Origin of the sequence: Filomicrobium insigne (assembly GCF_900104305.1) — a bacterium.
Lineage (GTDB): Bacteria > Pseudomonadota > Alphaproteobacteria > Rhizobiales > Hyphomicrobiaceae > Filomicrobium > Filomicrobium insigne.
In genome coordinates this window covers 169,347-219,225 of record NZ_FNJC01000005.1, presented here as the reverse complement: position 1 = coordinate 219,225, position 49,879 = coordinate 169,347, and the positions used below count along the sequence as shown (strand labels likewise).

At 57.6% G+C, this 49,879-nt stretch carries 43 protein-coding genes, 1 tRNA gene and 2 pseudogenes (1 of these 46 running past the window's edge); 26 read left to right on the top strand and 20 right to left on the bottom strand.

Annotated elements, in window-relative coordinates; genetic code table 11:
- The 9 genes and pseudogenes from BLS30_RS18360 to BLS30_RS16910 all read right to left on the bottom strand — a co-directional run.
- A partial coding sequence (locus BLS30_RS18360) for a mechanosensitive ion channel domain-containing protein (RefSeq protein ID WP_244512510.1) occupies positions 1 to 1,083 on the bottom strand: 1,083 nt, incomplete at its 3' end.
- A 125-nt stretch (positions 1,084 to 1,208) separates the two neighbouring features.
- A pseudogene (locus BLS30_RS16940) lies at positions 1,209 to 1,670 on the bottom strand (type IIL restriction-modification enzyme MmeI); the annotation flags it as partial.
- A 125-nt stretch (positions 1,671 to 1,795) separates the two neighbouring features.
- Positions 1,796 to 2,407 carry a competence protein CoiA family protein gene (locus BLS30_RS16935; RefSeq protein ID WP_483099033.1) on the bottom strand — a complete coding sequence of 204 codons (612 nt, stop codon included), beginning with the start codon at positions 2,405 to 2,407 and terminating at the stop codon, positions 1,796 to 1,798.
- Positions 2,408 to 2,446: 39 nt separating this feature from the next.
- Positions 2,447 to 2,584 (bottom strand): annotated as a pseudogene (locus tag BLS30_RS18555) (competence protein CoiA family protein); the annotation flags it as partial.
- A gap of 374 nt (positions 2,585 to 2,958) precedes the next feature.
- A tRNA-Arg gene (locus BLS30_RS16930) sits at positions 2,959 to 3,035 on the bottom strand.
- Between the two features lie 206 nt (positions 3,036 to 3,241).
- Positions 3,242 to 4,807, bottom strand: coding sequence for a sensor histidine kinase (locus BLS30_RS16925; RefSeq protein WP_244512508.1), 1,566 nt, complete (start codon positions 4,805 to 4,807; stop codon positions 3,242 to 3,244).
- Positions 4,808 to 4,815: 8 nt separating this feature from the next.
- Positions 4,816 to 6,354, bottom strand: a complete 1,539-nt coding sequence (locus tag BLS30_RS16920) for a dihydrolipoyl dehydrogenase family protein (protein WP_090230564.1) — start codon at positions 6,352 to 6,354, stop codon at positions 4,816 to 4,818.
- Positions 6,341 to 7,147: a TVP38/TMEM64 family protein gene (locus BLS30_RS16915; protein WP_046476979.1), complete on the bottom strand. Its 807-nt coding sequence runs from the start codon at positions 7,145 to 7,147 to the stop codon at positions 6,341 to 6,343. The genes BLS30_RS16920 and BLS30_RS16915 overlap by 14 nt, the downstream gene beginning before the upstream one ends.
- Complete coding sequence (locus tag BLS30_RS16910) at positions 7,144 to 8,127, bottom strand: DUF547 domain-containing protein (protein ID WP_090230561.1); 984 nt, start codon at positions 8,125 to 8,127, stop codon at positions 7,144 to 7,146. The genes BLS30_RS16915 and BLS30_RS16910 overlap by 4 nt, the downstream gene beginning before the upstream one ends.
- Before the next feature lie 401 nt (positions 8,128 to 8,528).
- Here BLS30_RS16910 and rpmH point away from each other — a divergent pair, with 401 nt between their 5' ends.
- The 4 genes from rpmH (at position 8,529) to yihA (ending at position 11,790) form a co-directional block, all read left to right on the top strand.
- On the top strand, positions 8,529 to 8,663 hold the full coding sequence (rpmH, locus tag BLS30_RS16905; protein WP_076605281.1) for a 50S ribosomal protein L34: 135 nt from the start codon (positions 8,529 to 8,531) through the stop codon (positions 8,661 to 8,663).
- Positions 8,664 to 8,720: 57 nt separating this feature from the next.
- Positions 8,721 to 9,131, top strand: coding sequence for a ribonuclease P protein component (gene rnpA, locus BLS30_RS16900; protein ID WP_090230613.1), 411 nt, complete (start codon positions 8,721 to 8,723; stop codon positions 9,129 to 9,131).
- 149 nt (positions 9,132 to 9,280) lie between these two features.
- Complete coding sequence (gene yidC / locus BLS30_RS16895) at positions 9,281 to 11,113, top strand: membrane protein insertase YidC (protein ID WP_046476975.1); 1,833 nt, start codon at positions 9,281 to 9,283, stop codon at positions 11,111 to 11,113.
- A 53-nt stretch (positions 11,114 to 11,166) separates the two neighbouring features.
- Positions 11,167 to 11,790, top strand: a complete 624-nt coding sequence (gene yihA, locus BLS30_RS16890; RefSeq protein ID WP_046479955.1) for a ribosome biogenesis GTP-binding protein YihA/YsxC — start codon at positions 11,167 to 11,169, stop codon at positions 11,788 to 11,790.
- Between the two features lie 11 nt (positions 11,791 to 11,801).
- Here the strand turns inward: yihA and BLS30_RS16885 are convergent, their stop codons facing one another.
- Positions 11,802 to 13,658, bottom strand: coding sequence for a Clp protease N-terminal domain-containing protein (locus BLS30_RS16885; RefSeq protein ID WP_090230559.1), 1,857 nt, complete (start codon positions 13,656 to 13,658; stop codon positions 11,802 to 11,804).
- A gap of 243 nt (positions 13,659 to 13,901) precedes the next feature.
- Between BLS30_RS16885 and argB the strand changes: the two genes are divergently transcribed.
- Positions 13,902 to 14,819, top strand: a complete 918-nt coding sequence (gene argB, locus BLS30_RS16880; protein WP_090230608.1) for an acetylglutamate kinase — start codon at positions 13,902 to 13,904, stop codon at positions 14,817 to 14,819.
- Positions 14,820 to 14,890: 71 nt separating this feature from the next.
- On the top strand, positions 14,891 to 15,652 hold the full coding sequence (locus BLS30_RS16875) for a pyrimidine 5'-nucleotidase (protein WP_082101012.1): 762 nt from the start codon (positions 14,891 to 14,893) through the stop codon (positions 15,650 to 15,652).
- Positions 15,653 to 15,722: 70 nt separating this feature from the next.
- Here BLS30_RS16875 and BLS30_RS16870 read toward each other — a convergent pair whose 3' ends face one another.
- Positions 15,723 to 16,778: a Fe(3+) ABC transporter substrate-binding protein gene (locus tag BLS30_RS16870; RefSeq protein WP_046476971.1), complete on the bottom strand. Its 1,056-nt coding sequence runs from the start codon at positions 16,776 to 16,778 to the stop codon at positions 15,723 to 15,725.
- Between the two features lie 503 nt (positions 16,779 to 17,281).
- On the opposite strand from BLS30_RS16870, the gene cysG reads away from it, so the two are divergent.
- From cysG to BLS30_RS16820, 10 genes are all read left to right on the top strand, one after another.
- On the top strand, positions 17,282 to 18,748 hold the full coding sequence (cysG, locus tag BLS30_RS16865) for a siroheme synthase CysG (protein WP_160298683.1): 1,467 nt from the start codon (positions 17,282 to 17,284) through the stop codon (positions 18,746 to 18,748).
- Positions 18,741 to 19,007, top strand: a complete 267-nt coding sequence (locus tag BLS30_RS16860) for a DUF2849 domain-containing protein (RefSeq protein WP_046476969.1) — start codon at positions 18,741 to 18,743, stop codon at positions 19,005 to 19,007. Before cysG ends, BLS30_RS16860 begins: the two co-directional genes overlap by 8 nt.
- A 19-nt stretch (positions 19,008 to 19,026) precedes the next feature.
- Positions 19,027 to 20,721 (top strand): nitrite/sulfite reductase, encoded by a 1,695-nt coding sequence (locus BLS30_RS16855; RefSeq protein WP_046476967.1) that lies wholly within the window; start codon positions 19,027 to 19,029, stop codon positions 20,719 to 20,721.
- 2 nt (positions 20,722 to 20,723) lie between these two features.
- The gene (locus BLS30_RS16850) at positions 20,724 to 21,260 is read left to right on the top strand and encodes a DUF934 domain-containing protein (protein WP_090230553.1); all 537 of its coding nucleotides are present in this window, start codon (positions 20,724 to 20,726) and stop codon (positions 21,258 to 21,260) included.
- Complete coding sequence (locus BLS30_RS16845) at positions 21,241 to 22,023, top strand: phosphoadenylyl-sulfate reductase (protein WP_090230551.1); 783 nt, start codon at positions 21,241 to 21,243, stop codon at positions 22,021 to 22,023. Before BLS30_RS16850 ends, BLS30_RS16845 begins: the two co-directional genes overlap by 20 nt.
- Positions 22,024 to 22,083: 60 nt before the next feature.
- Positions 22,084 to 22,989 carry a sulfate adenylyltransferase subunit CysD gene (cysD, locus tag BLS30_RS16840; protein WP_046476965.1) on the top strand — a complete coding sequence of 302 codons (906 nt, stop codon included), beginning with the start codon at positions 22,084 to 22,086 and terminating at the stop codon, positions 22,987 to 22,989.
- 1 nt (position 22,990) lies between these two features.
- Positions 22,991 to 24,493 (top strand): GTP-binding protein, encoded by a 1,503-nt coding sequence (locus tag BLS30_RS16835; protein ID WP_090230548.1) that lies wholly within the window; start codon positions 22,991 to 22,993, stop codon positions 24,491 to 24,493.
- Positions 24,494 to 24,532: 39 nt separating this feature from the next.
- Positions 24,533 to 25,282 (top strand): sulfite exporter TauE/SafE family protein, encoded by a 750-nt coding sequence (locus BLS30_RS16830; protein ID WP_197540881.1) that lies wholly within the window; start codon positions 24,533 to 24,535, stop codon positions 25,280 to 25,282.
- Between the two features lie 23 nt (positions 25,283 to 25,305).
- Positions 25,306 to 26,109, top strand: a complete 804-nt coding sequence (locus BLS30_RS16825; protein WP_090230545.1) for a sulfite exporter TauE/SafE family protein — start codon at positions 25,306 to 25,308, stop codon at positions 26,107 to 26,109.
- A gap of 241 nt (positions 26,110 to 26,350) precedes the next feature.
- Entirely contained in the window at positions 26,351 to 26,836 is a 486-nt protein-coding gene (locus tag BLS30_RS16820; RefSeq protein WP_046476955.1) for a cyclic nucleotide-binding domain-containing protein, read from the top strand.
- Between the two features lie 346 nt (positions 26,837 to 27,182).
- Here BLS30_RS16820 and BLS30_RS16815 read toward each other — a convergent pair whose 3' ends face one another.
- From BLS30_RS16815 to BLS30_RS16790, 6 genes are all read right to left on the bottom strand, one after another.
- Positions 27,183 to 27,887, bottom strand: coding sequence for a LolA family protein (locus BLS30_RS16815; RefSeq protein ID WP_090230542.1), 705 nt, complete (start codon positions 27,885 to 27,887; stop codon positions 27,183 to 27,185).
- 190 nt (positions 27,888 to 28,077) lie between these two features.
- The gene (locus BLS30_RS16810; RefSeq protein ID WP_170832504.1) at positions 28,078 to 30,843 is read right to left on the bottom strand and encodes a DNA translocase FtsK; all 2,766 of its coding nucleotides are present in this window, start codon (positions 30,841 to 30,843) and stop codon (positions 28,078 to 28,080) included.
- An 89-nt stretch (positions 30,844 to 30,932) separates the two neighbouring features.
- Positions 30,933 to 32,156, bottom strand: a complete 1,224-nt coding sequence (locus tag BLS30_RS16805; RefSeq protein ID WP_046476952.1) for an aminotransferase class I/II-fold pyridoxal phosphate-dependent enzyme — start codon at positions 32,154 to 32,156, stop codon at positions 30,933 to 30,935.
- 87 nt (positions 32,157 to 32,243) lie between these two features.
- Positions 32,244 to 33,473 (bottom strand): ammonium transporter, encoded by a 1,230-nt coding sequence (locus tag BLS30_RS16800; RefSeq protein WP_046476950.1) that lies wholly within the window; start codon positions 33,471 to 33,473, stop codon positions 32,244 to 32,246.
- A 224-nt stretch (positions 33,474 to 33,697) separates the two neighbouring features.
- A complete protein-coding gene (locus BLS30_RS16795) occupies positions 33,698 to 34,609 on the bottom strand; it encodes a hypothetical protein (RefSeq protein ID WP_046476947.1) in 912 nt (303 codons plus the stop codon).
- 143 nt (positions 34,610 to 34,752) lie between these two features.
- Positions 34,753 to 35,436 (bottom strand): YggS family pyridoxal phosphate-dependent enzyme, encoded by a 684-nt coding sequence (locus tag BLS30_RS16790; protein WP_090230537.1) that lies wholly within the window; start codon positions 35,434 to 35,436, stop codon positions 34,753 to 34,755.
- Between the two features lie 109 nt (positions 35,437 to 35,545).
- Here BLS30_RS16790 and BLS30_RS16785 point away from each other — a divergent pair, with 109 nt between their 5' ends.
- Positions 35,546 to 35,950: a GlcG/HbpS family heme-binding protein gene (locus BLS30_RS16785; RefSeq protein WP_046476942.1), complete on the top strand. Its 405-nt coding sequence runs from the start codon at positions 35,546 to 35,548 to the stop codon at positions 35,948 to 35,950.
- Between the two features lie 39 nt (positions 35,951 to 35,989).
- On the opposite strand, the gene BLS30_RS16780 is transcribed toward BLS30_RS16785, so the two are convergent.
- On the bottom strand, positions 35,990 to 37,051 hold the full coding sequence (locus tag BLS30_RS16780) for a Fic family protein (protein WP_090230534.1): 1,062 nt from the start codon (positions 37,049 to 37,051) through the stop codon (positions 35,990 to 35,992).
- A 296-nt stretch (positions 37,052 to 37,347) separates the two neighbouring features.
- Here BLS30_RS16780 and leuS point away from each other — a divergent pair, with 296 nt between their 5' ends.
- The 8 genes from leuS to rplS all read left to right on the top strand — a co-directional run bounded on the left by leuS (position 37,348) and on the right by rplS (position 45,434).
- On the top strand, positions 37,348 to 39,963 hold the full coding sequence (gene leuS / locus BLS30_RS16775) for a leucine--tRNA ligase (protein WP_046476938.1): 2,616 nt from the start codon (positions 37,348 to 37,350) through the stop codon (positions 39,961 to 39,963).
- A complete protein-coding gene (locus tag BLS30_RS16770) occupies positions 39,950 to 40,543 on the top strand; it encodes an LPS assembly lipoprotein LptE (RefSeq protein ID WP_082101009.1) in 594 nt (197 codons plus the stop codon). The genes leuS and BLS30_RS16770 overlap by 14 nt, the downstream gene beginning before the upstream one ends.
- A gap of 60 nt (positions 40,544 to 40,603) precedes the next feature.
- The gene (gene holA, locus BLS30_RS16765) at positions 40,604 to 41,644 is read left to right on the top strand and encodes a DNA polymerase III subunit delta (protein ID WP_046476936.1); all 1,041 of its coding nucleotides are present in this window, start codon (positions 40,604 to 40,606) and stop codon (positions 41,642 to 41,644) included.
- A gap of 63 nt (positions 41,645 to 41,707) precedes the next feature.
- Complete coding sequence (locus tag BLS30_RS16760) at positions 41,708 to 42,706, top strand: adenosine kinase (protein ID WP_046476934.1); 999 nt, start codon at positions 41,708 to 41,710, stop codon at positions 42,704 to 42,706.
- A gap of 51 nt (positions 42,707 to 42,757) precedes the next feature.
- Positions 42,758 to 43,483 (top strand): orotidine-5'-phosphate decarboxylase, encoded by a 726-nt coding sequence (gene pyrF, locus BLS30_RS16755; protein WP_046476932.1) that lies wholly within the window; start codon positions 42,758 to 42,760, stop codon positions 43,481 to 43,483.
- A gap of 41 nt (positions 43,484 to 43,524) precedes the next feature.
- Positions 43,525 to 43,812, top strand: coding sequence for a DUF1330 domain-containing protein (locus BLS30_RS16750; RefSeq protein ID WP_046476930.1), 288 nt, complete (start codon positions 43,525 to 43,527; stop codon positions 43,810 to 43,812).
- Between the two features lie 43 nt (positions 43,813 to 43,855).
- Positions 43,856 to 44,605: a tRNA (guanosine(37)-N1)-methyltransferase TrmD gene (gene trmD, locus BLS30_RS16745; RefSeq protein ID WP_046476928.1), complete on the top strand. Its 750-nt coding sequence runs from the start codon at positions 43,856 to 43,858 to the stop codon at positions 44,603 to 44,605.
- Between the two features lie 169 nt (positions 44,606 to 44,774).
- Positions 44,775 to 45,434 (top strand): 50S ribosomal protein L19, encoded by a 660-nt coding sequence (gene rplS / locus BLS30_RS18445; protein ID WP_046479944.1) that lies wholly within the window; start codon positions 44,775 to 44,777, stop codon positions 45,432 to 45,434.
- 113 nt (positions 45,435 to 45,547) lie between these two features.
- Here the strand turns inward: rplS and BLS30_RS16735 are convergent, their stop codons facing one another.
- Positions 45,548 to 47,512 (bottom strand): OmpA family protein, encoded by a 1,965-nt coding sequence (locus BLS30_RS16735; protein WP_090230531.1) that lies wholly within the window; start codon positions 47,510 to 47,512, stop codon positions 45,548 to 45,550.
- Between the two features lie 176 nt (positions 47,513 to 47,688).
- The gene (locus tag BLS30_RS16730) at positions 47,689 to 49,299 is read right to left on the bottom strand and encodes an OmpA family protein (protein WP_090230529.1); all 1,611 of its coding nucleotides are present in this window, start codon (positions 49,297 to 49,299) and stop codon (positions 47,689 to 47,691) included.
- Positions 49,300 to 49,412: 113 nt separating this feature from the next.
- On the opposite strand from BLS30_RS16730, the gene map reads away from it, so the two are divergent.
- On the top strand, positions 49,413 to 49,879 hold the 5' portion of the coding sequence (gene map / locus BLS30_RS16725) for a type I methionyl aminopeptidase (RefSeq protein WP_090230526.1). 361 nt of this gene lie beyond the right edge of the window; only the first 467 of its 828 coding nucleotides appear in the window; it begins with the start codon at positions 49,413 to 49,415; its stop codon lies beyond the right edge, outside the window.

Genomic DNA, 49,879 nt, shown 5'->3' with positions numbered 1-49,879 from the left:
GATACTGACCTGGGTACGATATTCTGGTTTGGGCGCGGAATAGTTGGTAATGCGCTGGCGCGCAATCTGACTGTTGGGGAGGATCACATAGGTACGGTCACGGGTTAGAAGACGTGTGGTGCGCCAGCCGATCTCGATCACAGCGCCGCGTGCCAGACCGTCGATATCGACCCAGTCGCCGATGCGGAATGGCCCTTCGATGCCGAGAGCGACCCCGGACAATGTGTCGGCGACGACGTTGCGAATGGCGAAACCCAGCATAGCGAGCACCAAGCCTGATCCCGCAAGCGCCCCTAACGCGCCCTTCCCCATAAAGAGCGAAACCACTGCGGCGAAAGCGACCAGGAACAACATTGCCGCGACCAAATCCTTGAGCAGGCGCGGAGATGCGAGCGCCTCGTTGCGGGAACGCGGGGGTGAATCCAGGAACCGTTCGGGCCTTACAAGTGGTTGGCCAGGGTTGGTAATTTCCAGTCGATCTTTAAACATCTCGATCAAAGGACTGGTTCCGGTGATCGTCATATCCTGGTGGATGAGGGCATTTGCGATCAACTCGCGAATGGCAATCGACGGATAGAGCGGCCTCTCCTCGCGGAAGGCTTTGCCGATATGCTCATTATGCGGCAACAGGCCGTCGATATAGTCTATCAGGCCCTTGAAGCCGCTGGCATAGCCCCTCTTGCCATCTTGCCGGTGTGTAACGGTACCAGCCCGGTTCAGTCCATCATAGGAAACAAAGCGGACGCCCTTTCGTGCGATCGAAGGAGAAAAGTCGTTCAGACGCTTCGCGAAAAGGATCGCACCAAGATTGGTAATGTTCCATTTCCCGCCGACATCTGGCAGCACAAGCCGGTCGGCTGCAAGCTTGTCGAAGATACCGTTACGGTTGTCCGGAAGGGGTTGGTTTGTGAGATCGAAATAGCTTGCATAGTCCAGCCGCGCCAGAACTTCGTCACTTGAGAGGAACTGAGCCGCAATCCCGGTTTCCCAAGCATAAGGCTGCAATTTTGCCCACAGTGCCTTGAGGCGCTCTTGATGGTCGGAAAGCCGGGGCGTAGCGCTGCCGATACGAATATAAGCCATTCGATCGAATTCGACGGGACCGGTTGCCGCCGCCGGTATCTCGAGCAGAACGAGCTTGGTGTCGTGATAGGCTACCGACTTGAAGGAAATGGCTACGCTTGGCTGTAGGCGCTGGGCCAGCCAGAGTTCCAGTGGCTGGTCGCCCGGATATCGAAAGAGCTGTCGCGGACCTGCTTGACGGTCGTGATGCCGGCAAGCGGCAGAAAGAAGCCGAAGTGATCAGGGAAGTCAGCATAAGCGCAGGCGACCGTCTCGCCGCTCGCCAGATCCTCGGCCTCGAAGGTATCCCCATCAGTCGCCAGAACGAACTTCGCCTTGGCTCTAGCAGTGGCCGGACTGGCTTTCAGGTCGGAAAGGGTCTTCGTCACCTCGCCGGCAGCGGCGACGGCGATATGGATGTTGTTGGTCTGAAGGACACCGCGCCAAGGACCGGCAAAGTCCGACTTGTTCGTCTCGCCCTTGCGCAGTCGCTTGATCGTCGTTTCCTTGTTGCCGAAAGCTTCCAAGAACTGGAACGGGAAGTTCTCCGGATCGAACTCCTCCTCCGCCAGTTTGGAGATGGCCTCCTCGATTTCGACAGCGTTCATAGATCGGTCGCGCCCCAGCCCCGCAACATAATTCTCGACGTTCGCCTATAGCACGCGAAGGAGCGGGACGGTAACAGTAGTGGCGGGGCGGAGCGGGCAAAAGGCCCGCCATCTGCTGCTGTTGGTCAGAAACGAGGATAACGCCGAGGTCGCTTCTTGAGTCTTTGCTGTAGCGCAAAAGCTGCATACTCAGCGCTCTGTCGACGCCGAATGTCTGCTTCGATGGCGGATATTAGTTTGTTGCCATCAAAGACTGGGTCACCCCTCTGAGAAGCGGAGACGAAGTGCGTTTTGTTGATGGCGACGATGACAGCGCGCGCCATGGCCCGTCGCGGCAGAAGGCACCACACTACCGGCGACACAATTGGAAATGGGTCACCCGGCTCATTGTCATCGCCAAAGTCGAAGTAAACCGGAACAGCGCAACTCAGCCACTCCCTTGGCAAGCCTTCCTCGACAAAGGAAACGAGAAAAACCGCGTTGCCTATTTGCCGCGACGACTTCAGGGCGTCGAAGAAGCGCTTCCTGTCGCGCTTGCGCCTCTTGCCATCCACCACCCAAACAATGTTGCGGTAGAACGCTTCACGCAAGTTACGCTCTTGGATATCCAAAAAGGAATGTTGAAATTCTATGACAAGCCCAAGTGGTGTCTTCACGTCGGCGATGTGCTTTTCGCCATCGTTTGAATGGTGAACTATCTCTTGCCAATCTTGCGGGAAGCGATTTTTCCAACCCAAATGCCATTCGGTTTCCGGTTCCCACCAAACATCACATGTGCGTTTGCCACGATGCGACCAGTGCCAAACTCGCAACGGTCCGCACTTGGCGATCACTGGTTCTTCGCATCGGGGACAGATACCCACTAGGCCGGGTCGCGCTTCTTCACGTTGGCCGTCAACCAAAGCATATCGCATGCTTGTCTCCACGTTCTGGCGCGCGCGCACAACGACGCGTCACGCGCAATAGCGTTGTCGTAGATGGGAGTTTTGATTGGGCCAGCTCGACCAGATCGTGTCCGGCGGCGGTTCTTAATTTTCTTCAGCGTTGCCCAGTTAGCTCTGGCGCTGGTTATTGAGGGCGGTGTTCTGGAGTCCGCCTTTTTACTCTCAAACGACTCGAATGCTACAGCGAGAGCTCGAGACCTTCAAGTTCGCTTCGCTATATATTGAGCGCGTAGATGTGCCGTTTAGTGCCGCCCAATTCCGCCGCATTCCAAGTCGCGATGTGGGAGTAACTGTGGGATCAAATTTGCCCAGCCGTTGATTTTATTGAATAAAATTATGATTAATGGCGCACCGGGGAAGATTCGAACTCCCGACCCCCAGATTCGTAGTCTGGTGCTCTATCCAGCTGAGCTACCGGTGCTAAAGCCTATCGCGTTGCGACGGATGGCTGGCGGACGGATTGAACCGCCGCAGAAGCGCATCTTCTAATGGTTTGCGATCGGGAGTGCAAGCGCTTCGGCCAATAATCCTACAGGAATGGGATTTGGCGAAAACGCCGGTCCGCAAAGGGCGTGGCGGGTCGCCGGAAAATATGCCGCAGGCGCTTTATTTAACGTCGTTCCAGGCTCAAAGTTCGTGTGGGCTTCGATCGGGGATCTCGATGCGAAATGTCGTGCCAGATTCGGTTTCCAACAGCCGTATTGTTCCGCCGTGGCTGGCGAGCAGTTCCGTTGCGATGGACAGGCCCAATCCGCTGCCGCCGACGCGCTGCGAGGACCGGAAGGCCTGGAACAGTGTCTCCCGGACGCGGGGGGGGATGCCGGGGCCATTGTCTTCCACGTCCAGGACAACTTTGCGCCCGTCGCGCCAAGCCTTCACGGAGATGCGTCCGCCGGAGCGATCTCCTTCAGTGGATTCCAGAGCTTGTACGGCGTTCCGGCAGACGTTGCTCAGCACCCGGTAGAGATGTTCGCGGTCGGCGTCGATCCGCAAGGTCGCCGGCGTAATGCTCATCTCCCAGGCGATGCAGTTCTCGCGCGGCAGGAGGAGGCTGTCGCCGACCTCGGAGAGAATTGACTTCACCAGCAGCAATTCGCGGCGTGGAACGGCTTCCTGTGCACGGCCAAACCTCAGCGTGTCGTTACAGAAATTGATGGCCCGATCGAGCGAGGCAATCAGCTTCGGGGCGAACCGTTGCACCGTCGGGTCGGGTAGGGCGCTGAGGCGGTCGGAGATCAGTTGTGCATTGGCCAGCATGTTGCGCAGGTCGTGATTGATCTTGCTCACGGCCAGTCCCAATTGCGCTAGGCGATTTTTCTGACGGAGCAATTGCGTAAGCTGTTGCTGCATGTCCGCGAGTTCGCGCTCGACGGTGCCGATTTCGTCGTTGCGTTCGGACGCGACGATAATGCGGCTCTGGTCTTCTGGATTCTCGCTGAATCGCACGAGGTTGCGCGAGATGCGCATCATTGGCTGAACGAGCAGGCGTGAGAGCGCAATGTAGACCATGGCTGCGGTCACGAAGGAGATTATGATTGACAGCCCCAGGATGTTGAGGCCGAAGCGATACATTGCGGCCCGTAAAGGCTTTTCGGGCATGACGACTTCGATGAAGTCGTCGGCGTTATTGCCCAGAGGGCCGATGACGCGGAGTGTGCGCTGGCCGGAGCCCACAAAAACTCTCAGCGCGTCGCCAATCAAACCGAGCCGGACCAAGATCTCATGTGATGTGCCTAACTCGGGTCGGCTGCGCAGGTCGAAGTGGGCGTCAACAGCTAGGGGTGCTCTCGGCGGCAAAACGAGACGGCGGCGGCCATCGCGCCGCCATGCGACCGCTTGCACCTCGGCTGTCGTCAACAATTCCTCGCGCAACGGTGGGGGAATATTGCCACCCGGGACTGCATCGGCAGCCAGGGCTGCTAAATGCGCGGCCATCAATCGGTCGTTGATCCAGTTCACGCGGAAATTGGCGACTGACGGGACGAAGATGAGGACTTCAGCCAGCATGACGAAGATCACGGTTAAAACCAGAAGCTTCATCGGCAGGCCTAGCTTCAGCCAAGCCTGTTTCGGGGCTGTCAGTCCGTTTTGAATCGCAATACGCGCGGGAGAGAGCTCCTCTCCCACGTTCTCATCATCGCTATGGCTGGCGTGACGCTGCAATACGGTTCGGTCCTCAGAGGCTTTCTTCACGCCCCCTTTTAGCCGAATTTAGCGAGGAATCCGATTGCCTTCCGAATGAGCGGACTTGATGGCGCCTTGGAGTAGAACTTGTAGGCAGCGCGCTTGTTAATCTCGCTTAAGGTCGGATAGGGGGAGATCCAACCTGTCATTGCCTTGATATTCATCTTCTGGGAAATCGCCAAGGCCCACATTTGGATTAGTTCGCCAGCCTGCTCGCCCACGATGCTGGCGCCGAGTATGCGACCGGATTTGTCTGTGACAACCTTAACGTGACCGACTGTTGCGCGTTCCGCCTGGGCGCGGTCGTTCTCATGATAGGGCCAACGCAGCACGTTTACTTTGCCGTGTTTTTTGGCGGCGTCTTCTTCCTGAAGGCCGACCTGGGCCAATTCAGGATCTGTAAAGGTTACCCAGGGAATGAGGCTGGCATCAGTTTTTGCAGGCAGACGGAAGAGGGCCTTCCGGATGACAATGCCTGCATGATAATTCGCCATGTGCGTAAACTGAGCACCTCCTATGACGTCGCCGATGGCGTAAACGCGACGGTTTGAAGTGACCAGCCCGCGGTTCACCTTGATCCCTTTGTCTGAGTACTTGATACCCGCGGTCTCGAGGCCGACGTCTGTGACGTTGGGCCTGCGGCCGGTTGCGATCAACAGGTGGCTGCCCTCGATAACCTCGGTGCTGTCTCCCTTTTTCAAGGTAAGGGTGACGTTGCGGAACCTGGTGTCGACTTCCTCGACGCTCGTTTTCTCTCGGATATCGATGCCTTCTTCGCGGAGATGATCGAGAACGATCTTGCTCATCTCCGGATCATCTTTGGCCATCGCTCTTGCGGCTTCGAGCACCGTGACTTTGCTGCCAAGCCTTCGATAGGCTTGTGCGAGTTCCAGCCCGATCGGGCCACCTCCGATAATCAAGAGGTGGTCGATGTGTGTGCCGTTGTCGAAGATCGTTTCGTTCGTGAAATAGGGGACTTCGCTAAGGCCCGGTATGTTCGGGACGAGCGGGGACGATCCGGTGGCGACGACGAAACGGCGCGCTTTAATACGGTAGCCGCCGGCTGAAACTGTCGACTTATCGGTGAAATGACCAGCGGCGGTGATCACGCGAACGCCCAGACCGGTGAAGCGCTCGATCGAGTCGTTGGGCTCGATTGCGGCAATAACACCTTTGATGTGCTCGCTGACCGCTTCGGGATCGATTTGCAGGTCTCTTGCCATGACCCCGAACTGTGCCGAGGTGCGGATCATGTGCGCACGACGGCTAGCCGCGATTAATGCTTTAGACGGCACACACCCGTAGTTGAGGCAGTCGCCTCCCATCTTGTGCTTTTCTATCAGAACGACGTTCTGGCCGAAGGCCGCAGCGGCGGCTGCAACCGATAGGCCACCGGAGCCCGCGCCAATGATGCAAATGTCACATTGAAGAAGATCAGTCGGGGCACCTTTCGTCGTGACATCTGCGCTACCACCGTTGCCCGCGCCCGCATGATTGTCCGAGCCAACGCCGAGCTGGTTGGAATAAGCGGCGGTGGAAGGATCAGACGGCGGCATTGCGCTTGCTCCATTTTTTGATGATCACCGGAATTAACGCCACGATACCAAGGAGTGCAAACGCTAACAGGAGTTCCTTGGTCACTAGAGCGGACGTATCAACCGTATACGGGCAGGCTGAGGCATTTTCCGGGTTATTTGCGAGACAATCTCTGTAAATCCTATTTTGCGCGTCGATGACGCTCCCCAGTCCGGCACCGGCGACGCAGAATGCGTAGGTGCCGGGGATAATGCCGAGAAGTGTCCCGAGGATATATGTGCCGAGAGGCACGCCTAGCAGCGCGGGCACCACATTGACAACGACGAAGGGGAACACCGGCAGGAGCCGCAAGAACAAGAGATAGCACAGGGCATTTTCCTGGAAGCCGTTCTTCAATTTGCAGACCCACGGTCCCGCCTTGGCGGCGAGTGCCTCACCCAGAGAGGATCTCGCGGCGAGGAAAATGATAGTCGCTCCAACGGTTGCGCCGAATATCGTTGCTGGTGCCGCGATTACCCAGCCGAATAAAAGCCCACCGGCAAGGGTCATGATCAGTCCGCCCGGCAACGAGAGCGCGACGACAACGATGTAAGCGAGAACATAGATCGAGAGCGCGGTGGCGAAGTTGGCCTCGATAAAGTCCATAAGACGCTCGTAATTCAGCCCAATCGTCTTAAAGGAAAGATGCTCGTGCCAGCCCATGGCAAAGACGAACGCCATGAGAGCGACGATCGCGATGAGCGGTAGCCATTTGCGCCATTTGCCTTTGGGTGGTGTAGGAAAGTCAGCACATTGGCCATCTGAGCATTTCATCGCGCGGTCACCCCTTGAGAGCTAGCCCCGTTACCGCTGGCCGGTGCCGCGTCATTGAGTGACCAATCGTATCGATAACTGTCGATTGTCGTAATGCCTCGGAGCCTGTTTTTAAGGCTTGGCTCCGCATATTTGGAAGCATGCAGCAGAACCGCCTCAGCGCTTCCGCCGAAATCAGCTTGGAACCATTGATAGATGGATGACGCCGTCACTTGGCCGGACGTGATTTGGAAACCGCGTGGATGATTGATGTAGGCCTTGGCGCCTGCGTCCAATTGAGCTTCGAGGTTGGCAGAGGTGAGTGCCTCGCTTGGCAGGTTGGGGCATCCGTATGACGCGCAATTGACTACGTAGTGGATGCGTGGGTCCTTAAAGATCGGGCGCAGGATATCGTGCTCTATGTTGTCGAGTGACAATGCAACTCCGGCGATTGTTAGGATTTCTGCTTTCCAAGGTCCACCAGCGCCAACACTCTGCTTCAGCAAATCCAGAAGATCCGGCGATATAGAGATGTCGCGAATTGACGCCACGGGATACTTGTCCAGGACGACATCGACAGTCTTGGCATTGTACAGGTTGACCCAATAGGCAAACTGTTCTGGTCGGCTCAACGTCCGGGGATCAATCCGTTCCAGGCTTTTAACGTAGCTTTTGAGGCTGGAGTGTTTGGTTTCCTTGAATGGCCCGTAGGCAATGCGATTGATCCCGTCGGAGCCTTCGACGAGAAATTCTTTAAGCAGTATCGACCAGGCTGTGTGGTCGACCCGGGCTTTTGCATTCCGGTCATGAACCGCGAAGCTTTGCGTAATCGATTGCGCTGCGGCGGTGTCAGTTGTTTTCAGGGCCAGGCCAACTATTGCCGGGATGATGAAAAGCGACGCACGCAAAATCGCGCGTCGCTGGCCACGTTTCGTGCCGGATTGTTCGGTGAAGGAGTGCACCGCCAGATGTGAGCTTTGGTAAATAACTCTTCGATACATGGTGCTTTTCGAGCTTCTCGCGGAGTCTTCTTAGTTTGATCCGTTTTGAATTCTAGATGACTAAGTTCAGTTGAAAAGAAAATGGTATCTCAATCAGTCGTGATATTTGATATTACTTCGTGATTGTACGTGATGGCCGAATGCGACGTCGCTGGATGGTCGCTGTTGGGCCGCATGCTATCGAGTGTTTGGCGCGGCGCGTACCTGCATTTGCCGTCGTCGTGACGATTGACTTTAGCCGGGGCCACCCCTATAAGCGGCCAATTCCCGCCTTCAGCCCTTCGTGGGCGTTTGTGGAGACGCTCAGCTTTGGCTGCGGCTGAAGCGCTATCAATCAGATTTTTCGGCTGGCTTGCGCCCTTTTGCGCGCGCAACCGGCTTGACGTGGTGGAGACGAGAACGTGAAACGCACATATCAACCGAGCCGGCTGGTTCGCAAGCGCCGCCACGGTTTCCGCAAGCGGATGCTTACTAAGGGTGGCCTGCGGGTTCTCGCCCGTCGGCGCGCGAAGGGCCGCAAGCGTCTTTCCGCATAATCTGTCCGTATGCGACACCGAGCGTGTGCGGCTCCGTCGATCTAAAGTTTGGAAGCTGTGGAGACGCTCAAGAAGCGCTCGGAATTCTTACGTATACGCGGCGGAGCGCGCTGGGCGACTCCGGCGTTTGTGCTAGAGGCTAAGCCGCGTACACCCGGGCGAGCCCGGACCGTTTTCGGTGCAGAATCCGACGTTGCCCGTTTCGGGTTCACAGCGACAAAGAAATTGGGCTCGGCTGTTGTTCGCAATCGGATACGCCGACGCTTAAAGGCCGCGGTAGACGCACTGGCACCACGTTGCGCGCGTTCCAATTGTGATTATGTGCTTGTAGCGCGGTCGAGTGCGGAGACGAGGTCTTTCGCAAGTCTTTGTGGTGATCTGGAGCAGGCTTTCATCCGGGTTAACCGCGTGATGAGTTCGGTGGATGGGCGTGGGAGTTCAAAGCGTCCAAGAGGCCCTGTGAGTTAAATTCCACGCGATGACCGATATGTCACGGTTGCGCTGAAGTCGGTGATGGCGGATACCGTCAGCCAATATGCACGGTCGGCCTAGACTTCGTTCGTAATTTGCCGAACGATCGCGGCCCGGCCAGAGTGACCCCGCGAGTCGAGGCCCTGATGCTCAGCCAAAAACCGGATAATTCCAACAACCTCATCATAGCTATTGTCTTGTCGATGGCTGTACTGCTGGTGTGGCAGTTTTTCTTCCCGCCACCCAAGCCGCCACAGCAACCTGCTGTCGAGCACAGTGAGACACAGAAGCCGACGAAGACGGGTGAGGTGCCGGCGGCGCCCGTAGCACCCGCCGCTGGTAGTTCTGGTGTTGCGCAAGTTCCTGGTGGCGGTGCGGGGACGGCTCCGGCGGCCGGTCGCGTTCCGCTCGCGACGCCATCGCTCAAGGGCTCAATCGGACTTCTTGGCGGTCGCATTGATGATGTGACGTTCGTCAAATATCACGAGACTGTCGACCCCAGCAGCCCCAACGTGGTTTTGTTCGCGCCTGCGGATACATCACGGGCCTATTTTGCCGAGTATGGGTGGATTCCAGCGGCGGCCGGTTCAACGTTCAAACTTCCGCAACGGGATACCGTATGGACCGCTCCAGAGGGTGCGAAGCTTACGCACGAAACTCCGGTCACCCTGACCTGGGACAATGGCGAGGGACTCGTTTTCAAGCGCACGATCTCGGTCGACGACGAGTACATGTTCAAGATCGTCGACGAGGTTCAAAACAACACGTCGGGTGACATTACCCTGCATCCGTACGCGCGCATCTACCGGTACGGTACGCCCAAGATTGAAGGCTTCTTCATTCAGCATGAAGGTCTCATCGGCTGGGTCGGTGAGGCCGGTCTGAACGAGATCACCTATTCGGGTGCGCTGGAAGAGGGCGGCGCCAAGAAGTTCACGGATAAGACCGGTGGCTGGCTTGGCTTCACGGACAAGTACTGGGCCGCGACACTCGTGCCCGATCAATCGGTGCCGTACACCGCAAATATGCGGGCCGTTAATCAGAGGACCGATACGCAGCGTGAAGCTTTTCAGGCTGACTATATGCGGTCTGCCATTACGGTCGCGGCCGGAGGCTCAGCGAACGTGAGCGGGCACTTGTTTGCCGGTGCGAAGCGAGTCCAGACGATCGATCGATACGAGGCCGATCTCGGTATTCTGGAGTTCAACTATCTTGTCGATTGGGGCTGGTTCTACTTCATTACCAAGCCGCTCTATTACCTGCTCGACTGGCTCTACAAACACCTTGGCAATTTTGGCCTGGCTATTCTTGCGGTGACGGTCATCGTGAAGGCGGCGTTTTATCCGCTGGCCAGCAAGGCCTACGAGTCCATGGGCAAGATGAAGAAGCTGCAGCCCGAGATGGAAAAAATGCGGCAGCGCTTCCCGGATGACAAAGCACGGCAGCAAAAGGAGCTGATGGCGCTTTACCAGAAGGAGAAGATCAATCCTCTGGCTGGCTGTCTGCCCATCCTCTTGCAGATCCCGGTGTTCTTCGCGCTCTACAAGGTGCTGTTCGTTTCCATCGATATGCGCCATGCGCCGTTCTTTGGCTGGATTCAGGACCTTTCCGCGCCTGATCCGACGTCGGTATTCAATCTGTTCGGATTGCTGCCGTTCATGGTGCCCGAGTTCCTGCATGTCGGAGCTTGGCCGCTCATCATGGGCGTGACGATGTGGCTGCAGATGCAGCTCAACCCTGCGCAGCCTGATCCGACCCAGCAGATGATCTTCAACTGGATGCCGGTGATGTTCACGTTCCTGCTTGCCACGTTCCCGGCAGGGCTCGTGATCTATTGGGCCTGGAACAACGTTCTGTCGTTGGCACAGCAGTATCTGATTATGAAGCGGCAAGGCGTCGAGGTGCCGTTGATGGGAAATATCAAGAAGACATTGCTGTCAGTGCGATCGTTGGTTCCCGGCGGGCGAAAGAGCGAATAAGGGGAGAGCCGCCCAGGCGGTCGTGAGCTGTGGAACCTGAATTTTCCAAGGAGATGCTCGCTGCCGGTGAGCGGCTCTTCGAGCTGCCGTGGGGGTTCGTCAAAGGTGTCGTCGGATTAGAGCACCTGCCCCCGGCGGACATCCCGGAAATCGCCTTTGCCGGGCGTTCCAATGTGGGTAAATCGAGCCTTATCAACGCGCTTGTGCGTCAGAAGGGTTTGGCGCGCACGTCAAACACGCCTGGGCGAACGCAGGAGCTGAATATTTTTGCTCCTGATGCGGGCGAGCGCGTGCCGCTGTGCATCGTCGATATGCCCGGATACGGTTTTGCGAAGGCTCCGAAGGAGAAGGTTGAAGCCTGGACGGACCTGATCAAAGACTATCTACGAGGCCGTCCAACGCTGAAGCGTGTGTTTGTGCTTATTGATAGCCGTCACGGGATCAAGGCGATCGACAAAGAGCTAATGCGGATGCTGGACACGTCAGCTGTCAGCTATCAGGTCGTGCTCACCAAGGCCGATAAGATCAATCCGTTCAAGCTAGAGGCGCTGACTGAGACAACGCTGGGTGAACTCAGAACCCATCCGGCGGCGTTTCCTTACGTGCTTGCGACGTCGGCGGAGAAGGGTCAGGGAATGGCTGAGCTCAAGGCTACGATCGCAGGGCTGATTGCTTGACGGTCAAGCGCTTACGGACCGCCAAGCGTTTTCAAGAAGCCGCTGATTGACGTCCACAGCTCCTCGCCAAAGCGTGCGAGAATGCCGCCTGCCACGGCTGCCGCGAGCCACCCGAATAAGATCGTAAGAGTCCGTGCATAATTGGTGCGCACTCTGATTTCGACAATCTGGTCGGGTAGTGCTGTCTCGGCTGCAAGCCCGTCTGCACCAACGGTGCGCGCGGAAACGATCAGCTGAAGGCGGCGCCGGCCCCTCGCCTTTGGAGTCACTGTCCAACGCCAGCTTGCGTAGTCATCCGCCATCAAGCCGAGCGCGTTCTCGATCCACTGCGTTTCGGGGGATGAGGTTTCTATAAAGAAGCCGCCATCGGGTGCTCGCAATCTCACAGACATGGCGCGCGTAATGAGAACATCGTGCCGATAGGCGGCTCCTTCGCCGATCATGCCATCGGCGAGGTTCTTAACTTCGGATTTGGCGATCCGCGCTTCCACCAGCGAGGGGAGGGCGACGCGCATAATACGCGGAATGTTTTCGATAAGCTGGCCTGCCTGCACGCTATCAGTGCGGGCGCGGCGGCGCTTCTTAGCCGGTGCGCTGCCTGCCCGGTTCTGCGCTGCGGCTTTTTGTGAGGTCTGTGCGGGGGCTGGAGCCCGGTCAGCTCCGCCTTGCCGGCGCGCTGTCGTCTGCGCGCGTTCGAGCTCTGCGGTCGGAGGACCACCAAAAACTTCCTCCACAGAAGGAAGTGGCGTTTGCGGTCTGGCCTGTGCTCCTGCTGGTGCAGGACGTTGCTGATGTGACGGCCCGGGCGCAGGAGAACCTGCGGGCACGGGAGGCCTAGCCCCTCCTGGACGATGTTGAGGGTTGGGAGCAGGATCGGTTTCTGTACGAAACGGACCCGTCGGTGGCGGTGGCCGCATACCAACGTCAGGGCTCAGGGGAGGGGGCGCGCGATAAGGCCGCGGTTGCGACTGAGGCTGCGCGTGCGAGGGCGGTGGCGTCCAAGCCTGGCCGGGTTGAGATTGTTGAGGTAGTGGGGGCTGTTGCTGCGGGTGTGGATCTCGCGTCGCAGGGGCTGGTTGCGGTGAGGGCCGCGCCGTAGGGGGAGCAGCGGGCGTTTGTTCGCCGGGTGCCGGGGCGCCGAAGTTGGGTTGCGGTTCGGGGGCGGGGGATTTAACGGGCGCCGGCGCCGGCGCCGGCGCTGGTTGTGGTTGAGGCGCAGGGCTGGGTGGCGCGTTAAATTGAGCTTCGCCTTCCGGAGAGGGTGGTCCCCCGCGGCGGTGCTCTACGCGCGAGCGCGCGTCGGCCAGGAACGAATCAGCGTCCGATTGCTGACGGTTGCTTTGCTCGGGCTGTGGAGGGGCCGGACGTGGTGTAGGGTGCGGTTGCTGTCGCTGGGTTTCGGCTTCGGGGCCAAACCGCTGTTTGACCACTTCAATTGCCGCACCGAAGGTCAGCCCGTGGGCTTGTAACAGCCCGGCAGCGCTGCTGTTGGCGTCACCAATGATCGCAGCGAGCACGATTCCGCCGTTTATGTCATTGCGACGGCCGCTGGCTGCGGCTGCAGCGGCATTGAGGATACGCCGGAGCTCGTCTGATATAGCGGCGGTACCAGGATGGTCCGTCGGAAGCCGGTTTTCTATGCGTCCTACGTGATTTGAGACATCCGTTTTGAGCTGGTCGAGGTTGACGCCGGCAGACGTCATGACGATACAAGCATCGTCATCCTCGGTTAGAGCCAGCAACAAATGTTCAAGTGTAACTTCGATATGTTGTTGAGATTGGGCATAATTTGCCGCCCGAGCCAGCGTAGACGCCAACGTCGGTGACATCGGAATAGGTCCCAAACTCTCAACGAACGGCGCTGTCATGCCCTTCTCCCAACCAGCCGCTCATCGCAGCAGCCGATGCCCCTCGCACCGTGTCTTAGCGCTATTAGCAACCGATTGTGAGGGAAATCCGTTGTCGCAGGCTTCGGCACGGATATAAGTCCCGCGTAGGATAACTCACACACGCGGCGGCGGATTACGATTTCAGCGGCTGCATTTTAGTCAATATCGAACTGCAACGGACCGTTCAAGACCATGTCAGATAAGATGTCGCAGCCGCAAAAAATGGTGGGGAAAGACTACGAAAACGGTGGAATTAGCGCCCATGTCCAGGCGCGTATTCTTGCCGAGGCTCTTCCGCATTTGATTCGCTACGATGAGCAGTACGTCGTCATCAAGTTCGGCGGGCATGCGATGGGGGATGCGGCGCTGTCGCAGGCGTTTGCCCAGGATATCGTCTATCTGAAGCAGTCAGGCGTAAATCCCATCGTCGTACACGGCGGCGGACCGCAAATCGCACGGATGCTGGATAAGCTTGCTATCCAATCGAGCTTCGTGAATGGCCTGCGTGTAACGGACAAGCCGACAGTTGAAGTCGTGGAGATGGTTTTGGCGGGCGCGATCAACAAAGAGATTGTGTCAGCGATCAATCAGCAAGGCGGCAAGGCGGTTGGAATCTGCGGCAAGGATGCCAATCTGATGATTGCCGAACGCATAACGGAAATACCCGATCCGACATCCAATCTGATGCAGGCTGTCGATATCGGCTATGTGGGCGATCCGGTTGAGGTTAATCCGCATATCGTGGATGTCATTTCGAATTCGGACCTCATTCCCGTCATTGCCCCTGTGGGCCTCTCGCGGAGCGGTGAGACCCTTAATATCAACGCTGACAGCTTTGCGTCTGCGCTGGCGGCCAAGATGAAGGTCAAACGCCTATTGTTGCTGACTGACGTGGCGGGTGTTCTCGACAAGAATAAAAACCTCGTCGCGTCTCTCTCGGTCGACGAGGCGCGGCAACTCATTCGGAATGGTACGATTTCGGGTGGCATGATCCCGAAGGTCGAGGGCTGCATTGAGGTCGTTGAGGCGGGTGTCGAGGCGGTCGTCATTATCGATGGGCGGGTGCCGCACTGCGTGTTGCTTGAGTTGTTTACCGAGCACGGAATTGGAACGCTCGTTGGACAAGAAAATAGGATCTGAATGCAAACCAAAGTGGCGGCTGTTTTGATTTGAGCCGTGAGGTGGTTTGTGTCTTGGAGTCGTGATCTGCGATGGCGGAGAAGGACAATATGCCGGCGACCTCTAACGAAGAGGACGTTCGTGTGAAGCCTCAAGTTGTTTCAGATGCGCGCCGCGGGTTTGATCGTACCGCTATCTGGGTTTTCGATCTCGACAACACACTTTATCCGGCGGAATGTAATCTGTTCGACCAAGTCGATCAGCGCATGGGCTTGTTCATTGCCAAGAAGCTTGGTGTGCCCTTTGAGTACGCGCGTCATTTGCAGAAGAGCTACTATCGGCAATTCGGCACAACGCTATCCGGGCTGATGCAAGTGCACGGAATGGAGCCGGGGCCTTTCCTTGATTACGTCCACGATATCGATCTCACCTGCGTGCCGGAATGCCCCGATCTTGCTGAGGCTATCGAACGGTTGCCTGGCCGCAAACTCATTTTCACGAACGGGTCGCGCCGTCACGCCGAACGCGTTGCGGGGAAACTCGGGGTTCTCGACAAGTTCGAAGATATCTGTTCGATCGAAACGTGTGAGTACGTGCCCAAACCGGAAGCCGAAGCTTTCGATCGCATGGTGCGGCGACACGGCGTTAGCTCCGAACAATCAGCGATGTTTGAAGACATGCCCCACAATCTTGAAGCGCCACACGCGCTGGGGATGACGACCGTTCTGGTGCATTCGGACTATGTGGATCATCCCGCGCAGCTCAAGGTGAAGACTTGGCAGGAGCTACCTGAACATGTGCATCACTTGACCCGGGACCTGTGCGGGTTTCTTCAAGGCATCAAATTCAAATAGGCGCGAAAAAACCCGCCACAAATGAGCGGCGGGTTTCGACTTTCAGGAAGGAAGAGAAGGGCGTTGCCTGTTACGCGCCTGGGCCGGCGTCAAAGCCAACGCGGTCCATGATGGCCGAGGCTTCAGCGCGATGCTTGGCGATTTCCTCGAGTGGGAGTTTGTCAGGTTTGAGGGTTCCCCAGCTCGCGACGCGCTCAGAAATCGGCACGCCTTCCTTGAGCGGATATTCGTTCACGATCTCGGCGTAGATTTTCTGTCCCTCTTCCGACGTCAGGAACTCAATGAGCTTTACGCCTGCGTCTTTGTGGGGTGCGTGCTTAGCCAGAACTGCGCCGGAAATGTTGACGTGGGTGCCGCGATCATCGGCGTTCGGGAACAGGATCTTGGCCGACTTCGCCCACTCCTGCTGTTCAGGCTTCTTCGTGTTGGTTTGCATCGCAGCCATATAGTAGCTGTTGCCGATGGCCAGATCGCATTCGCCAGAATATATGCCCTTCACCTGATCGCGGTCACCGCCGGCAGGCTTGCGCGCCAGATTTTCCTTCACGCCCTTTGCCCAGGCTTCTGCCTTTTCAATGCCGGAATGCGCGATGATCGAGGCGAGCAGCGCGATGTTATAGGGGTGCTGACCTGAGCGTGCGCAAATCTTTCCTTTCCACTTCGGATCGGCCAGTTCTTCATATGTGATGCTGTCCTGCTTTACGCGATCCTTGGAGGCGTAAACGAAGCGTGCGCGCTTAGAGAGGCCTACCCAGTGGCCCTGCGGGTCGAGGTAGGTCGAGGGGATATTGGCTTTAACGGTGTCGGAGCTGATCGCCTGGGTGATGCCCTTGTCTTCGGCTTCTGTGAGACGACCGATGTCGACGGTGAGAAGAACGTCGAATGGGGAATTCGCGCCTTCGGCAGCCGCGCGTTCGATCAAACCGTCCTTGGCGTAGACAACGTTCGGCTTGATGCCTGTCTTGTCTGTAAAGGCTTTAAGGAGCGGGGCAATAAGGCCGGGTTCTCTATAAGAGTAAATGTTGACTTCATCTGCGGCGATGGCGGGAGAGAAGCTGGCGGCGGCGACGGAAATGATCGTCGCCAGCGCACCGACGCCGCAAGATGCGGCACGGCTGATGGTCATGACGTGCTCCAATCAACGGGGGTCAAGGCCCCGTTTTCGTTTGAAAATTTTGAACGACGCGGCTCCGGAAAGGGGCCACATGTGGGACACAGAAGACAGGAAGTATTGTTGATCTGTCAAGTCAATATTACGGCTGCATCCCACGTTGTCGGTTGCCTTTGCGAGGCGCGATACGGCTTTCCAAGGACACGTTGCAACTGACGCGTTAAGCGATGAAATCGCGGCTCTTTTTGCTCCTGCATCATCATAATCATGCGTGAGCTCCGGCAACGGCGTTGCACGGCACCATACGCATGAGCAACCCGTTTCTCTCATTGTGGGGTATCGAAGTATTTTCCTTCACAACGCGCATATAGAAATGAATTTCTATGTTTATTTGATTTGAGTGGTATCACGAGGAAAATAATTTCCTTATGTTCCCCGTAACGAAGGAGGCGCACCGAATCGGGCCAGTCAGTCCGGTTGGTAGAGGTCTCTGCAACCTGTTTCGGGGTGATCTGAGCATGGCTGGATTTCCGATATTTGTGGAATTGGGGCGTACCCCACCTTTGATCGTCGGAGGTGGCGAGCTGGCCCTTGTGAAAGCCCGGCTGCTTTTGAAGCGGGCTAACCGCGTCCTCTTCGCGGCGGATCGTGTTGTTCCGGGCATTGCCAAGCTCGTTGCCGAAGGACGAGCGGAGCGCATTAGCGGTGTACCCGATGTGGAGACGTTGCGCGGGCGTCCGGTCGTCATCTCCGCAACGGAAGACGATGCAGAAGATGCGCGTATTTCGCATCTCGCTCGCGAAATCGGCGTTCCGGTCAACGTTCCGGATCGGCCCGAGCTTTGCTCATTCTCGCTGGCTGCAATCGTTGATCGGTATCCGGTGACATTTGCGATCGGTACGGAAGGCGATGCCCCAGTGCTGGCGACACGACTGCGCGCGTGGCTCGAGCAAGAGCTTTCTCCGCAGCTGGGTTCGCTTGCGAGAATTGCGGGTGATTTCCGTGATCGTGTCGCGCAGAAACTGCGGCCTGGCGTGCAACGCCGCGTGTTCTGGGACCGGGTTTTCAGCGGGCCTGCTTCTGCTGCGATCCTGGCGGGCGACGAAGCTGAGGGTGTTCGTCGCATCGAAGCCGAACTCGACAAAGAAGACACAACGGCACCTCGCGTAGGCCGGGTCATCCTTGTTGGTGCCGGGCCTGGTGATCCGGAACTGCTGACACTCAAAGCGGTCCGTGCGCTTAAGGCCGCAGACGTGATCCTAGTCGATAACCTGGCGGGAACGGGCGTTCTCGAACATGCGCGTCGTGAGGCTGAGATCATTCCTGTCGGCAAGGCGAAGGGCCGCCATTCGAAAACGCAGGCTGAGATCAATGCCCTCATTCTCACACACGCCAAGGCCGGAAAGACGGTTGTGCGCCTGAAGGGTGGTGACCCCTTTATCTTCGGACGTGGGGGTGAGGAAGTGGATACGCTGCGGGCTTCCGGCATTGCCTGCGAGGTCGTGCCTGGGATCACGGCAGCCACAGCGGCCGCGGCCTCCCTGCAAATTCCTTTGACCCACCGCGATATCTCGCACTCGGTGACTTTTATCTCCGGCCACTCTGCCGGGGATGGGGCGGCGAATTTCGACCACGTCGACTTCAGGGCTCTCGGTGAAGGGAGCAACACGCTCGCTGTTTACATGGGCGTGGCAACTGCCGGTGCTTTGGCGCAAACGCTTATCGATGCGGGTTGGTCGCCGGCTACTCCGGTGATGGCGGTGGAGCGCGCAAGCCATGCCAATGAGCGGCGCGTTGCTACGTCACTTGATGTTGTCGCTGATGATGCCAAGCGGCTTGCTCTGAGCGGACCTGCGATTCTGATCGTCGGGGAAATTGCCGGTCTAACCCCGGCGGGCGCCGTCGAACGGATCGCAGCAGAGATCGATCCTCAGTTTCAGCCGGTGCTTTCAATACGTTCTCAGGGGGATTTCGCTCATGCCTAACATCATAACCGCCAACCTGCTGCGGACAGGCGATGTCGTCTACTTCGCAGGCCTCAACAACTGGGTTCGCGAAATCGGTGATGCGACGGTCGCGAAGGACAAGGACGAACTTTCCGAGCTTGAGAAGACGGCACAGCGCGACGTGGAGTCTCAACGTGTGATTTCCGTCTACGCCATGGACGTCGAGCTTGTCGATGGACGTCCCGAGCCACGTTCCGTGCGTGAGCGCATTCGCGCCGCGCTCGGCCCATCCGTTTGACGCCAAGAGGAGATTGGCGATGTATCGCTACGATGAATTCGACGCGGCTTTTGTCCGGAGCCGCACGGCGCAGTTCCGGGACCAGGTGGCACGCCGGCTGGCGGGTGAAATTTCGGAGGAGCAGTTCCGGCCACTGAGACTGCACAACGGTCTTTATCTTCAACTTCACGCGTACATGCTCCGTGTCGCTATTCCATATGGCGTGCTGTCAGCGCGACAGCTCGAGCAGCTCGCGCGTATCGCGCGCAAGCACGACCGTGGATACGGGCACTTCACGACGCGCACCAACATTCAGTTCCACTGGGCGAGGCTTGAAGAGACGCCTGACGTTCTGGATCTGCTGGCTGACGTCGATATGCACGCGATCCAGACGAGCGGAAACTGCATCCGCAATACGACGACGGACCCTTACGCCGGTGTCGCTATCGACGAGATCGAAGACCCTCGCGTTTGGGCCGAGATCATTCGCCAGTGGTCGACCGTACATCCCGAGTTCCTGTTCCTGCCGCGCAAGTTCAAGATCGCGATTACAGGTGCCGCGGAAGATCGGGCGGCGATCCTGTATCACGACATCGGCATGCGCATCGTGAAAGGGAAAGGTGGCGAAACCGGTTTTGCGATTTATGTCGGCGGCGGCCAGGGACGGACGCCCTACGTTGCGGAGGAGCTGAGGAGCTTCCTGCCGAAGGAGCAACTTCTGTCTTATCTCGAAGCGATTATGCGCGTGTACAATCTGCACGGTCGCCGCGATAATCTTTACAAGTCCCGCATCAAGGTTCTCGTCAAAGCGCTAGGCATTGAGGAATTCCGCCGCCAGGTCGAGGAGGAATGGTCGAAGATCGATCATGTCAGTATCGATCTGCCGCAAGAGGAATACGACCGTATCGCGGCCTACTTTGCCCCGTTGCCTTTGGTTCCCGGACCGATCACCGACGCAGGCGTCGAGAAGCGACGGCGTGAAGATGCGTCGTTCGATTCCTGGGTGCGGAACAATGTGCTGCCGCATCGTGTTGCCGGGCATGTCATCGTCAACATTCTCTTGAAGGAACCGGGTAAGGTTCCCGGTGACGCAACGGCCGATCAGATGGAGGCTGTGGCAGCGCTGGCGCGTGCATATGGCCACGATGAAATCCGCGTGACGTATCAGCAGAATTTGGTTCTGCCCAATGTCGCGCTCGTCGATCTCGTCAAAGTGTATGACGGGCTCGTTGCTGCGGGAGTCGCCGTGGGCAATTACGAGCTCATTACGGATATCATTTCGTGCCCGGGTCTCGACTATTGCAACCTTGCCAATGCGCGATCGATTCCGGTGGCGCTGGAGATTGCGAAGCGGTTCGCCGATCAGAGTGTGGCGGAAGATATCGGCCGGCTTCGGCTGAATGTCTCTGGCTGCATTAATGCCTGTGGTCATCACCACTCCGGCAATATCGGCATTCTGGGCGTCGATAAGAAGGGTACCGAACACTATCAGATCACGCTCGGCGGTAGCCCGGGCGATGACGCTGAGGTTGGCACCATCCTCGGTCCAAGCTTCCCGGCTGAAGCTGTGCCGGATGCAATTGAAACCATTGTTGCGACGTATCGCGCGCATCGCCGTGAGGGCGAGGTGTTCCTCGCGACCTACCGTCGTATTGGCCAGGCTCCGTTCAAGGAGGCGCTTTATGGAGCGCCCAACTCCGGAGCTTCGTCTCGCAAACAATTACAGGAGGCTTGAGAATGCCGATCTATCGAGGTGGAGCCTTTGTCGATGATACCTGGCGGGTGCTCGGCGACGATGAAGTCGCGGATCGCGGAGCGCATGTCATAGTTTCACTTGAACGGTGGCGTTCCGAGCCGCAGCTCAGGACTGGCAATGTTGGCGTCATCCTGCGCGCAGGCGAAGAGCCCGACGTCATTGCTGACGGTCTGGTGGACGCGCCGCTCATCGTCATCACGTTTGCCAAGTTTACGGATGGACGCGGCTATTCAGTGGCCCGTGCGTTGCGGGAACGTCATGCTTTCAAAGGTGAGATCCGCGCGACGGGTGACGTTCTTCTCGACCAAATCCCGTTGATGTTGCGGTGTGGGTTCGATGCCTTCGAGATTACGCATGGGCCGACGATCGCGGCGTTGGGGCGTGGGTATTTGCCGGGACTAGCGCTGAGTTATCAGCGTCCAGTCGGCGGCAGTCGCAGGTATTCAACCGTAGTTCGTCCTTCTCAAGCGTCACGCCAGGTTGCGCAGGAGCAAAACGATGGTGCAGGTCAAGCTTGAACGGAGGGCACCGGAATCGGTTTCGGTTGCCAAACTCGATGCCGATATTGGAAAGCTCGAGACCCTAGAGGCGCGGATCGCATTTATCGGCCGGGCGATTGAAGGACGTATCAGCTTCTCCACCAGTCTCGGATTGGAGGATCAGGCGGTCCTTCATGCAATCGCACACGAACAACGAGTGTTCGATGTCTTCATGTTGGACACCGGTCGCCACTTTCCGGAAACGCTCGAGACGCTGGACGCCAGTCAGTTGCGCTATGGGCAGATGATCCGGATGGTCTCGCCGGATGCCGGCGAGACCCAAGAGCTTATTGCGCGTGACGGTGTGTTCGGTTTCAGAACGTCGATCGATGCTCGAAAAGCCTGCTGTGTCGTTCGCAAGGTGCGTCCGCTTGCGGCAACTCTCGCCGGGGCTGCGGCCTGGGTTACGGGACTACGCCGCTCGCAATCCCAAGGCCGCAATGAGGTGTCATTCGCCTCTTGGGATGGTGCGATGAATCTCATCAAGATCAATCCAATCGCGGATTGGTCTCTGGATCGCTTGGAAGCTTACATCTCTGACAATTCGATCCCAGTGAACACGCTTCACGCGCGTGGGTTTCCCTCTATCGGGTGTCAGCCGTGCACGCGCGCCATCAAGCCGGGTGAGGATATCCGTGCCGGACGCTGGTGGTGGGAGAACGAAGACGGCAAGGAGTGTGGTCTGCATTCGCGACCTGCCCGCCTCCCTTCCCAGGAGAAGCCGGCGCCCACGACCTGCTAGCCGGTCGTTGCCGGTTGTTCGAAATTTTTTCGCTCTTCGGTCAGGAAAGAAGTCGTCGGTATGACAGCGCCTATTTCACACCTTGATTTGCTCGAAGCGGAAAGCATTCATATTTTCCGCGAGGCTGCGGCACAGTTCCGTAAGCCTGTTCTGCTCTACTCTATCGGAAAAGATTCCACGGTTCTGCTGCATCTCGCGCGCAAAGCGTTCTGGCCGCAGGTTCCACCGTTTCCACTGCTTCACGTCGATACGACGTGGAAGTTCCGCGACATGATCACGTTCCGGGATGCGACTGCGAAGAAGTACGGACTCGATCTTCTCGTACATACCAACCAGGATGGTGTGGCGCAGGGCATCAATCCGATCGACCATACGCCATCGGTTTACACGGACATTATGAAGACGGTGGCGCTGAAGCAGGCGCTCGACCTTCATGGGTTTGATGCCGCATTCGGAGGAGCGCGGCGCGACGAAGAAGCGAGCCGTGCGAAGGAACGCATCTTTTCATTTCGCTCAACCGGACATCGCTGGGATCCGCGACGGCAACGACCTGAGATGTGGCGGTTGCTGAACGGGCGACTTGGCATGGGTGAGACGGTTCGCGTCTTCCCGCTCTCCAACTGGACGGAGAAAGACGTCTGGCGCTACCTGCTGCGCGAGAAGCTCGACGTTGTCCCACTCTATCTGGCGGCAGAGCGGCCCACTATTGAGCGCAACGGCCAGATCTTGGTTCTCGACGATGATCGGATGCCGCTTTTACCGAGCGAACAGGTGAAATTGCGCAGCGTTCGGTTCCGCACGCTGGGCTGCTGGCCGCTGACGGCCGCAGTTCCCTCAACTGCTACGACGATGGAGGCGGTCGTTGCCGAAACGCTTTCAGCGCGGACGTCTGAGCGGGAAGGGCGGTTGATCGATCACGATCAAGCCAGTGCGATGGAGAAAAAGAAGCAGGAAGGGTACTTCTGAGATGCATGCTTCGGAGCTGACGCCGGACGACCCCGCCAAGACGGGTGCACCGGTTGTGTCTGAGTTCGCTGCCGAGAAAGTGCTCGGTGCGGCACCAAATGAAAGTTTGCGCATCCTGACCTGCGGTTCGGTTGATGACGGTAAGTCGACGCTCATCGGCAGATTGCTTTGGGATGCATCGGATCTCGCTATCGATCAGCGCGAGATGATCGAACGCGGAGCGGAAAGCGCGGGCGCTGGGCCTGATTTCTCCCGCCTTGTCGATGGTCTTGCCGCCGAGCGCGAACAGGGCATCACGATAGATATTGCGTGGCGAACCTTTGACACAAACCAGCGGCGCTTCGTCATTATTGATAGTCCGGGCCACGAGCAGTACACGCGGAATATGGCGAGCGGCGCCAGTCATGCCGACGTTGCGATCATGCTTACAGATGCGCGTCACGGTGTTAAGCCGCAAACGCGACGGCATGCTGCCATTTTGGATCTTATGGGCGTCAAGCACGTCATCCTCGCCGTCAACAAGATGGACCTCGTTGACTGGTCGCAGTCTGTCTTCGACGAAATCGCAGAAGAGTTTCGTGCTCTGACGTTGCGATTTGGATTTCAGAACGCGGTAAGCATTCCGGTTGCTGCGGTCAGCGGCGACAATGTCGCGACGCGGTCAGCGCGGACGGAATGGTATCGCGGGCCGACTTTGCTGGAGCATTTAAATTTTTTGCCGCCACGGGCTGCAGTTGTCGCGGGCGCATTCCGTATGCCGGTGCAGATGGTGCTGCGTGATGGTCGAGATTTTCGGGGGTTGGCGGGTACGATCAGTTCCGGTCGCGTCGAGATCGGCGATGAAGTCGTCGACGTTCTGAGCGGCAAACGTGCGCGGGTCCAACGCATCGCGACCTTCGATGGTGAACTCACATCGGCTGAGCCCGGACGGGCGGTGGTTATCGGGCTCGATAGGGATATCGACGTCGCGCGTGGACACGTTCTTGCAGCAGCTGTTGCGCCGCCTTCTCGCGCCGATGGTTTGACTGCCCAGTTTGTCTGGCTGGCGGAGCAATCTTTTGATGCGAACGCCGGTTATCTCTTGCGGACCGCTACGGACCTGGTGCCCATCGATAGCGTTGAGCTTGCGGCGTTGATGGACCTTGAGACGCTGACAGTCCGCCCTAGCGCCGTGTGCACGACGAACGACATCGCGGTTGCGAAGATCGCGTTGGGACGTCCTGTTGTTCTCGACGCTTTTACAGAGAATTGCGAAACCGGTGCATTTGTGATCGTCGATGCTATCACTGGGGCATCGGTCGCTGGCGGAATCGTATTGGAACCTTTCGGTCAAGCCGAGCGTAGTTCCGGCGCGCAGTTCGTTCTCGACAGTACGCGGCTGGCGGCCGGACTTTGCCGCGATCTTGGCAATAGCGCCGAGGATCGCGCGGAATTTAAACGACGCGCAGCCGAGGTCGCTCTCATTTTGAGGGCTGCCGGCGTGAAGACGTCAATAGACGTCTAGGTCACTAGCTACCGCGCAGAAACATCGCAGGGTGCCGCCGTGTGGGAAGACATCCTGATCTACGTCGCGATCGGATTTGTGGCGCAGATGGTCGATGGTGCCATCGGGATGGCATTTGGGATCGTCTCGACCAGCGTTTTGCTCAGTGCGGGCGTTCCTCCTGTGACGGCAAGTGCGTGTACGCATGCTGCGGAGACGTTCACCACCGCAGCTTCAGGTATCGCTCACTGGCGGGTCGGTAACATCGATTGGCGGCTGGTGCGGCGGCTCGCTCTGCCTGGAATGATCGGGGGAGCGCTCGGCGCATATCTGCTGTCGGAAGTGCCCGGCGATGTGATCCGGCCGTATATCAGCGTCTATTTGTTCATCCTTGGCGTGCTGATCATTTTGCGGGCGGCACGTAACGCTCGTTCCCGCAGCAATATCGGGCATCGGCATCTTCTTCCATTGGGCTTCTTCGGAGGTTTCCTCGACGCGGTCGGCGGCGGTGGTTGGGGTCCGATGGTTGCGACGACGCTCATCGGCCGTGGGGCTGAAGCCCGTTACGCAATAGGTTCGGTGAACTTGGTCGAGTTCTTCGTGACGGCCGTGATTTCAGCGACGTTTCTCGTCACCGTTGGATTGGAACTTTGGCCGATTATTGCCGGCTTGGTGGTTGGAGGCGTTATCGCCGCGCCTTTCGCGGCTCTCGCGACACGATATTTGCCAGAGCGGTTGCTTATGATCGTCGTCGGGCTGATGGTTTCAGGCCTGAGCGTTCTCTATCTCATTAGAAAACTTGCACCGTAGAATTTATGTCTGCGAGAACCCTCATGCATGCATCATTCCCAGATACGTGGATCCTTGTCTCGCTCGGGGGGCTGTTGGTTGGGTTTCTGATCGGGATGACAGGTGTCGGTGGCGGTTCGGTCACTACGCCGATGCTTATTTCCGGATTCGGTGTCGCCCCGGCACTCGCCGTAGGGACGGACCTGCTCTTCGCATCGATTACGAAGGCAAGCGCGGCGTGGCGTCATCACAAGTATGGGAATGTTGATTGGGCGATCTTCGGCTACCTCGCGTGTGGCAGCTTAACGTCCACACTCATCACCTTGGCGTGGCTCAAGTTTGCACACCCTGACACGACCCTTCTGGCTTCGGTCATAAGGACTGTATTAATCGGTGCGCTCGTTGCCAGTTCGCTTGCTGTCTCGTTGGTACCATGGTGGCTGCGACGGCATGGTAGCCAGGGGACGCCGGAGATGCGCAGTGCGCCACGTCCCATTCCCACTGTTCTTTACGGCCTACTAGTTGGCGCGTTGGTTACGCTGACATCGGTTGGTGCGGGCGCGATTGGTGTTGCGATCCTGATCATGCTGTATCCCAATCTTGCAGCGCGCCGGATCGTGGGAACGGACATCGTGCATGCGATCCCTCTCGCTTTCATTTCCGGCGTTGGTCATCTGTCGATGGGCAATGTGGATTTTGGACTTCTCGGTGCTCTGCTCATCGGTTCAATTCCCGGCATCATGCTTGGGTCGCGACTTGTTGGTGCGTTCCCCGACTGGCTGTTGCGGCTGCTTTTGTCGGTGGTTCTGATTTATGCCGCATATCTCCTTTATACTTTCGCGCATTAGGTGATTTTGAGAATCACTTTGTTTCCGTGCGTCAATTGCATGGGGGCCAATTCCCCATCTGTTTGAAAGTTGTGACCGCTTTCCCGTGCCGCGAATGCGACGTGGACGGGCTTGTACGAATCGGGACACTTTCGCTTCTCGTTACCGGGGCACTGGTCTTGCTTTTCACGACCCCGCGGACGTCCAACGTGTTGCGTCCCCACGAAATTTTTCGTGTCAACTTTTTGGGGTTTTGTGTGTCATGGCTATTGATGCTCTCGTTAAACCATTGATGAACGTAGCAATTTTTCAGGGGCTGAAGCCGCTCCAAATTACCGAGATTGCGCGACGGGCCGAGCGTGTCGTCTACAGACCTGGACAGGCCATTATCGAAGAAGACGTTGATGGTGATGCTGCTGTTCTCATCGTTTCAGGCGATGCTGTGCGCATTTCCGGTCCCGGTTGCGAAGGAGCTCCCAGGGAAATTGCCCAAGGGGCATTGCTGGGTGAAATGGCAATGCTGATTGAGACGCAGCACTCCTCCACTGTGATCGCACGTGGAAGTGTGCGCGCCCTACGCATCACCCGTGCCGATCTTCATGCGCAAATGGAAGAAGACCCCGCCGTTGCCGATCATTTCGTTGGAAAAATCACAGGACGCTTGACGCGTCTCGCGCAAGAGCTACGGACAGTCGATGCCACTTTGGGTGGCGGGCAAGAAAATCTCGCGGATGCGACGGTTCATTGACGCAGTCGGCTGTACGCGGGCCGTTCACCAAGTATTATTTCTGACATGAGATTTAAAAAGTGAACGCCCAGTCCCGGGGGGAGGGACTGGGCGCTCTTGCGCTCTCGCGCGCGATGCCGGGAGGGAAGCCGGCATCACAGGCTGCGTCTTCGGCTAGACGGGGGGCACTACCGAATACAGGGTGACGCGCCTGACTAACTCCAATTTAAGCGCGAAACAGGCTTATGCAATAGGTGCAATAAGCCATGATCACGAAAACGTGAACAAGAATCGGCTGTTTTCCCCTGCTCAATTGTTGCCCAGAGTCCGAACAGACACACTTTATGTGCAGCGAATGCAGTTTTAACTACTGCTTGAAGGGGTTATTAACGGACTTTATTACGAATTTACTCTTCTCGACGGGCTCGTCACGAACAACATCGGCGACCTGTACGCGCGTGTCCAACCCTTGAGCGTCAGTTGTAATCCATTCCTTGAGCTGCATATCAGGGGTTTTGGACATAATCAGGGTAATCCGGCCCGTCGCATCAGGACTTTTGTCCTCCAGGGCCAATAGAAGTGACTCCCCAATTTGCTGGACTTCAACGATGCGCGCGTCACGCATCAGGTCCACATCCTTGCCAAGAAGAATCCGAAATGGCGTTTGGTCTAGAGCAACGCGATCCTCAGAATCGACATCTGGGTCCTGGATGGCGAGGTATGTCCCGTCAGAAATGATGAGCTGGCGCGAGGGCCGGTCGTAGTTAAAGCGGAACATCCCCGGCCGCATCATGAGGAAGTTTCCCTTCATGACTTTGCCGTCCGCTGCCGTCTGCACGAACTCGCCTTTCAGCGTTTTTAGCTCGTTGAAATATTTGGAGACCGAATTGACGTCCTGTGTCTGCTGGGCATCGAGCGCAATGGAGCTCGAGCCATCCGGGGCGACCTGTGCGCTCCAGCCTGGTCCGACGGGTGTGGCCGTTGCGTTCTTGGCGGGGTCGGCGGCAAGTGCTGTTGCGCTGAAGGCTGTCGCCAAGACGAGCGCGCTTGCGAGCGATGGAAAGTGTTTCATGGTCTCAGTCCCTCCCCCAGGTCCCCGTTAACTGTATCGTGCAGTGCCACAAGAAAGGGCATACAGTCCAGTGTGATTCCTTGAACAATGCGACAAGATCGGGGCGGTTGGGGTTATTCCATCCGTTATGGGGTGAGATAAGGATGCCCACACGCAAATATACCACGGTCAAAAAGCTGATTACGATAGTTCAAGCCCAGCGAGGAGAAAGACGCGGTCGGCTAGCGCGGGCATAGTTATCTTCTTGTGGGGCTCTTGGTTGGGGCTCCGATTCAGCTCCAGCGATGCGAGCCATGAGATCCGCATCATAGTCGGCTGTTCCAGCCGACCGTAGAAACTCAGCAACGGCTTGGACTTCATGAGAATCCACTCGGGCGCTATGAATGCGTGCGCAGTGCCCACTGCCGGACGAGAGCAACATATCGTCTCGATCGAGGAGTTGTTCGGCGCCTGAGCCACCCAGAACAAAGCGACTGTCCGCTTTTGTCGGCGTTTTGAAGCAGATCTTGGTGCGAAGATTTTTGATCAGCGTGTCGGTGAGAACGTCTGGCGACATTTCCTCTGTCGCCAGAACCAAGTGAATCCCTGCTTGCTGAGCCATAGTAGAAATGCGCCGGAACGCAGCTTCGAACTTTTCGGACGCCGAGCGCGCTATGCCGGCGAACTCATCGATCACAACAACGATGTAAGGCATCGTCGCGAGGTCCATCTGCTCATGTTCGTAGATGGGCTCACCAGTCGATCTATCGAATCCCGTATTGACCGTGCGCGAGATCATCTCACCGCGCTTTTTGGCGTTGATTACCCGGTTGTTGAAAATGTCAATGCTGCGCACTGAGAGCTTGGACATCCGCTTGTGGCGCTCTTCCATTTCAGCAACGATCCATTCGAGGGCTGCGATGCCCTGAAGCGGATCTGTGACGACAGGCGCAAGCAAGTGCGGAACGTCGTTGTAGTTCGACAGTTCGATCATTTTCGGATCGATCAGCAGAAGCCGGCAGGCGTCCGGACCGTGGCGATACACGATCGACTGAATCATCGCATTGAGCGCGGCCGTTTTTCCCGAGCCGGCCTGTCCGGTCACGAGTAGATGCGGCATCCGGGTGAGGTCAGCGACGACCGGCGTACCCTCTATGGATTTGCCAAGCGCAATAGGCAGCGGTCCATCGAAACGGCGGTAGGTATCGCTTTCAAAGATTTCCCGCACGTGGACGGTTTCACGCCGAGGATTGGGAATTTCGATGCCGATCGCGCTGCTGCCGGGCATCGCGGCAATCCTTACCGTGGGGACAGACATGGCGCGTGCGATATCGTCCGCGAGTGCGACGACCCGAGAGGTTTTTGTGCCGCGCTGGGGCTCGAGTTCAAACAGGCTAACGACAGGCCCCTGCTTGATCTCGCGAACCTCGCCATTAATGCCAAAATCTCGCAGGACATCTTTGAGCATACGGGCGTGGGCTCGGCTCACGGTTTGTGTGAATTCAGGGCCGGGTCGCCCCGTCGGTGCGGGATCAAGGAGGTGAACGGACGGACGCTTATAGCCGATGCGGGCGCTGGGTTTGTAGCACAACGAGCCTAGGCGGCGTTTGCGTGTGTCCTCTTCCGTAGAAATGGTCTCGGCGATTGGCGATGGGGTGATGGTTGGAACAGCTTCCCAAGGCGCCGGTGTCGATCGTGTGCGGTTACGCTCGACCTCGTCGTCTTCGCTTGAGGATTTGTGCAAGAATGACTTCATGAGTTTGCGCGCAGGCGAAGCGGTTGCGCGCGCAGCGGCTGAAGCGTTTTTCATCAGCGTGGGGGCGAGTGTCGGTTCGTCGCTCACTTCGATTTCGGACGTTTCCTCGCTGAGTAGAGTCGGAGAGGATTTCGCACGAGAAGTTTTTTTCGGTTCCCAGTTTTTTCCCGTCGTTGGCGGCTCGGCGTAGGCGGCGTAGCCTTTGCCTTGCCGGTTTGCAGGCGCGAAACGTCTTGCGATGGCGGCGCTGTCGTCATCGGTATCGAGATCGAATTCGGGCTCACGTTGCGTCGGCGTGTCCGTTTCCCATGAGCCCGAGGATGGTTTGGATTTTTTGACAGGTGGTTCTGTTGCCTGAGGCCGTAGAGACGGCGGCAGGTCATCGATCTCTTCGTCCTCAGATTGTTCACGCGCAGGCGCGCGCTCGTCAAACGAACGCATCAACGTAGGAGCGTCGTTGTCTCTAGATTTGCGCGCCATTGGCTTTCGGACGGGCGCTGCCGGCCGTTCGGGTGTGAAGGTTGCCTCCACTTCGTCCACGGATTCCGGCGCAAGAGACTCGAGCTCGGGTTCGGCTCTTGGTTCGGCAAAGGGTGCGGAAGAAAAACTCGGCTCGCGGCGTTCTGTAAGACTGGGCTCTTGCGGCGTCTCAACCGTGGTTGTCACGGGCGTCAAGGCATTTAGGCCAGCTTTGAGCGCCTTTGAGATATCCTTGAGTTCGATCCCGATTGAATAGGCGAGCGCGGCGAAGCCAGCTGCAAACAGTGCTGCGCCCGCAACAGGTGCGATCGTGGGGGAAATCAAGGTTGCCAGAATGAGGTGGCAAAGGCCGTAGATGGCGTCACCTAGAATGCCGCCAAGGCCTTGCGACATTGGCCAGACCTGTGGTGGCGGCAGCGAGGCAAAGGCGCTTGCCAATGTGAAGATCGATAACGGAAAGAAAGTCAGCTTTGTCCGGAGGTCGCGAATGCGGCCAGACAGCGCGAGTTCTGTTCCCCAGAACATCGGCGCCAGAAGCGCAAGGATGGACGTGAGGCCCAGGCTTTCCAGGAGAAGATCGGAAAGGATGGCACCCGGATAGCCTAAGACGTTGGCGGGAGGGGCGCTCGTAATGTGTGTCAGGCTGGGGTCGGCTGCAGACCAGCTAATAAGGCTGGCCCAGACGGCTGCGAGGACGATGAGAACGGCAAAGCCGTAGACACGCGAAATACCACCGCGCAAACGTTTCTCCAACGATTGTGGGAGAAGTCGCTCGGTTTCACTCACATGACTTTTGTACTGGTACTGGGGCAACATTACTCAGACGAACGCTACGCGAAAACATCGACTATTCGTTCCAGCGCCTGTCTGATCGTTTCCGGGCTTTGCACCAATGCCACGCGCACGAAATCTGCGCCTGGATTGATGCCGTCGCGACCGGTTTGAGCGAGATAGGCACCAGGCAGTACCTTGACACCCGCACGTTTCCATAGGGTTACCGAAGCGTCGATTCCGCCACCAAAATTGCCGAGATCGAGCCAGAGGAAGAATCCGCCAGCCGGGCGGGTATAGCCGTAGCGTGTGCCGAGCACCTCGTCACATACGTCGTATTTCTTTTTATATGCCAGACGGTTAGCTGCTACGTGGGTTTCGTCCGCCCATATTGCCGCTGATGCAACTTGAATCGGTCCTGGCATTTGTGGGCCGATAAGGTTGCGAATTGTCGCAAGCGAGGCGAGAAATTTTTCGTCGCCCGCCATGAAGCCGGAGCGCATGCCTGGCAGGTTCGATCTTTTGGACAGGGAGTTAAAAACTATTAGGTTGCGAAAACGTTCTGGTGTCGCGGCTGCAACCGTGAGAGCACCGACGGGTGGCTCATCGGAATAAAGCTCCGAATAGCACTCATCGAAGAACAGCATGAAATCGTAGCGCCGGGCGAGGTCCAGGGCACGCGCAATATATTCCGGCGTGGCTACGGCGCCCTGCGGATTTGCGGGCGAGCAAAGGTAAAGCGCGCAGGTGCGTTTTAGCAGGGACGCCTCTGAAGCTAATGCTTCAAGATCGGGGAGCTGGCCGGTGGCTTTCGTTGCGTTGAGGTAGACCGGTTCCGCGTTGGTGGCGAGGGCCGCGCCGATATATGCCGCGTAATATGGATTGCACATAAGTATTGCGGGACGCGTACCTTCAGGCTGCCGCTTGCGGCCGACGGCAGGGAGTGCGGCGTAGAACAAGCCTTCACGTGAGCCGTTGCATGGGAGAATAGACGTTTCCGGATCGATCCCGGGCTTCAATTTAAAACGACGGTCGATCCATGCGGCAATCGCTTGGCGTAGCTCATCGGTGCCACGAATGGGTGGGTAGTTCGCAAAACGTGCCTGAGCGTCAGCAATGGTTTCGGCCACGTGGGCCGGCATGGTTTCGCGCGGCTCGCCCAACGTCAAATCGATGATGGGTTCGCGGCCCGGCGGGAAGGGAGCGAGAAGTTCGCGGACATGGCTGAAAGGGTAGGGGATGGCGCCTGATGCAAGGCGCTCAAGGCCGGTCAGCTCATTCATTCAGAAAATCCCTGGCATGGTCGGCTTCTACGCTCGCACATGAGACGATGTCTGCCCTCCTCTCTTTGCCTGTAATGCCGTTTGGGATCAAATGCGACCGGTGCGCACGTCGAGTTCCGGATTGGCAGAGATATTGTGGATCGTCAGGTCTGCGCCGCGGCGTTGTTCTTCATCGCTCATGCGGAAGCCGAAGATCAGGTCTACGAGCGTGTAGACGATGAGGCCGGCGACCAGTCCGTAAGCGGAGCCCAGGAGCGAGCCGACAAACTGCGAGGCGAATGTCACGCCGCCGATCCCGCCGAGCGCTTCCGTTCCAAAGATCCCGCAAGCCAGCCCACCCCATAGGCCGCAAAGTCCGTGCAGCGGCCAGACACCAAGTACGTCATCGATCTTCCAGCGCTGGGTGGCGAGTTGGAAAAACTGGACGAAGATGAAGCCAGCGATTGCGCCTGTGACGAGTGAGCCGACTGGGTGCATGACGTCGGACCCCGCGCACACAGCGACAAGGCCTGCGAGGGCACCGTTGTGCACAAAGCCCGGGTCGTTACGGCCGACGATGAGGGCGGCCAGGATCCCACCGGCCATGGCCATCAGGGAGTTCATGGCGACGAGGCCGGAAATGGCAGCGACGCTTTGGGCGCTCATGACGTTGAAACCGAACCAGCCAATGCAGAGCATCCAAGATCCCATGGCCAGCCAGGGGATCGATGACGGTGGCGTTCCGGAAACGCCAGGATGGTCGTAGCGACCACGCCGCGGGCCGAGGCGCAGGATAGCGCCGAGCGCTGCCCAACCGCCAAATGCGTGGACAACGATCGACCCTGCAAAATCATGGAAGTTGGCGCCGAGCATGCTTTCAAAGAGTGTATCTTGAAGCCCAAAGTTGTTGTTCCAGACGGTTCCCTCGATCAGGGGGTAGGCAAAGCCGACGAGTAGGGCCGTCGCGGCGCACTGGGGTACGAACCGCGCACGCTCCGCGATGCCGCCCGATACGATGGCGGGGATGGCCGCAGCAAATGTGCATAGGAAGAAAAACTTGACCAGCGTCAGACCCTGGGGGCCGAAGCCTTCGGCGCCTCCCGTTAAAGCGGACGCACTGACCAGAAATGTGATCCCGTAAGAGATCCAAAAGCCGATGAAGAAATAAGCAACGGTCGAAATCGCGAAGTCGACCATGATTTTTACGAGCGCATTGACCTGACTGAAGTGGCGGACGGTACCGACCTCAAGGAAGGCGAAGCCGCCGTGCATCGCGAATACAAGTATCGCGCCCATCAATAGGAAAAATACGTCAGAGCCCTGTTGTAACTGTTCCATGGTGCCCACCCCTTGAAAAAGCTTTGTTGATTATTCTGCGTGCATTTCGCTTCCCAGAAAGGCGGCTGATTGCACGTGGCCAAAGCAATGGTCAAGGGTAGGATTGCCGTATAGGCGGGCAATATAAATAATTGCTCGATATTTAGTCTTCCGCCTACTTTTTCACCTCTATTTTGATTTGTTTTTGTGCGCTTGATCGGGTGTTGAAGGCTAAATTTTGAGCACTAGCGCACGCGGCGAGGGTTCTTATAGAGGTCGGATTCCTGACGTTCGAGGGCTGGGGAAATCCGGCCATCGATCACGTCATGCCAAAGCCGCCACATATGCCAGCGTGCCTGCCGGTTGAAGATGATGAGACCGGAAAACAGTTTCATCACAGTCAGCAGCTTTTTGTCAGCATGTTCGCTGCGAATGGCGCCCTTCCATTTGCCGGCAATGGAAAGAATTTTGCCATCAATGTAGCCGATGGCTTTGTTGTGCTCGTCATACAGCGTGTAGTCGCCACCAATGTTGATGAGCGCCCGCTCAAGACGGAAGAATTTGGGCGTTCCATCACTGACGATGAAAAACGAAAAGTGCTCAGGAAGAAACGGCCATTTGAGCGCCGATCGTTCGAGATAGATCATGAAATTGTCGTCGTGGGTGTTGATGGAATAGGCCATCACCGGCACACCGCGAGCCCCCAACGTGAGTTGCAGGCTGCGACCGACCATGAGGTCCATCGTTGCGCGCCAATTGAGACTGGGCGTGAACAGCTTGAAGACCAATCTGCGGTCCATGCCCTTCGCGTCTTTCCAGAGATCCTTGCGGTAACCGAGAAGACCCGTCCGCTCGCCATTCTCAATGACCTCGGCGTAGATATCCATGTCAGATGAAAACTGCCGGGATTTGGCGCGGTTACGGGAATGTTTGTAGATGCCGAACTCTGTCGGATTAAGGTCAGTCAGCCAGACGTCTACGACAAACTTCTGCCAGGTATCGCTCGAGGTGGACGCCTTGGTAATGCGACGAGACGGCTTCTTTTCGGGTTCGGTTTTGGCGCTGCGCTCGAGAACTTCGGCCCGAGCTTCGCGCGCAGCCTCGTTGGCAGCTTGTTCAGCTTCTGCGGCGACGCTTTGTGCGATGCCTTCAGTCATGGGGCCTCCGATATCATGAAACGCACGCACAGTTTTCGAATCAGTGTGGAGCCTAACATTCCAGTCGGGAATACAACCGCGTAGGCGCAACTCGTCCTCAGAAGAATCTTGGTCTTCTGCTCGGGGCGTTGTTTAGAACGTGTTCAGACGCGGGCGCCGAATATGGCTGAGCCGACACGAACGTGCGTAGCGCCGAGTTCCACTGCGGATTCAAAATCGCCTGACATCCCCATGCTGAGGCCAGGGAGATCCAGTTCGCGCGCCAGCTTGGCCAGAAATGCGAAATGAACCGCAGGCTCTTCGTCAACGGGAGGAATGCACATGAGGCCCGTGATCTTGAGGCCGAACTCGTTTTGGCACTGATCGAGGAATTGGGCCGTATCGCGCGGTAATACACCGGCCTTTTGAGGCTCCTCACCTGTGTTCACCTGAATGAAGAGCTGAAGTTCCTTATTTAGCTTCGCTTGCTCTTCGGCAATAGCCTTGGCGATTTTGGGCCGATCGATGGAATGAATGGCGTCAAACAGCGTGACGGCTTCCTTGGTTTTATTGGACTGCAACGGTCCAATCAAATGCAGGGTTATATCTGGGAACTTGTCACGCAAGGCTGGCCATTTGCCGGCGGCTTCCTGGACCCGATTTTCGCCGAAGTGGCGCTGGCCGGCGTTCAGAACGGGCAGGATTTCGTCTGGGCCGAAGGTTTTGGAGACGACGATCAGCTCGATGTCAGCCGGGGAGCGACCGACGTCTTTCGCGGCGGCGGCGATCTTATCTTTGACGGCGCGTAAGCCTTGATGATCGGCGGAGATCGTATCGTCGGTCGTCATTTTGATGATCTGTCAGCTTTCTATGTTCGAACCCAATGGGGCTCTAGCACGTTTCCGGGCGGTGTAGTCCATCCGACCCGATTTTCATCATTTAATATAAGGACGTGCCATGCTGACCTTGAAGGATGCTCGACGTGTCATCGAAGCCGCCGAGAAAAAGGCTGAAGAAATCGGACAACCCATGAATATTGCGGTTGTCGACGCTGGTGCGCAATTGCTCGCACACATCCGGATGGATGGAGCCTGGATCGGCAGCATCGATATCTCGATCAACAAGGCTTTTACGGCGCGTGCGTTCGATATTTCGACGGAAGAGCTCGCGCGGAATAGTCAGCCTGGTGATCAGTTTTTCGGGATTCACGCGTCGAACCAAGACCGCGTGATGATTTTCGCAGGCGGTATTCCGCTTAAAGGCTCCGATGGCAGCATTGTCGGCGCGATTGGTGTCAGCGGCGGCAGCGGTGCGCAGGACCAGGCTGTGGCCGAGGCGGGTGCGGCAGCCCATACCTGCTAGACGGTTTGTGTGGGGGACGCTGGACCTTAAAAGCACGCCTTATCCGAGCGTTGGCGGCGGGTAAGGCGTGAACGTATTTTCGTCGCGCGCCATCAGGTAGAGATACTTGCGATGGATGAAAATCTTGCTCCTGCCGACCTTATGCTCCTTGAGGATGCCGATGGCCGCGAGCTGTTTCAGATAGACGGCCGCCGTTTGGCGTTTGGCGATCCCCGACCGCCCGAGATGCTGAATGCGTGTGTAGGGCTCAATGAAGATGAGTTCGGCGAGTTCGGGCGAATAGATTTTCGGTGCGTAGGTTTTGATATGATCGGCGGTCATATCAATCATCGCTCTTGTCGCTCTTAGCTTGCCATTGGTCCAGATTGCAGACTGTTCGATGGCGGTCAGCATGTAGTCCAAAAACGGTTCCCACTCGCCGGTTTCCGTCACCTTCGCGAGGCTGCGGTCATAGCTGCCCTTGGTCGCCAGGAGATGCCGGCTGAGGTAAAGCACTGGCAAATCAATCAGGCCAGTGTTCAAGAGGCCCATCAAGGTTAGGATGCGGGCGGCTGGCCCCGTTGCGAGGGCAAAGGGTTGCGCGGAGGTGAAGAGATAGTGGGAGACCGCGAGGTGCACCAGCGGGTCGATATCCTCGGATTCGGTCTGGAAGCGCGCCCAGTCAGCCAGAAGATGCGTGAGCCGATTTTCGCTTGGTGGTGTGAAGCCGGCCTCCAACGTTAGCGCGTGTGCCAAGGTTGCGGCGGTGACGATGGAAAGGCGCTGGTATTTCGACGCGGCCGCGGCGGCGATCAGGGCTGCCCGACACCGGAGAATTTGGCGCGTGGCATCGTCGTCTTTGACGCGCAGTCCGTTTGCGGCTTTAAAAAGCGGATCAATGGCCGTTACAACGTTCGCGATTTGGCAGCTGTCCTTCGCTTCCAGAAGCGCGAAGGTGCTTGCACAGGCGGCAGGGTCCGAAAATGTCTTCCCGGCATAGCGTAGGTCGGCCAGGGCGGTTCGTGCTGCAACGCATTTTTTCAGGATTGATCGGGTTTCGAGCTCAACAGCCTGAGGAATCACGGGGCGCGGTGGGGAGGCGGATTCCGGGGGGGCGAGCATGAGACAGAATAACCTGGGCCAGAAGGGTCATGTCGACGTACGCAATTTTTCTCGACATATTCGTGAGGCTCGTCAACGCGCCGACATATATGTGTCGATGAAATGGGATACTTATCGACATGATTGCGTAGTTCAGGGCCTGTAAATCCGCCCACGCATGCGGATATGTCGCTTCGTCGCCGTCCATTCGACCTATCGAATTCCCAGTTTCACCGTCAGCCCGCCTTGACCGACGGGTTTGTTTGGCGCTCATTACCGCCGCCATTGAACGAACCGTTAAGAGACCGATAAGCCTCATGGGAAATGAACGTTACAACGCGCCTGCGCGCGAAAAGCACTGGCAGCAGATGTGGGAGGAGGCTGGTGTCTTCACGGCCTCGAACAACGATGAACGGCCCAAGTGCTACGTTCTAGAGATGTTCCCGTACCCATCGGGCCGCATCCATGTTGGACACTCGCGCAACTACACAATGGGAGATGTGTTCGCGCGGTATAAGCGCGCCCGGGGTTTTAATGTCCTGCATCCAATGGGTTGGGATGCGTTCGGAATGCCGGCCGAAAATGCGGCGATGGAGCGTAAAACGCATCCGGCGCAGTGGACGTACGCCAATATCGCAGCGATGCGCCAGCAACTGAAGTCCATGGGGCTTTCTATCGATTGGCAGCGCGAATTCGCGACATGTGACGTCAATTACTACAAGCAGCAGCAGAAGCTGTTCCTGGATCTTTTGAAGAAGGGCCTCGCCTACAGACGGTCTGCAAAGGTCAACTGGGACCCCGTGGATCATACCGTTCTGGCGAACGAACAGGTTATCGACGGTCGTGGGTGGCGTTCGGGTGCCCTGGTCGAGACTAAGGAGCTGACGCAGTGGTTCTTCCGGATCACTGAATATGCAGATGAGCTGCTGGAAGCGCTCAATACGTTGGATCAGTGGCCGGAAAAAGTGCGACTGATGCAGGCCAATTGGATTGGCCGATCGGAAGGCATGTTGGTGCGCTGGGCTCTTGACCCAGCAAACGCGCCCAAAGGCATTAGCGAAGTCGAAGTTTATACGACGCGGCCGGATACGTTGTTTGGCGCGTCCTTCTTGGCTGTGTCACCTGATCATCCGCTTGCACTGGCCGCGGCTGCGGATAATCCAAAGCTCAAAGAGTTCTGCGACGAATGCCGTCGCCAGGGAACCTCCGTCGTGGAGTTGGAAAGTGCGGAGAAGAAGGGCTTCGATACCGGACTCCGCGTTCAGCATCCTCTGGACAAAGATTGGTTGTTGCCGGTTTGGGTCGCGAACTTCGTGTTGATGGATTACGGGACGGGCGCAATCTTTGGCTGTCCTTCGGGCGACCAGCGCGATTTGGATTTTGCCCGCAAATACGATCTGCCGGTCAGACCCGTGATCTTGCCGCCGGGCGAGAATGCCGAGACCTTCGCGATCGGTGATGAGGCCGTCGATGGTGACGGCTCGATGATCAATTCCGATTTCCTCGATGGACTAGATCCCAAATCTGCATTCGAGAAAGTTGTGGACCGCCTCGGCGCTATGACGATCGGGGGGCGGCCGGTTGGTGAGCGCAAGGTCAACTTCCGCCTGCGTGATTGGGGTATTTCGCGGCAACGCTATTGGGGGTGCCCGATCCCCATCATTCACTGCGAGAGCTGCGGGGCGGTACCGGTACCCGATGATCAGCTCCCGGTGGAGCTCCCAGCAGATGCAACGTTCGATAAACCGGGTAATCCGTTGGACCGGCATCCGACGTGGAAGCACGTCACGTGTCCGAAGTGTCAGGGGCCGGCTGTGCGAGAAACCGATACGATGGATACGTTCGTCGATTCATCGTGGTACTTCGTGCGCTTTACTGCGCCTGATGCGGACACGCCTGTGGATGCGCGCGCTGCGCAGTACTGGTTGCCTGTGGATCAGTACATTGGCGGGATTGAGCATGCGATCTTGCACTTGCTCTATTCTCGCTTCTTTTTCAGAGCGATATCGGATGCTGGCCAAGGCATAGGGCAGTTGCGAGAGCCGTTCCGCGCGCTGTTCACACAAGGCATGGTGACCCACGAAACGTACAAGTCGCAGAACGGCGAATGGTTGTCGCCGGATGAGGTGAAGATTGATGGCGACGGTAAAAACCGAGCTGCGCGCCACGCGGTGAGTGCGAACCCCGTTACGATCGGGCCCATCGAGAAGATGTCGAAGTCGAAGAAAAATGTCGTCGATCTCGACGCATTTGTTGGCGAGTACGGCGCGGATACGGCTCGTTGGTTTGTGCTGTCGGACAGTCCGCCAGAGCGCGATGTGATCTATACGGAGGTCGGCGTTGAGGGGGCCCGCCGATACGTGCAACGCGCTTGGCGGTTGATCGACGAGATCGCGCAAAAAACGCCGCAACGCGCGGATGTCATGCCTGAATTCGGCCCCGAGGGCATCGCATTGCGCCGGGCGGCCCATAAGACGCTTCATAGTGTAGGCGGGCACATCGAGGGGCTGCGGTTTAACGTTGCTGTGGCGACGCTCTACGAATTTACCAATGTGCTCAGTTCGACCCTACAGAAGTCGGAAGACGGGCTCGATTGGGCCCTGCGGGAAGGGGCTGAGCTGTTGGTGCAGATGATTGCACCGATGATGCCACACCTGGCGGAGGAATGCTGGGCGCGGCTCGGTTACAACACCTTATTGGCCAAACAACCTTGGCCCGTGGCGGAACCGGCCTTGCTCGTTGACGATGTTATGACCATTGCCGTACAGGTGAATGGCAAGCGGAGGGACGAGCTTACCATAGCGCGGAGCGCCTCCAAGGAAGAGATCGAGGCAGCCGCTTTGGCCTTGGAACCGGTTACTCGCGCCTTAGAAGGCAAGCCGGTGAAGAAGGTTATAGTTGTGCCGCAAAGGATCGTTAATGTCGTTGCCTGAGGCGCTTCGTGCGTCGGGTTCGGTCGCCGACAGGATCGGAGAGTCCAGCCGGATGTGCAGCAGACGGTCGGTTTTTAGAGTGATGGCGGTCGCGGTACTAATCGCGCCGCTGGTTGCTGCCTGTGGCCCCGGCGGTTTTCGTCCGATGTACGCAGACTTGAACGGCACCGGCAGTTTGTCGGAGAGGTTGGCGCAAGTTGATATCGCACCGATCCCAGGCCGTGTTGGTCAGCAGCTTCGCAACGAGCTGATCTTCCAGGCTCGAGGAGGCGGCAACGCTTTGCCGCCGGAGTATCGCTTGGAAATTGCTATTCGCGAAAGTGTAACGTCAACGCTCGTGCAGCGTAGTGGTGACTCTCGCGGTCAGATCTACAGTCTTGATGCATCGTTCCGGCTGATCCACCTCAAGGATAAGAAGGTAATCTTGTCGGGCACGAGCTATGGGCGTGCCGGTTTCGAGCGTTTCGACTCCATTTTCTCTAACGTTCGCGCGCGTCGTGACGCGGAGGACAGAGCCGCCGGTACTGTGGGCAACGACCTGAAGTCACGGTTGTCAGCGTTTCTTGCGACACAGGCTTAAGTTCCGTTTTTTCGGGACGCTATTCGTTTGTCGTGCGGCAGATCAGCGAGCCGGTTGATTATGGTCGCTATTAAAAGTCATCAATCTGCGAGTTTTCTGAAATCGCCCGACGCCAAGATCACGGCGTTGCTCTTCTACGGCACGGATGCCGGGCTTGTCTCGGAACGCGCCCGACAGGCCGCGGATGCATGGGCGAAGCGCGAAAACCCACCCGGTGAAATTTTAAGAGTTGATGAGATGGATCTGGACGGAGACCCAGGTCGTCTTGCGGATGAACTTCTGACGGTCGCTATGTTCGGCGGGCGTAAAATAGTTCGTACGAGCACCGGACGGCGTATCAACGCCAATCTGCTCAAACCGCTTGTCGCTGAGACAGCTCTGCCCAGCGTTTTGATCGTAGAGGCAGGAAATCTGAAGCCGACGGATGCGCTTCGAAAGATGTTCGAGCAGCCTGCACATGCGGCCGCAATCGCGTGTTTTCCGGATGAAGAACGCGATCTTGGCGCGGTGGTCGATGAGGAGATGAAGGCGGCCGGGTTGACGATTTCCGCACCGGCTCGTGACAGCCTCGTTGCTCGGCTTGGCGCGGATCGGGCGATGTCGCGCGGAGAAATAGAAAAGCTGATCCTTTATTGCTCGGGGCGTGGCAAAGTTGAAGTTGAAGATGTCGAGGCGATCGTGGGGGACGCCTCTGAACTTACAATCGATCGCATTGTGCTCGCCGCCGCGGGTGGACAAGGTGATCGGGCTGTCAATGAATTCAGTCGGGCGATAGCCGCAGGAGAAAGCGCGCAAGCTATCATTCTCGCCCTCCAACGGCATTTTATGCGACTGCATCGCGTGTGTACGCAGATTGATGCCGGCCGGCCCGTTGCCGATGTCATGCGGAGTTTTCGGCCACCGCTCCATTTCAAGCAGAAAGATGCGCTCACGGCACAAGCGCGTATGTGGACGGTGCAGCGGTTGGCGCAGGCTCTTGGGGCGATTCAAGCCGCGGCCAAGACCGCGCGGCACAATGGTGCTCTGGAAGATATCGTCGCTGAGCGCCTCGTGTTGTCGCTGACCCGGCTGGCGCGTGCGAGCGGTTATTCGGGCCGCTAAACTTGCTCTGCGAAGCTGAGTGCCTATAGTGCCGCGCAAATCGTAAACAATTCGAGAGGTAACATGACCGGACTCCGCTACGACGTAATCGGCATTGGCAACGCTATTGTTGATATTATTGGGCGCTGCGATGAAGAGTTTTTGGCGCGTCATGAAGCTCCGAAAGGAAACATGCGCCTCGTTGATGCGGAAACGGTGGCAGCGATCTATGGTGACATGGGGCCGGGCGTTGAGATTTCTGGTGGTTCGGTCGCCAATTCCATGGTCGGTATTGCTTCCTTCGGAGGCCGGGCGGCGTTCATCGGAAAAGTCGCTGATGATGACTTCGGCAAGGTCTTTGCGCACGACATTCGCGCGGCGGGGGTTGAATTTTCCAGCTCACCCGTTAGCGGCAAGGCGCCGACGTCACGCTGTCTCATCCTGGTGACGCCAGACGGCGAACGCACGATGAACACATACCTGGGCATCTCCACCGACCTCGATCAGGGCGAGGTTGATCCCGACGCCATTCGTGCTGCTGGTATCGTTTATCTTGAGGGCTATCTGTTCGATCAGCCGGAGGCCAAAGCGGCTTTCCGTCAGGCGGTCGAGATTGCGCGCAGTGCCGGGCGCAAGGTGGCTCTGACATTGTCAGATGGTTTTTGTGTCGATCGTCACCGTAGCGAATTCGTTGATCTGATCCGTGACGGTATCGATATTCTGCTCGCCAACGAGGATGAGATCACATCGCTTTATCAGACGGAAGATTTTGAGGATGCTGCTCAGCGTGTGGCCGTCCATACGGAGCTTGCTGCTCTGACACGCAGCGAGAAGGGATCGGTCATCATCTCCAAGGGCCAACGGATCGAGATCCCCGTTCATCCGATTGAGCGGCTCGTGGATTCGACTGGAGCTGGGGATCTCTATGCGGCCGGTTTCCTGTATGGCTTGGCAACGGGCAAGGACCTTGCTACCGCTGGCCGACTTGGTTCGTGTGCGGCAGCTGAGATTATCAGCCATGTCGGTGCGCGGCCGGAAACTCAACTCAGCACTTTAGCAAGAGAGTTGGCTCTTTCAGCCTGAGCGGGCGAGATAGAGACTGTGGCAGTGGTTGGCTGACGCTTCGGAGCGTAAATGGAAAACTTGGAGCGGGCACGTAACAAGCTCATTGTGGCGCTCGATGTTCCGACGGTCGAGGAGGCCGAGAACTTAATCGGCCGGCTCGGTGACGACGTCTCAGTCTATAAGATCGGTCTGGAACTGGTGATGGCTGGCGGCCTGGAATTGGCCCGCCGGCTGATCAGAGAAGGGAAGCAAGTCTTCCTTGATATGAAGTTCCTGGACATTGGCCATACGGTTGAACGTGCGGTGGCCAATGCCGCCGAATTGGGTGTGACGTATCTCACAATTCACGGGCATGATCGCAAGACGCTCGACGCGGCTGTGGTCGGGCGGGGAAGCAGCGGGATGAAGCTGCTTGCGGTTACGGTTCTGACAAATCTCACTGCTGCGGATCTCGAAATTCAGGGCAATCGGCTTTCTCCTGCAGACCTTGTTTTGCATCGTGCGCAGTTGGCACGTGCGTGCGGGGTCGATGGTATCGTTGCCTCGGGGCAAGAGGCGGACATGGTGCGCCGAGAGGTCGGTTCTGATTTTCTGATCGTGACGCCGGGTATCCGTTTACCTGGTAGCGCATTGGACGATCAGCAACGGGTGATGACTCCGGACAGCGCTGTCGCTGCAGGGGCCGATCTGATTGTGGTGGGGCGGCCTATTACGCGGGCGGATGATCCAGCTGATGCGGCGCGGGCTTTCGTTGCGCATATCGCTGCGGCCCTTGAGCGTCGAAGTGCGACCTAAGACTCTGCAAGTTTATAAGCCAACCAAGGAAACAAAACGAAATGCCGAAGGGATATGTGATCGCCCACGCCGTTGTCACCGATGCTGATGCTTGGGGGCAGTACGTGGCGAAGTCGAAAATTGCACTGGACAAGTTCGGCGGCACACCGATCGTTCGTGGCGGACGATGCGAAATCGTCGAGGGAAATGGCGTAGCTCGTAACGTCGTTCTAGAATTTCCCAGCTATGACCACGCATTGGGTTATGCCAAGTCGCCGGAATACGCAGAGGCCAAAGCTTTGCGTGAGGGTGCCGGTACTATCGACATTACCGTTGTCGAAGGTGTCTGACGCTCTTCTTGTATCCGGCGAAGGCCTGTAAGGCGTCAACGTCATGCCACACATGCCAACGAGCGATGGTAGGCCTGCTTGGCGGGCACAAATTCTTACGTTGTTTCCGGAGATGTTTCCGGGGCCGCTCGGCTATTCTTTGACCGGGCAGGCGCTGGACGCGGGAATCTGGTCGCTACAATGCGTCGCGCTGCGCCAGTTCGGCATCGGTCGTCACCTTGCGGTGGATGACCGTCCGGCTGGTGGCGGTGCCGGGATGGTTATGCGCGCGGACGTTCTAGCGGCCGCTATCGATGAGGCGCGGCGTCAAGCGCCAGATCTCCCCGGCATCGTGCTTTCGCCGCGCGGTGAACCTCTTCGTCAGGAGACTGCGCGAGAATTGGCGGCCGGGCCGGGGGTCATGCTGCTGGCTGGGCGTTTCGAAGGCATCGATCAGAGGGTAATCGAGGGGCGCCATTTGCGTGAGATTTCGATTGGAGATTTCGTGCTTTCAGGCGGGGAGTTGGCGGCAATGGTGCTGATGGATGCGTGCGTGCGTCTGTTGCCGGGTGTGCTTGGCGCACCTGACAGCCTTGTCCACGAAAGCTTTGAAACGGGGCTTTTAGAGTATCCACAGTATACGAAGCCCCGGGAGTGGGAGGGGCGGGCTATTCCTGAGGTGCTGGTTTCGGGCGATCATGGGAAGGTGGACGCCTGGCGCCGCCGGGCAGCTGAGGCCCTGACCCGAGAACGGCGACCTGATCTCCTTAAGAGCCTGTCGATGGCCAAAGTAGACCCAGAAAAGAACGGTTAAGCCGTTGGCTATCAAAAAACCGGGCGAGGGCATCGACAAAGCCCTACTTTTCGGCTATGATGCCGCATTCAATTCCCTTAAATGGGCCGCAAGAGCCGTGTCCGTCCTCGATTTCCAAGGACAGACAGTGATGCTCCTCTGCTATGATGACAATCAAGGATCGCAAAAAATGAACATCATTCAAGAGCTCGAGCAGGAGCAGATCCGCGCTATTTCAGCCAAACGTGGCGTACCGGAGTTCGGCCCTGGCGATACCGTTAAAGTCACCGTGCGCGTGCTTGAGGGTAAGAACGAACGTTTGCAGGCCTATGAGGGTGTTGTCATCGCCCGCTCAGGCGGTGGGCTGAATGAAAGCTTCACTGTTCGTAAGATTTCCTACGGCGAAGGTGTTGAGCGTGTATTTCCGATCTACTCGCCGTTCATCACTGAGATCGAAGTTATCCGGCGCGGTAAAGTTCGGCGCGCGAAGCTCTACTATCTGCGCGGACGCCGCGGACGTTCGGCCCGTATTGTGGAGCGTACGGACGCACGCGCACGTCGCCTGAACGCTGCTTGGAAGGGCTTCAAGAAGCAAAAAGGTCAGCCTGATGATCTGACGCAGATCCAGGGGATCGATGAAGAAATGGTGCTGCGTCTGAAACAGCTGAACTGCGTTCAGCTTGAGCAGATCGCCAACTTCTCGGACGACGATATTGCGAACGTGGAAGACTTCCTGAAGATGGAAGGACGCATCGAGAAGGAAGACTGGGTTGGTCAGGCGCAGAAGCTTATTGCTGCTGCAGCGGTCGAAGAAGTACCAGCTTCGGATGCAGAAGGCGAAGCGCAGTAAAGCGCTTACCTCTATGGGATACAAAAAGGCCCGGGCTTTCTGCCCGGGCCTTTTTCTTTTTGTTCTGCTTGTCCCTGGACCCTACGGGAGATTTCCAACCCGTTTTGCCAGGATCAGTTCGTCAGCACTTTGAATTCAATGCGCCGGTTAAGTGCGCGATTGGCGCGGGATGTATTGGGGACGAGCGGGCGCGATTCACCCAGCCCTGCGGTTTCCAACGCTTCGGCGTTAAGGCCGGCTTCCGTCAGAAATTCGGCGACGCTTTGCGCGCGCGCTTCCGATAGGGCCTGATTCATTGCGGCGTCGCCAAGCGAATCCGTGTGACCTTCAATGCGAATCCGGAGACCGGCGCACTCGCGGGCAGTGGTAACCAGCTGCTTGAGGTCACGGTTGCTTTCGGAGGTCAGTTTGGCGCTTCCGGTGGCGAACTGAATGGAGCTGGCTTCCGTGATCTGACGTAGCGCTTCTGTACACGTCAGAGCATCAGAGCGAACATTCCGGGCCAGCGAGATGGCCGCGACTTGCGTGTGGGCCAACATGTTCCAGCGGGCACGGCGCGCAAGGTAGGCGTCGAGCGTGACCACCGGCAACGAAACATCAGCTTCGGAGCTTGTGATCGATGGTGATGAACCCCACGAGGCCCGGTCATTCAAAAGGTCGGTCAGAGCAGCGTTGACCGTGTTTGAATCGAGTTGGGCCAATACGGGCGCTGGGCGCTCGTCCGCGGGGTGAATGATGGGCGGCGTCACAGGACCTGCTTCAGGAAGAGCCGTGATCTTCGGCAGGCGCCGATTTGCGCCGGCGGCTAGCTTTACCCGAACTTTTTTGGGTTCGGAGCCCTCTCCCCATGCGGTGCGGCGGGCAAGGAACCGATCGAGATCGGTGGCTTCCCGAGCAACGCTGAGGGTCGGTTCGGTGCCGTATGAGGCCCGTTCGCTCAGCAATGCCGTCAGCGATGTCTTGACCTCGTTGACTGGTATCGCCGTCAATACCGGTGCCGGGCGATCCTCAGCAGGGTGAATGATTGGGGCCGGACCGCTCGTATCGACAGAGCGGCTCGGGATAACCGGCAAACGCCGTTTTGCGCCGGCAGCCAGCTTCACACGGATCTTCTTGGGTTCCGGTCCGACGCCCCAGCGATCACGGCGTGCGAGATAGGCACCGAGGTCTCCGGCGACGCGCGCTTCGGCGACAACGGGTTTCGATCCCCAGGATGCGCGCTCAGCCAGGAGCTTTTCTAAAGCGCCGTTTGTTTGGCTGGCGGGAATATCGGTGAGCTCTGGAGGGCGCTGTTCGTCGGCATGATGAATGATAGGTCTCGCTGCTTCGACTTGCGGAGAGATCTTCTCGATGCGGAGACGCGACGGGGCACCGGCTGCCAATTTGACACGGATTGGCTTTGGCTTCGGACCCTCGCCCCAGCTGTCCCGACGCTTCAAATAAGCTTTGAGATCTCCTGCAAAGACGGCATGGCCGAGTGCTGGCTCGCTGCCCCAGGCTTCACGGGTGGCAAGCAATTCTCGTAGCGCTTTGCGAATGCGCAGCTGCGGAACCTCGGTCAAGTGTGGCACCGGCCGCTCTTCTGCAGAATGGATGACCGGCGAACCGGAATTGGTTACGGGGGCCGTCGCCAATCTGGGGAGTGTGCGGCTCGCACCAGCCGCCAAGGGGGCAGCAATGCGCTTCGGCTCTGGTCCGGGGCCCCAGCTTTCTCGTTTCGCCAAGTATTCGGCGAGTACACTGGCATTATCCATCGGCACAGCCTCGGGACTTGCGCCCCAGCTGTCACGGCGTGCCAGATATTCTTTCAGGTCCGTGGGCTCGCTGGACTGAGCAGATGCGTTCCAGGCGTCGCGACGGGCCAGGTAATCGTCTAATGCGTTCCGGGTATCGACGACAATGATAGCATCCTGCTGGCCGGAGTTTTCATTCCAGGCAGCGCGTGTATTCAAAAGGTTCGCCAGCGCCCTTTCGATAACGTTCTGGGACGGCGTGGCGTTATGGTGGGGAGCTGCTTCGGCCGCAAGCGGGCCGGCGCTCAAACAAATGAATCCAATAGCAGCGACGTTGCGCAACATAACTTGGGTCCTCCGTCATGGGCACACATGTTATGACAGGGTTTACCTTAACTTTCAGTAGCCATTTGCTTGTCTATGAGACTGAATCGGCGGTTTTTTTCGTCAACAAACTAATAACGAGGGGTCCGAATACCGAGCCCCTCCATTAGAGGTTGAGATTGAAGCTTTTCCTCGACTCAGCGAACCGAAAATTCGATACGCCGATTCTTTGCGCGATTTTCAGGGCTGGAATTCGGTACTAGTGGCCGACTTTCGCCGAACCCGATGGCTTCAATACGGCTGGAAACCACGCCGCCTTTCACAAGATAGTTAAGGACCGCCATCGCGCGTTGTTCCGAAAGCTTTTGATTCGTGCTTTCGGAGCCGCGGTCGTCTGTGTGGCCTTCCACGTGGATTGTCGTGTTACGGCAATTCTTTGCTCGTTGTGAAAGCTCGTCGAGAGTTGAGAAGCTTTCGGCATCGAGAATGGCGCTGTTGGTGCGGAACAATATCGTTCCCTTGCCAACGGTGTTGCGCAGCTCCGTTTCGCAGGCGTCCGCTTCGGCGGAGCGTGCGGCAACCTGCTGACCTGCGGAGCCAGGCGCGGTGCCCCAGCTCTCCCGTTCGGAAAGAAGCTCCGAGAGGGCTTTGTCGACATCCGCGCGAGGTATTTCGGTCATCTGCGCTGGAGGGGTCTTTTCGGCGGCGTGCACGAGAACGGATTGGTCGCTGCTGTCCGATGCAGGACTTGCCGTTGCGGTTGCTGTTGCGGGAAGTGGTGAGACTGCACCCGCGGCGAGGGGAGCTTTCACGGGTTTGACCGGGTTGCCAGGCCCCCAGGAGTCGCGACGGGCCAAGTATCCGGCGAGGGTATCGGGCTCAGCCTCTTCTGCCGAGGCCAGTTCAGATTTTGGTGTCGCGGCAACTTTAGGTGAAGGTTCAGTTCCCCAGCTTTCCCGTTCGGCCAGGAGATCAGTGAGAGCCTTACTAATATCAGCTTGAGATACTTCGGCCGTTTGCTGAAGTTTTGGCTCATTGGCGTTTAGAGGTTGAGCGGCTTTCTCAGCAGGACCCTTGCCCCAGCTATCCCGCTCGGCGAGGTAGCCGGCCAAGCTCCCGACGGTGGCTGTACTGATCGGCGAGGCTGTTGCGCCACTCCAGCTTTCGCGTTGAGCGAGAAGGGCAGCCAGATTCTCTTCAATGATAGATTGAGGGACTTCGGTGATCTTAAGCGGAGGGCGCTCCTCGGCGGGATGCACGATCGGAGGCGTGGCGTCTGCTGCAGGTGCGGCCGTTGTGGCACTCTTGAGTGGTATGGATGCTCCGGCTGCCAATCGAACATTCTTTGGCGTCAGCGAACTTTCTCTGCCTTTGCCCCAGCTTTCGCGTCGTTTGATATATTGCTCGAGAGTTTCTATCTTATCGGCGTCGCCTGAAGTTGCTGGCGTGGAGGTTTCGGAGCTGGAACTACCTATCGCAGATGGTACCGTCGTTCCGGTGGCAGCGGTATCGATTGTTCTAAGCTCTCGACCATGCAGTACTTGCAATTCGAGGCATTGAGAGAGAGACCGATAGCTTACGTAGGGCTCTTTAACTTCGCCGAGGCACGCATTCCGGTAATCATCGGGTAGCAGGCCCCAGCCCCCAAGGATTGCGTGCTTGGCTTGGAATTCGAAAAGTTGACATTGGCCGGCTGCGTTTTCGCTGGCGCAAATGGTGGCGATATTCCAGTTTGGAAGTTCAACCGCCTGCGCTGACGTGGCGTAAAGGAGTACCACTCCAGAAGCCAACTTGGAGACTCTCGACATCACGCACCTCCCCAGGTGTTAAGCAAGCTTAATCACGCCCCAACTTTTTGTGGGCAAGGTTTTTTGTTAGACGTTCCCTATATCAAAGAAACAGCAACCTTACAGAACACGCAATGTCTAATCTCGATACCCGACGCACCCAGAAGAACGATAATCAGATAAAGCGCTACAGCGCCGAAGACTTTGAAGGGATGCGCCGGGCGGGACAGCTCGCAGCAGCGGCGCTCGATATGCTCACCCCGCACGTTAAACCGGGCGTGACCACCGAGGCGCTGGACGAGATGGTTTTGCAGTTTGCGCTCGACAATGACGCGATACCGGCACCTCTCAACTATCGCGGCTTTCCCAAATCGATCTGTACGTCGATCAATCATGTGGTTTGCCATGGAATTCCGGGGCCGAAGCCGCTGAAGGAAGGCGATATCATCAATATCGATGTGACGTTGATCGTCGATGGTTGGTATGGCGATACGAGCCGTATGTATGCCGTCGGAGCAATATCGCGGCGGGCTGAACGTCTGATCGAGGTGACGTATGAATCGCTGTGGCGCGGTATCAACGCAGTGAAGCCGGGCCACAC

Bases quoted from the DNA above. Each gene is read 5' to 3' on its own strand.
- BLS30_RS16920 (WP_090230564.1), bottom strand. From the start codon at position 6,354: ATGCCGCCGTCTGATCCTTCCACCGCCGCTTATTCCAACCAGCTCGGC.
- BLS30_RS16915 (WP_046476979.1), bottom strand. From the start codon at position 7,147: ATGAAATGCTCAGATGGCCAATGTGCTGACTTTCCTACACCACCCAAA.
- BLS30_RS16910 (WP_090230561.1), bottom strand. From the start codon at position 8,127: ATGTATCGAAGAGTTATTTACCAAAGCTCACATCTGGCGGTGCACTCC.
- yidC (WP_046476975.1), top strand. From the start codon at position 9,281: ATGCTCAGCCAAAAACCGGATAATTCCAACAACCTCATCATAGCTATT.
- yihA (WP_046479955.1), top strand. From the start codon at position 11,167: ATGCTCGCTGCCGGTGAGCGGCTCTTCGAGCTGCCGTGGGGGTTCGTC.
- BLS30_RS16885 (WP_090230559.1), bottom strand. From the start codon at position 13,658: ATGACAGCGCCGTTCGTTGAGAGTTTGGGACCTATTCCGATGTCACCG.
- argB (WP_090230608.1), top strand. From the start codon at position 13,902: ATGGTGGGGAAAGACTACGAAAACGGTGGAATTAGCGCCCATGTCCAG.
- BLS30_RS16875 (WP_082101012.1), top strand. From the start codon at position 14,891: ATGGCGGAGAAGGACAATATGCCGGCGACCTCTAACGAAGAGGACGTT.
- BLS30_RS16870 (WP_046476971.1), bottom strand. From the start codon at position 16,778: ATGACCATCAGCCGTGCCGCATCTTGCGGCGTCGGTGCGCTGGCGACG.
- cysG (WP_160298683.1), top strand. From the start codon at position 17,282: ATGGCTGGATTTCCGATATTTGTGGAATTGGGGCGTACCCCACCTTTG.
- BLS30_RS16860 (WP_046476969.1), top strand. From the start codon at position 18,741: ATGCCTAACATCATAACCGCCAACCTGCTGCGGACAGGCGATGTCGTC.
- BLS30_RS16855 (WP_046476967.1), top strand. From the start codon at position 19,027: ATGTATCGCTACGATGAATTCGACGCGGCTTTTGTCCGGAGCCGCACG.
- BLS30_RS16850 (WP_090230553.1), top strand. From the start codon at position 20,724: ATGCCGATCTATCGAGGTGGAGCCTTTGTCGATGATACCTGGCGGGTG.
- BLS30_RS16845 (WP_090230551.1), top strand. From the start codon at position 21,241: ATGGTGCAGGTCAAGCTTGAACGGAGGGCACCGGAATCGGTTTCGGTT.
- cysD (WP_046476965.1), top strand. From the start codon at position 22,084: ATGACAGCGCCTATTTCACACCTTGATTTGCTCGAAGCGGAAAGCATT.
- BLS30_RS16835 (WP_090230548.1), top strand. From the start codon at position 22,991: ATGCATGCTTCGGAGCTGACGCCGGACGACCCCGCCAAGACGGGTGCA.
- BLS30_RS16825 (WP_090230545.1), top strand. From the start codon at position 25,306: ATGCATGCATCATTCCCAGATACGTGGATCCTTGTCTCGCTCGGGGGG.
- BLS30_RS16820 (WP_046476955.1), top strand. From the start codon at position 26,351: ATGGCTATTGATGCTCTCGTTAAACCATTGATGAACGTAGCAATTTTT.
- BLS30_RS16815 (WP_090230542.1), bottom strand. From the start codon at position 27,887: ATGAAACACTTTCCATCGCTCGCAAGCGCGCTCGTCTTGGCGACAGCC.
- BLS30_RS16805 (WP_046476952.1), bottom strand. From the start codon at position 32,156: ATGAATGAGCTGACCGGCCTTGAGCGCCTTGCATCAGGCGCCATCCCC.
- BLS30_RS16800 (WP_046476950.1), bottom strand. From the start codon at position 33,473: ATGGAACAGTTACAACAGGGCTCTGACGTATTTTTCCTATTGATGGGC.
- BLS30_RS16795 (WP_046476947.1), bottom strand. From the start codon at position 34,609: ATGACTGAAGGCATCGCACAAAGCGTCGCCGCAGAAGCTGAACAAGCT.
- BLS30_RS16790 (WP_090230537.1), bottom strand. From the start codon at position 35,436: ATGACGACCGACGATACGATCTCCGCCGATCATCAAGGCTTACGCGCC.
- BLS30_RS16785 (WP_046476942.1), top strand. From the start codon at position 35,546: ATGCTGACCTTGAAGGATGCTCGACGTGTCATCGAAGCCGCCGAGAAA.
- BLS30_RS16780 (WP_090230534.1), bottom strand. From the start codon at position 37,051: ATGCTCGCCCCCCCGGAATCCGCCTCCCCACCGCGCCCCGTGATTCCT.
- leuS (WP_046476938.1), top strand. From the start codon at position 37,348: ATGGGAAATGAACGTTACAACGCGCCTGCGCGCGAAAAGCACTGGCAG.
- BLS30_RS16770 (WP_082101009.1), top strand. From the start codon at position 39,950: ATGTCGTTGCCTGAGGCGCTTCGTGCGTCGGGTTCGGTCGCCGACAGG.
- holA (WP_046476936.1), top strand. From the start codon at position 40,604: ATGGTCGCTATTAAAAGTCATCAATCTGCGAGTTTTCTGAAATCGCCC.
- BLS30_RS16760 (WP_046476934.1), top strand. From the start codon at position 41,708: ATGACCGGACTCCGCTACGACGTAATCGGCATTGGCAACGCTATTGTT.
- pyrF (WP_046476932.1), top strand. From the start codon at position 42,758: ATGGAAAACTTGGAGCGGGCACGTAACAAGCTCATTGTGGCGCTCGAT.
- BLS30_RS16750 (WP_046476930.1), top strand. From the start codon at position 43,525: ATGCCGAAGGGATATGTGATCGCCCACGCCGTTGTCACCGATGCTGAT.
- trmD (WP_046476928.1), top strand. From the start codon at position 43,856: ATGCCACACATGCCAACGAGCGATGGTAGGCCTGCTTGGCGGGCACAA.
- rplS (WP_046479944.1), top strand. From the start codon at position 44,775: ATGAACATCATTCAAGAGCTCGAGCAGGAGCAGATCCGCGCTATTTCA.
- BLS30_RS16735 (WP_090230531.1), bottom strand. From the start codon at position 47,512: ATGTTGCGCAACGTCGCTGCTATTGGATTCATTTGTTTGAGCGCCGGC.
- BLS30_RS16730 (WP_090230529.1), bottom strand. From the start codon at position 49,299: ATGTCGAGAGTCTCCAAGTTGGCTTCTGGAGTGGTACTCCTTTACGCC.